This window comes from Oryzomonas rubra (genome assembly GCF_008369015.1).
GTDB lineage: Bacteria > Desulfobacterota > Desulfuromonadia > Geobacterales > Pseudopelobacteraceae > Oryzomonas > Oryzomonas japonica.
Genome location: NZ_SRSD01000001.1, coordinates 114,293 through 171,963 on the forward strand (window position 1 = coordinate 114,293; position 57,671 = coordinate 171,963).

Genomic DNA, 57,671 nt, shown 5'->3' on the forward strand with positions numbered 1-57,671 from the left:
GCTTTCTACGGCCGCAAATACCGCAAACGGCCGGTGGCAAACATCCTGCAGGAACTTGAGCAGCTCCGCAAGGCCAACTCGTTTCTCTTTTTTGTGGACGACAACATCGTTGCTGACCGGAAGTATGCCCTGGAACTGTTTGCCGGCATGAAGGGGATGGATTTCAAGTGGCTCTCCCATTCACCCATCGATTTTGCCGCCGACCGGGAGTTGATGAAGGCGGCGGGAGAATCGGGCTGCGTGGGGATGTTCGTGGGCTTCGAATCCCTGAACCAGGAGTCCCTGTCGGCCATGGGCAAGGTCACCAATCGGGCCCGCTCCTACCTGGAGGATGCTCAGGCCTTCCGCGACAATGGCATCGGCATCCTGGGCTCCTTTGTCATGGGGTACGATGGCGATACCCCGGCCATCTTCGAGCAGACGTTGCGCTTTTGCGAGGACGCCCGTCTCGAGGCGGCCATCTTTCCCATCCTGACCCCGTATCCCGGCACCAGCGTCCGTCGCCGCCTTGAGGCCGAAGGGCGCATCTTTTCCAACAACTGGCGCGACTACGATATGGAGCACGTTACCTTCCGGCCGCTTGGCATGAGCGCCGAACAGCTCCAGCAGGGGTACGAACAACTCTGCCGCTCATTCTACTCCTTTTCGTCCATGTACCGTCGTATCTTCAAACTACACCGTTCGGTACAGGTCTTCGGACCGATGAATTTCGGTTTTCGCGCGGCTCTGAAGCGCAGGAAGGTGACGGCATGACGCATCAGGCCGTTTGTGCTGCGGCAGGGAAGGGCGCCATGGTGCCGCCGTGCCATCCGGGGGCGGTATCGTTGTGATGGCTGCCGCTCCGAGACTGCTGTTGATCTATCCCGCCACCGAAAAATTGGGGTGGGTGCGCCGTTTTCAACTCCCGTCCCTCTCCCTGAAGCAGGTCGCCGCGGCAACGCCGCCCGAGTGGGAGGTGCTGCTGGCCGACGAGATCCATGAAGACATCCCTTTTGACGGCCAATTCGATCTGGTGGGAATTACCGCCATGACCCATCAGGCGGTCCGGGCCTATGAGATCGCCGACCGTTTCAGACTGCGGGGGATTCCGGTGGTTTTGGGTGGCATCCATCCCACGGTGCTTCCCGAAGAGGCGTTACAACATGCCGATGCGGTGGTGATCGGCGAGGCGGAACCGGTCTGGGCGCAACTCTTGAGCGATCTGCAGGCCGGGCGCATGGCGCCGCGCTACCGTTCCATCCCCCATGGCGATCTCCTGGAGATTCCCTGGTCGCGGCGCGATTTTCTGGCGGGTCGCACCTACCTTACCACCCAGACCATTCAGGCGAGCCGTGGCTGCCCCTACGACTGCCCGTTCTGCACGGTCACCCCCTATTTCGGCCGCACCTTCCGCTATCGCGACCCCGACGACATCCTGGCGGAATTGCGTACCTTCGACCGCAAGCTGACGATATTTCTCGACGACAATATCCTGGGCGACCCGGAGCGGGCCAAGCCGATCCTGCGCGGCATGGCCGGTCTCGGACTGCGCTGGGGCGGGCAGGCCAATCTCCGTTTTGCCGAGGACCCCGAATTGGTGAGCCTTTTGGCTCAATCCGGCTGCATCGGCATCTTTGTCGGCATCGAATCGGTCGCGGGGCCCCAGGCCAACCACCCCAAGACCGGCAGCAGGTTCAGCCAGGCCGACCTGATCAAACGGGTGCGGGACACCGGCATCGTGCTGGAGGCCTCCATGATCTTCGGCTTCGATGACCATGACGAGAGCGTTTTCGAGACCACGGTCCGGTATCTGGAGGAGTGTGCGCCCAGTATCCCGACCTTTCACATCCTGACCCCCTATCCCGGCACGGCGCTGTTCGAGCAGTTCGACCGTGAGGGGCGCATGCTCCATAAGGAGTGGCAGCACTATGACCATAATCAGGTGGTCTTCCGTCCCAAGCTGATGACGCCGGAGCAGTTGTACCGGGGATGGCGGGCGGCGCGCCGTGAGGTCTACCGCTGGCCCTCGGTCCTCTCGCGCGTCATGCAGGGAAACGGCAAGCTCGTTAATCTGGCCTATAATGTCCTGCGCCGGGGGGGCGTCTACGGGGACGAAGAAGTCGTGTACCCCCCAAAGGGTTCTGGCGGCCCCCTTGGTAACGGCCAAGGAATGAAGCCATGAACATCCTTTTGCTCCGCCCCCATCCCGGCAATGACCGCTTCGGGCTTGGCCCCTTTTTCCGGGTCGAGCCTCTGGGGCTCGAATACATCGCCGCCGCCCTGCTGGGTACAGGGCACCATGTCACTATCGCCGACCTGCGTTTCCGGCCAGGTGCCGCAACCTGGGTACGCCGCACACGCCCCCGCCTGGTGGGCATCAGTTGCCTCCACTCCCTGGAATTCGACCGGGTGCTTGAAACCGCCCGAGAGGTCCGGCTGGCCTCGCCGGAGGCCTTCATCGTGGTGGGCGGGCATGCCGCCGCGGCCTTCCCGGCGCCTTTGGAGCATGACCCGATCGACGCCATTATGGTTGATGACGGCGAAGAGGCGGTTGTGCGCCTGGCAGCCTCCCTGGAACAGGGTGGCGAACTTGCCCGGGTGCCGGCCCTGCGGCTCAAGACTGTCGATGGCTGGATCACGACCCCTCCCCTGGAGGAACGGACCTCGCTCGACCTGGTCCCCCTGCCTGCCCGTAACTTGGTGCAGCGGCATCGCAACGGGTATCACTGTCTGCTGTTCAAGCCGGTCTGGCTGATCGAAACCGCCCGGGGCTGCCCGCATCGCTGCTCGTTCTGCTCGGTGTGGCAGCTTTACGGCCGCACCTGTCGGGAGCGCTCCATCGCGGCGGTGGTGGAGGATTTTGCCACCTGCGGCGATGCTATCTTTGTGGCCGACGACCTGTTCTGGTATAATCCCGAGCGCAGCCTCGAACTGGCCGCCGCCCTCAAGCGCCGCGGGGTGTACAAACGCTGGATTCTGGTTCAGACCCGCACCGATTTGATCCGCCGCAGTGGCGAACTCATGGCCGCCTGGCGTCCTTTGGCCAAGGACTTCGACATCTTCCTCGGGTTGGAGGCGGCCAGCGACGACGGTCTGACCGGCCTGTCCAAGGATGCCGGCATCGGCGACAGCATCGAGGCGGTGCGAATCGCCCGGGAATTGCGCTACGGCATCAACGGCAACTTTCTGGTGGACCCGGATTGGGATGAGGCGCAGTTCCGGGAATTGTGGGCGTTTGTGGAACGCCACGGCCTGCAGCGGGCCGGTTTCACCATCTTGACCCCCCTGCCGGGGACCGACTACTATCAAAGCGAGTTGGCCCGCACCGCCGGGCAGCCGTGGGCCAACTTCGACATGCACCACCTGCTGTGGGAGCCGCGCCTGGGGGCAGAGCGCTTCTTCGAACTGTACGCCGAGACCTGGCGCCGTTCGATCCTCAATACCGCCGGCAACAAGAGTCTCATGGACTGGGTCCGCCAGGTGCGCCCCTCCCAGATACCCTATATCATCTGGGTCCTGCTGCGCACCCAGCGCATGATGAAGCCGGCCGAATACCTGCGGGAACACCGCGCGAGCCGCTGCCGGGCCCCGCAAATCCCCTGTGAAGGTAAAAAATGATCTGTTTCATGTTTCCCGGTCAACCCCTGACCCACGATGCCATACTTCCCTGCAACGCCGATTTCAGCGCGGTCGCCGCGCTGGTCCGCGCCCATACCGGGCTGGACTTGGCTACCTTTACCTGGGCGGAGGGGACGCATACGGAGCAGGTGGCCCTCCAGGTCTACGGGGTGGCCGTGAGTCTCTATCGCCAGCGCTGCCTGCGGCTGGAAGGGGTGAAACCGGCGCTGGCGGCCGAACACAGCATGGGGATCTATGCCGCCCTGGCGGCCTGCGGCTCGGTCAGCGAAGGGGAGGCCCTGGAGATTGCCTTTCGGGTGGGTGCCTGCATGGAACAGCGCTTCCTGGGACGGGATTATGCCCTGGGGTGCCTGGTGGGGCTTACGGCGGAGAAGCTGGCGGTACTGGCCGCAGAAGGCGCGGTTTTTCTTGCCAATCACAACACGTCGCACCATTTTCTGCTGGCCGGCAGGCGTCACGACATGGAGGCTACCCTGAGCGAAGCGCTCGCAGCGGGGGCCTTTTCGGCCAAGCTCTTCCCCTGCGACGCCCCGCTGCATACCCCGCTCCTGGCCGAGGCGGAAGAGGAGGTGACGGCCATTTTCCGGGACTATCGCTACCGGGAACCGGCTATCCCACTCATGAACCACATTGATCAGGAGTTCCTCACCGCCGCCGAGATCCCCTCTTTCCTGATGCGGGAATTGACGGAAACGGTCCACTGGGAACAGACCTATCGCGCCCTGAAGCGGTCCGGCGCCACCCGTTTCGTGGAGGTGGGGGCGGGTGATTCGCTCAAGAAATACAATCGTTGGATCGAGAGCAGGCTATGAACTATCACGAAACAGCCCTAACCGTGCGCTTCAACGAGGTGGACGCCTACCAGGTGGCCTGGCACGGGCATTACGTTGCCTGGATGGAGATCGGCCGCAGTGAACTGGCCGGCAGATTCGGACTGGATGCCTTCCAGTTGGGGGCTCTCGGCTATCTGGGGCCGGTGGTCGCGCTGGAGATAAAGTACCTGCGTTCCGCCCGCTACAACGACCTGTTGACCGTCCGCACCACCTTGACACCGAGCGAGACGGCCACCCTGGTCTTTGAAAGCGTCATACTGGACCCTGACGGCAATAAACTGGCCACCGGCCTGACCCGCCACGCCCTGACCGACCTGAACGGCGTTCTGCAATTCCAGATGCCGCCTGCGGTTGCCGAGCGGGTCGAGCGGATGAAGGCCTGGCTGGAGGCGATATGAAGATCCTACTGGTTTCGGCCAACCGCGAACACTCCCCCTATCCGGTGTTCCCCATCGGTCTCTCCTATCTGGCTGCCCCCCTGGCAACTGCCGGCCATGAACTTGCCGTGCTCGACCTCTGTTTCGAACAGAAGCCTGAAACGGCCTTGGAGGAACGGCTCGCCTCATTCTCGCCGGCCCTGGTGGTGGTCTCCCTGCGTAACATCGACAATGTGACCTGGCCCGGTTGCCGTTCCTATCTGGCCGGGGTGCGGGAGGTGGTCTCCGTCTGCCGCCGGACTGCCCGGGTTGTGGTGGGCGGTTCCGGTTTTTCCCTGATGCCCCGGGAGATTCTGGCCTATGTGGACGCCGATTATGGCGTGGTGGGCGAGGGGGAGGAGGTGCTGCCCCGGCTCGTGGAGCTGATCGGACAGGGCGCCTGCCCGTCCGGCCTGCCGGGGGTGCTGGCGCGGGGTGCTGATGCGTTCCAGCCGGCGTTGCCGGTGGAGCGGATCGCTACCCCTGACCGGAACCTGTTCGACGTGGCCCGCTACCAGCGCCAGGGGGGCATGGCCAATGTGCAGACCAAGCGTGGCTGCCCCTTCGCCTGCATCTACTGCACCTATCCCTTGCTGGAGGGGCGTCGGATGCGCCTGCGGCCGATCCTGGACATCATCGCCGAGGTACGCGCCCTGGTGGAGGATCACGGGGTCAGCTATATCTATTTTGTGGACGACATCTTCAACTACCCGACCGAGTTCGCCGAACAGCTCTGCCGGGCCATGGCCGCGGAACGGCTGGCGATCAACTGGTCGGCCTTCATCAATCCGGCCTTCATGCCGCCCGGTCTGTTGGATGTCATGCTGGCCGCGGGGTGCGACGCCGTGGAGTACGGCACCGAATCCGGCTCGCCGGTCATGCTGAAGAATCTGGGCAAGGCCTTTACGGTGGCCGATGTCCGCGAAGGTTCGCGCCTGTGCCGCGAGCGGCAGGTGGATTTCGCCCATTACATCCTTTTCGGCGGCCCGGGGGAGACGCGGGAAACCATCCTGGAAAGCTTCAGCCTGATGGACGAACTGGAACCGACCGCGATCATCGCCATGACCGGCATCCGCATCTTCCCCGGTACCCCGTTGCACCGGACCGCTCTGGCGGAAGGGGTCATCGACACCACCACCAACCTGCTGGAACCGGTCTTCTACATCTCGTCGGCCGTCAGGGACGAGTTGACCGAACTGGTCACGTCAGAGGCGATCAAACGCAAAAACTGGGTCGTGCCCGGCCTGGAGGTTAATATCAGCGACGCCATGCTGGAGGCCCTGCGCATGTTTCCGGTCAAGGGACCGCTCTGGAAACTGATGAAACGCCTGGGCAGAAGCCGCATCAGACCGCTGTGATACCCCGTTGACTCCCGTGATTGCTTCTTCCAACTCATCCGCACCCCGCATCGACCTGCGTCTGGCGGCACTCCTCATCGGCATCACCCTTTCCACGGTGGATTCCAGCGCCCTCAACCTGGCGTTGCCGTCCCTGGCGGCCCATTTCCATAGCCACGCCGGTGACGTCCAGTGGGCCTCCACCCTCTATCTGGTCGGTTCGGCCCTCGCCTTTCTGCCCCTGTCCGGTCTGGCCGGCAGGGCCGGTACGGTGCGGGTCTACCGCGCCTCGCTGATCTGCTTCAGCATGATCTCGTTCTTCTTGGCACTTTCGCCCAACCTGGCGGTACTGTACCTTCTGCGTTTTCTGCAAGGTGTTGCCGGAGCAGGCATCGTGGGCCTGGTGCCGGGCATGACCGCAGCCACCTTTCCCGAACGTCGCGGCTGGGCTCTGGGGATGGTGGCGGGTGCGGTCGCTGCCGGCACCATGATGGGGCCACCCCTGGGTGGTTTCATGGTGGATTGGTTCGGCTGGCGCAGCATCTTCTTCATCAATCTCCCCTTCGGACTGGCGGCCTTTCTGCTCTCCGGCCGTCTGACCGAACTACACGGCGTGGGGCTGCGAGAAGGGCTGCGCCGCGCCATCCGCGCCCCCCGTTTCCTGCTGGCACTCCTGGCCACGGTCTGTTTCTTTGCCCAGTCCTTCGGCAGCAACCTGTTATGGCCCTTTTACCTGGAAGCGGGCGGCATGACCCCCAGTCGGGTAGGGCTCGCCATGCTGCTGCCCCCGGTGCTGCTGATGATCCTCGGCCCGCTGGCGGGACGGCTCTCGGACCGTGTCGGCTACGAGCGGGTCAGTTGGCTCGGCAGCGCCGTGCTGTCCCTGGCCTCCTGGACTCAGGGCATCACCGGCCGGGTCGTACCCGGTCTGGCCGGTATCGGTATCGGCCGGGCGTTGTTCCAGGCCGCCAACAATGCCGCCGTGCTCTCCCAGGCTCCGCCGGAGACCGAAGCGGTTGCCTCGGGCCTGCTCTCCATGGCCCGGGTGGCCGGTCAGGGCTTAGGCAGCTTGTTGGCGGGGAGCATGTGGGGCGCCTTTGAGCACCATGGAGCGCGGCATGCCTTTCTGGTCTCCAATCTGGTTCTGGGTGCTATTGCGGTGCTGGCCGGCGTGCTGATCCTGTCGCGCAGGCGGGTAGGGACCATAGGGAGACGCCCGGAATAGCCGTTGTATTTTTGCACGGGATAACTTTCTGAACTCGCAGCTCTTGTGGCAGCTTGCCTGCGGCCCATTTCATCCTGCGTGAAGTTGCATTCCTTCGTAAAATTTCTTCTTACTAAATTTATTTGGCCCGTTCACTGACACCACAAGGAGATAGAGCATGAAACAGAGAACATTGGGAACGCAGGGATTGGTTGTCTCAGCCCAAGGGCTGGGGTGCATGGGGATGTCCGATTTCTATGGCCAGCGGGACGAGGCTGAAGCCATCGCCACCATCCACCGCGCCCTGGAATTGGGCGTCACCCTGCTGGATACCTCAGACATGTATGGCCCGTTTACCAACGAGGAGTTGGTCGGCAGGGCGATCAAGGGGAAACGCAAGGATGTGGTCGTGGCGACGAAATTCGGCATCGTCCGCACCGAAGACCCGAACTATCGCGGCATATGCGGCCGCCCCGACTATGTGCGCTCGGCCTGCGACGCCTCCCTGAAGCGACTGGATGTAGATCATATCGACCTCTACTATCAACACCGGGTGGACCCGGAGGTGCCGATAGAGGAGACCGTGGGTGCCATGGGCGATCTGGTGACCGCCGGCAAGGTCCGCTTCCTTGGCCTGTCCGAAGCCGGTCCGCTCACCATCCGCCGCGCCCACACCGAGCATCCCGTCAGTGTGCTGCAAGGCGAATACTCACTCTGGAGCCGCGACCCGGAGGACGAGGTACTGCCGACCCTGCGGGATTTGGGGATCGGCCTTGTGGCCTACAGTCCACTTGGGCGCGGGTTCCTGACCGGGCAGATCACCCGGTTCGAGGACTTCGATGCCGATGATTACCGTCGCCTGTCCCCCCGCTTCCAGGGTGAGAACTTCGACAAGAACCTGCACCTGGTGGAGCAGATCAAGGACATCGCTGCGCGCAAGGGGTGCACACCGGGGCAACTGGCCCTGGCCTGGGTGATGGCTCAGGGAAACGACATCGTGCCCATACCGGGGACCAAACGCAGAAAATACCTGGAAGAGAATGTGGCCGCCGCAGCGGTGACGATCAGCGCAGCCGAAATGGCGGAGATCGACAGGGCGCTCCCCAAGGGCGCGGCTGCCGGTGAGCGCTATCCGGCGGCCATGATGGCGATCATCAACCGGTAGGCCCTGCCAATTCATACCACCAAGGAGTTGCTGACATGCACCATGAACTGCGCCGTAAAGAACGGGCCCTTACGGAGCCGGAGGCTAAGGCGATCCTGGAGCAGGGCGAATACGGAATCCTTTCCACCTGTGACCCGGATGGCCAGCCGTACGGCATCCCGCTCAGCTACTGCTGCCTCGAAAACGACGCCATCTACTTCCACTGTGCCGTGGAAGGACACAAACTGGACAATATTGCCGCCGACAGCCGGGTGTCCTTCTGTGTGGTCGGTACAACCGAGGTTCTGCCCGACCAGTTTGCCACCAGGTACGAAAGCGTCGTTATCTCCGGCAGGGCGACGGAGGCCTTTGACGAGGAGAAGCAACGGGCTTTGGAAGGGCTCCTGGACAAGTATTCTGCCGAGTTCCGCTTGCCGGGGCTGGACTATATCGAGGCCATGCGGGAACTGACCAGGGTGTTCAGGGTCAGCATCGAAGATATCTGCGGCAAGGCGCGAAGATGATGGTACGACGTCCAGACAACCGGGAAGTGACTCGATGTATCCCGTCGGTCGTTGATTCTGCATCTGTGCAGACGTAGTCTCCTGCACAGATGCAGAATCTTCCAAACTATCCCCGATTTATTACCCCTGTGCCTTTCAGGCGTGTCCGCCCTGCTGCCGATAGGCTATCAGGTCGGCAACGGTAACCACCGGAAGGCTGTGCTGCCGGGCAAAGGAGATGATTTCCGGCATCCGGGCCATGGTGCCGTCCTCGTTGGTCAACTCGCACAGCACGCCGCACGGTTTGAGCCCGGCCAGCCGCATCAGGTCAACCGTTGCCTCGGTGTGCCCCCCCCGTTCAAGCACGCCGCCGGGACGCGCCCGCAAGGGAAACACATGGCCGGGGCTGTTCAAATCCGACGGGCGCGCCTGATCGGTAATGGCGGCCTGGATGGTGGTCACCCGGTCTTGAGCGGAAACCCCGGTGGTCACACCTTCCGCAGCCTCGATGGTGACCGTGAAGGCGGTCTGATAGCGGCTGGAATTCTCCGCCACCATCATCGGCAGGTTGAGTGACGCAACCTTTTCGGGCGTCAGACAAAGGCACACAATCCCGCTGCACTCCCGGATCATGAGTGCCATCTGGGCCGGGGTCAGGGACTCGGCGGCAAAGATGAGGTCACCCTCGTTTTCCCGTTCCGCATCATCGGTGACCAACACGCCGGCACCGGTCCGCAATGCGGCCAGGGCACTTTCAACACGTTCAAAAGGGGTACCAAAAGAGACCAGCAGTTCCTGAGACATGATTCGACTCCTTCAACAAGGGGAATTGGTCTCAGGGCGGCAGGACGGCAGACGGGACATACCGGCGCGCACGAGGGGGCGTGTCGGTTGGATGTCGGTTACCAATTGGGTGGGTCGCTGCCTTATCCTCTTTCATCCGGACTGTTACCGTCGGCTCTGGCATCTCACCAGATCTGCTGACCCTCCTCCCCACAGGAAAGAAGCGCTCGCGGGCTCCCCGGAAAAGCCGGGATACCGCCGGTGGGGAATTTCACCCCGCCCCGAGAATAAGTGCCATCACAATACAGACGTACCGGCCATGCTGTCAAGGGACTTCACACCGAAGCAATCCCCCCGGCGGCTGAAAAGCCGCAAAACGAAAGGACTTGGATCTATGCAGATGGGCACAATTGATGTCAGCTCTGGACATGCTCCGGCGAAAACGTTAGAATGAAAACCTTGTAATCAGATGCTCACCGGAGTTTCGATGGAATTTAAAGACCATATCGTGGTGGTAACCGGCGGCACGCGCGGGATTGGCCGAGCCGTTTCGCTTCTGTTCGCCCGTCAGGGAGCACGCGTCTTTGCCGCCTACCTGAGCAACGACCAGGCGGCGGCAGCTCTGGTCGCGGAAGCGCAGGGGCTGGCCGGCACGATCAGCGTGATCAAGGCCGACGTGGGCTCGGCCGCAGGGGCCCAAGGGCTGATCGACGCGGCTTCGCAAGAGAGCGGCCATATCGACGTACTGGTCAACAACGCCGGTATCATCCGCGACGGCTGGCTGGCCATGATGGCGGAGGAGGATTGGGATGCGGTTATGCACACCAACCTTTCCCCCCTGTTCCACTGTTGCAAGTGGGGGGTGCGCAAGATGATGGCCTGCCGCTGCGGCAGCATCGTGACGGTGTCCTCCATTTCCGCCCTGACCGGAACCGCCGGCCAAACCAATTACGCAGCCTCCAAGGGGGCCGCCATCAGTTTTACCAAATCCCTGGCCCGGGAGGTGGGGGGGATGGGGATCCGCGTCAACGCCGTCGTGGCCGGCCTGATTACGACCGATATGACCGCCGGGCTGAAGCAGGATGTGGTGGAACGGATCGTCAAGGGCTCGGCCCTCGGCAGGATCGGCACCCCCGAGGAGGTCGCCGAAGCGGTTCTTTTCCTGGCCTCCCCGCGAGCCTCTTACATTACCGGCCAGACCTTGGTCGTGGATGGCGGCACGGTCTAGGGACAGACGTGCCTTTGGGCGAGGATTCAGGGTTTCTGTTTTTCAAGTTTTACTTTATATTGTTAATATAACGTATCGATATTTGGTGCTAAATGGTGAAAAAACGCGTTGTCATAACCGGGCTGGGGGTTTTTTGCGGGGCCGGCAAGAATGTGGCCCAGTTCAGCGATGCCCTGCTGAACGGCATCAGCGGCATCGGACCCTTGGACCTGTTCGACGTGTCGGCCTTTCCTTCCCATATCGGTTGCCAAGTCAAGGGGTATGACCCGCTGGACCATTTTGACCGTGCAACGGCTCGGAAACTCTCCCGTGCCGACCAGTTCGGCCTGATCGCCGCCGCTGAGGCCCTGGCGGACAGCGGTCTGTCCGGGCATTATTCTCCCTTTGACATGGGGATTTCCATGGGTGGGGGGGCTGCCGGCATGTTCCAGGCGGAGCAGTGGCTGAAAGCGCAGCTGGTTGGAGAGAAGGCGCCGCCGGTGCTGCTGCGCGGCGTGCTGCCCGACAAGACCGCCACCGAGATAGCCCGGGCCTGCAACCTTGCCGGCTACCAGGGAACGGTCACCACGGCCTGCTCCTCGTCGGCCACCGCCATCGGTTGGGGCGCCGAACTGGTTGCCACCGGCCAACAGCGGGCCGTGCTGGCTGGTGGTTCCGATACCCTGTCGCTTTTGACCTTCGGCGGCTTCAATTCGCTGAAGGTGGTCGATCCCGAGCCCTGTTCCCCCTTCAGTCTGGGGCGTCAGGGAATTTCCCTGGGAGAGGGAGCGGCCTTCCTGGTTCTGGAGAGCGAAGAGGATGCCGTGGCGCGGGGAGCCCGGGTGTATGGGGCCGTACTCGGCTATGCCCTGGCCGGCGAGGCGTATCACATGACCGCTCCGGAGCCGACCGGTTCCACGGCGGCGAGGGTCATGCGCAACGCCATTGCCGTTGCCGGTATCGACAGCGGTCGGGTAGGGTGGGTCAACGCCCATGGCACCGGCACGCCGCTCAATGATGTGGTGGAGTCCAATGCCATGAAGCTGGTCTTCGGCGAACGGATTACCTCGGTTCCGCTGATTTCCACCAAGGCCATGACCGGCCACTGTCTGGGGGCGGCCGGCGCTATCGAGGCCCTGGCCACGGTCATCGCCCTCAACCGCCGTATCATTCCCCAAACCTTGAACTTCCGTGGCCGCGACCCGGAATGCGACCTGGACTACTGCCACGAGGGGAAACGCTCCTGCGAGGCCGACGTCGCCATGTCCAATTCCTTTGCCTTCGGGGGCAACATCACATCACTGGTGCTGGGCATATGATCTACTCCTTCAACGATATCGTCGTCAGCGGCTTCTCGGCCGTGACCGCCGCCGGCAACGGCATGGAAGCGGTGCTGGAACTCCTCGGGTCGGGTCGGGACGCCCTGTCAGCCGTACCGGACGACGTGCCGGGGGGGGCGGGCCAGCGCTGGGGCAAGGCGCTCGGCTTCAAGGCCTCGGATTTCATGCCGCCGCTCAAGGCCCGCAAGATGGACCGGTGCAGCCACTTTACCGTTGGTGCCACGGGGCTGGCTCTCAAGGATGCCGGGATTGATCTGAAGAGCATCGATCCCGAGCGGATCGGGATCGCCCTGGGGTGCGGTTTCGGCGGCGTGGCCAATTCCGCCGAATTCCTCAGCGGTTATTTCAAAAACGGCGCCGAGGGGTTGGCGCCGGTGCTCTTCCCCAATACGGTCTCCAATGCTCCCGCCAGCAACGCGTCCATCGAGCATGGCCTGAAGGGCCCCAACGTTACCCTGGTGCAGCGCTTTTGCTCAGCCGAGTCGGCCTTTGTCATGGCCTGCCGTTTCATCGCCGAAGGTAGGGCAGACGTCATGCTGACCGGCGGGGCCGATGACCTGACGCCGCTGATGATCGCAGGTTTTGCCGCCACCGGCCAACTGCGGCGTTATGCCGCCTGTTTCGGCGAGGGGAGCGGCATCCTGGTATTGGAGAGCGCGGCCCACGCCGCCCGCCGCAATGCCCCGGTCAAGGCGACGGTGGAGACGGTCGCCACCATCGGGCTGCTCCCGGCCGGTCGTGAACAGGAAGGGGTTGAGCGCCTGTTCAGCGGCGTTGATCGGTGCAACCTGCTCACCCTATCCGGCACCGCCGGCGACACCCCGCTTCTGATGCAACGGGTCGAGGCCCAGGGCATCATCGACACCGCCTCCATCCTGGGACGTTCCCTGGCCATGGGGGGCACGGCCATGGCTACCCTGCTGGCCAAGCTTCAGCCCGGCCAACAGGGGGTGCACCTGGCGGCCTCTCCCGAGGGTCCCTACTACGCCATCCGCTTCACGGGAGGCGCAGCAACGGCGTGCACCCCCGGCGAAGTGAAGGGAGCTTCGCATCAAGTCTGATCCTGCGGCATATCTCCCCCACCGTTACCCCTTTCTGCTCCTTGACCGGGTCGTCGAACTGGAGACCGGCGCCCATGCGGCTGCCCGGGTTGCCGTCACGTCGGGCCGCAGCCTTCCCCAGGTGCTGCTGGTGGAGTGCATCGCCCAGTTGGCCGGCATCCTCACCATTCAGGACGAGGGGGAGGGTGGTTTTCTGGCGGCCATCGACCGGGCCGAATTTTCCGGCGCGCCCCGGGCCGGAGATGAGCTTTCGGTCTCGGTCCGGGTGGTCAAGGCATTTGGCAGGCTTTTCATGGTGGAGGGAGAGGTGGTATGCGACGGCCGGACGCTGGTGACGGCCCAACTTACCCTGGGAGTAGGTAAACTATGATGTCGATTGCACGAGGTTCTCGCTTTTTTCTGATCCCCGCCGCCTGCTGGCAGACCGTTGCTGCATGCGCCACGCTGTTTCTGCTGCTCGTGGGCGCTTTCCCCTGTCAGGCCCGCCAGATCCCTGCCGTGGACGGGCTTGAAGCTCTCCGCAAGGCCTTTACCGGGGTCACGGATTTTACGGCCGATATCAGCCAGGAAAAGCGTCTCTCGGTGATGAAGCGGGCCATGACCATGAACGGAACGGTGCGCTTCCGCAAGCCTGACCAGTTCTATCTTGAACTCAAAGCACCCTATGCCAGCCGCATGGTCCTGCGGGACAGTACCATCGAACAGGTCATGGGTACGGGCGGGGAACGGAACCGGATCGTCCTGCCCCCCGAGCAGGGATTGAAACGCTGGTTCTCCCGACTGGCCACACCGATCACCACCCTGCCGGAAGGTCTGGGCGTCCACGCCGATGCGACCGGTCCGGTCTATACCGTGACCATTGCGCCCCACGGCAAGGGGCAGGTCAAGGAACTGGTCATAACCTTCCTGGAAGACGGCACGATAAGAAAATTGGTCATCATGGAGCGGAACGGCGACCGTGCCGTGATGACCTTTAAAAAGGTGCGCCGCAACGTGGGGCTGACGGACCGCGATTTTCGGCTGGAGTGATAAACCTAACCAACGCGGCTTCTTTTGCCCTCACGTAAATGCCATATGACATCATGCCGCGTTGTCTCCGTGACGCTGTGACAAATGTTTTTTCGGGATAAACCTTGCGACCAATGATCGGACCTTCGATGAAACGTCATTTTCCCCTATTGTTCCTGCTCTCCACCTTATTCCTGGCTTCCGGCTGTGCCATCTTCACCCCCAAGCCTCCCCTTGAGTATCGGCCCGGCGTCCAGGTGGATACCCTTTCGGCGGGCGTGTCCCTCTCCATCACCAAGGGTGAACAGGGCATGGGCGCAAACGGCTTTCTGCTCTATCAACGCCCCGACCGGATGAGGATGGTGATCCTTTCCCCCTTTGGCACCACCATAATGGAAACCGTTGTGGTGGGCGAAGAGGTCACGGTTGTGGACAATTCCAAGGGGGTGGCGTTCCGCGGCTTGCTGGCCGAGCTTCCCCAACAGGGGCAGGGGGATACCTGGCGCCAGGCGCGCTGGGTCATGGAGGTGCCGGCCCCCGGCAGTTCGTTGCGCGACGGTACCGTGGAGCGGACCAGCAGTATGGGGCTGAAGGAGCGGGTAACCTTCGAGAACGGGCTGGTGGTTGTCAAAAGTCTGGCCAACGGCGACGAGGCCCATTACAACGATTACGAGGTAGTGAACGGCGTGCCCCTGGCCACGGAGATCATCATGTACAGCCACGACGGCGGTCGCTTCCGCATCAAGATCACCGAACCGGAGGTCAACACCGACCTGGCGCCGGAGGCCTTCACCCCCCATGTGGACAACCTGACCATCTACCCGTTGTCCGCACTGCAAGGAAAGCAATAATCCATGTTCCGCGCGTGGTCCTCACGTATCATCGCCGCCAGCAACTCCCTTACGCGCCGTCACCTGGAATGGGTCTTCCGTGTCGCCTCGACGCGCCCCCTGGCCGTCATCTGCCTGTTCGCGGCTGCCGTGGTTCTGGCGGTCGCCATGATTACATCCATCCATTTCGAAACGGATATCTTCCGGCTTTTCCCGTCCCGCCAGCCAGCCCTCAGGCTGTTGCTCGATTCACTTGAGTGGACCGGCAGCGCCAATGAAGCCTACTTTCTGCTGGAGGGCGATCCACCGTCCCTGCCTGCAGAGGCCGGACGTTTTGCCGAGCGTCTCGGACAGGCCCGCGTCGATGGTCAGCCCGCCTTCAAACGAATCACCTGGAGGATCTACGACGAAAGTCAGGCGGCATCCTTCAAAGAACTGATTGCCTATGCCGTCATCCACCCCCAACTCTTCATTCAGCCGGATGATCTGCCTCGTTTTGTTGCCCGTTTTGCCCCCGACCAGGCAAACGCAGCCCTGCAACAACTCCAGGCCAATCTGGCCGGGCAGTTCGGCGGTTTTGCCAGCGGCTTGGCCACCGTTGATCCGTTTTCCCTGCGCGACCTGATCCTGCCGCGTCTCAAAACCGGCGGTCAGGCCCTCGATCTCGATCCGGCATCCCCCTATTTTCTCTCCCGCAACGGTGCGGTGCTGATCATGATCGCCGAACCTGCCAGACCGGTCCAGGACATGGTGTTCGCCCGCAAACTGGTGGCGGCCATCAACGATGCCCGCCGTGGTTCTCCGATCTCGATCTCCTGCGCCGGTGCACATATCAGCGCCGTGCTGGATGAAGCGGCGATGAAGTCCAATGTCCTCGTCAGCATCGTTATCTCGCTCTTGGTGGTGTTGGGCATTTTCTACATCGCCTACCGGCGCTTGCTGCCTACCCTCCTTATTCCGCTGATCCTGGCGTGCGGCGTGCTGTTCGCCCTGGGGACCGCCGGGCTGTTTCTCCGGTCGATCCATATCATTTCCTTTGCCTTTACCGCCCTCATCACCGGCATCGGCACCGACTATTCGATCCACATCTACGACCGTTTCCACAGCGAGCGGGCTGCCGGAAAAACATCCCAGGAAGCGTTGGAACTGGCGATCCTCGACACCGGTCGCGGCGTCTTCACCGCTGCCATTACCACGGCGGTCCCGTTTTTGGCGCTGATGGTGTCCGATGTCCGCGCACTCTACGAACTCGGCCTGCTGGTGGGGCTGGGGGTGATCTATTCCCTCTATGCCACGTTGTTTTTCCTGCCGCCTCTGCTGTTGTTCATGGAACGCCGATTTCCCATCACCTACCGTCCCATACCCAGTCTCGGCCTGCCACGCCTCTGGCGCGCCGTGCTGCGGCATCCGGCGGTGGTTGCCACAGGTTCCCTGCTGATGACGGCAGGGCTCTGCTGGGCGGCTTTTTCCATCACGTTCGATGGCGAACTCAAAAACCTGCAGCCGCGCCATTCCGAGGCTTTTCTCGCGCAGGAAAAGATCGAGCGGAACTTGAGTATCGCGCCGAAACAGATACTGGTGGCGTTGGAGGGGCGTGATCTGCCCGATGTTCTGGAGCGGGTTTCGCGGCTGGACGCACTGGCGGCATCCCTTCAGGCGCGCGGACAGATCGTGGCGTGGTCATCCCTCTGCCGTGTGATCAACAGCCAGAAGACACAAATGGAGTTGTCTCTCCGGCTACGGGAACAGTTCGGCGGCGCACGCCTCGAAAAGTCCATGCGGGGGGCGCTTGACCGGCAGGGGTTTGCCACGGGGCAGTTTCAGCCATTTCTGAATGGGATGAGCCATCTGCAACGAGCCGTACCGGTAAGCCCCGAAGAGGCGGTGGCCCGCCTTTCGGCCTCGCCGCTCAAAGGGGTTGTCGATCGTCACCTGGTTAAAACCGCTACCGGTTACCATGCCTTGGCGTATCTGCACTATTCCGGCTCCACGCTCGATCTGCCCGCTTTTCAAGCCGCGCTGGCGGCTCTGGACCCTGCGGCGCGCGTGACCGGTATCGACCTGATCAGCAACCAGTTGAAGGATGCCGTACGGAACAGCTTTACCGGCGCCTTCCTGTTGGGTGGGGTGCTGGTGCTGTTCTTTCTTTTGGCTCATTTTGCAAGCATGCCGTCGGGGGTGCTCTATTCCCTGTTTCCGGTGGCGGCGGCATCAGGTTGCATGTTGGGGACCATGGCGTTGAGCGGCATGGGGCTCAATTTCATGAATGCCATGGTGTTGGTGACGATTGTGGGGATGGGGAGCGATTTCGGCCTGTACATCCGTTTTCGGGTCACGGCGGAGACGTCCGGCGAACGGGAACGGCAGTACGTGCAGATCGGCCGGTCGGTCTTCCTTTCGGCCATGACCACCATCGTCGGGTTCGGGTCCCTAGCCCTTACCGACTACGGCGCCATGTCTTCCATCGGCTGGGCCACTAACCTGGGGGTGGGGTTCATCACCTTCTTTTCCCTTGTGACCCTGCCGGCGGCCATGGCCCTGAAGGGTTTCTCCCGGACGGGCTGACAGGGCTGCTGGAGGCCGCATGATGATAGGCTGATTGAAAGTATACCTCGTCAGAGAGGTGAGGATAGCGGTTCTGCTTGTCGGTGGCGGAATATGGTGGGGCTATGCCCGTCTCACCAAAGCTAAGAAATTTTATTTCGGCCAGTCCTGTCTCTACCGTCAGTGGAAGAAGGATATCCCCACCAGGAACTTGCTGGAATTGAGCGGCTCGTTGGGCGCGGCGGTTCCGGCGTTTGAGATGTGATGGTAGCGGTACTCGGCCATGAGTGCCGTGTCCTTGCGTACGAAGTACTGCACCCCCGTCCCCCCCTGGTAGGAAAAATCCAGCTTGGTCCCCATGGTGGGCAGCCCCAGATCCACATAGAGTATCCCCCCGCCGGCAAAGACGTAGGGGGAGATGCCGTCCAACCCGGTAAATTTCCAGCTTCCCAATAGATACCCCCCCACCATGGACCTGGCGTCATGGTCCACGGCCATGTGATAGGGCACCTCCACCAGCAGTTCGTGTCTCCCCTGATACCAGCTTCCCCTGCCGACCTCCTGGGAGAGAAAACGGCCATAGCGGGCGATTGCGTCCCATGTCTGCACCTGGGTGCGGGTGGCGCCGAAATAACGGTGGGTAATGCCGTAGCCGGTCAGCAGGGCACACTCCGATTGGGCCGTGGTGACGGCGGTTTCTGCCCGGACCGGGAGCGGGGCGAGGAAGGCAATGAGGGCAAGGGGGATCAGGATTGTATTTTTTGTCATACGAGAAGTTCACCGACCTGTTGTGTGGAGTGGTATTGATGGTTGTGCGATATCATGTCTCGAACCCGTCCGGCTTATCCGCGGCCGTTAAACGGGTGGTTTCAAGTTCGGCAATGACCTGGGCGCCCAGGAGCAGGATAAGGGCCGACACCTCGATACTGAGCAGGGTCACCACCACCGTGGCAATGGAACCGTAGATGATGTTGACCATGGAGAGGGAGGCGTAATACCAGACCAGTATGCGGCGGGTGATCTCCCATAACAGTGTGGCAGCCACTCCGCCGATCAGGGCATGGCGAAAGGTAACCCGTACCACCGGCATCACCAGGTAGATGGACGTGAGCATCAGCAGTTCGCCGGCGATCCCCAGGGTATACAATGCAATCCGCTCCGTGCCGGCCAGGCTCACGCTCCGGTTGAACAGGACCAAATGCCGGCTTTCAAGGGTCTCCACCGCACCCACCACCACCGATACCAGCACGATGCCCAGGGCAAGGGCGCAGATATAGATGAAGGGAATCAGGGCGGAGACGAGGAAACCGCGGCGTTCGTGTCTCACATGATGGAAAAAGATCACCGAGATGGCGTTTTCCAGGACCGTAAAGGCGATGGAACTGAAAAACAGCATGACGATAAAACCGATGAAGCCGATCACCTGGCGGTTTTCCACAAATACCCGCACCTGTTCCAGCAGGGTGGCGGTATAGCCGGGCACCACCATCTCCAGGTAGGTGGACATGGTGGCTACCAGCCGTTCCTCGCCGATGACGTGGGATAGCACGGTCAGGACGAGGATCGACATGGGTACCACCGACAGCAGGGTGTAGTAGGCCACGGCGCCGGACAGCAGAAAACCCTGGTTGCGCTGGAAATCCCGCACAACGGCGGCCATGAAGCTGAAAAAACGGCTCGCCTTCCCTGGGTCGCTATACGGTTTGTTCGTCATGACTAGGGCTCCCCTTCCGGTGGTCCGGCTTCCTTCTTGTGGCCGTCCCACCACCCGGGTCGATTGTGTCTGATCCAGACCGGGATGGCCAGCAGCAGGGCGACCAGGGCGAGCCCCATGATGATCTGCTGCACCAGGGAAACGTCGGTGAAAAAGGTCTTGCCGTAGTAGTTGAGCAGGACCGTGCCGGGGGTCATGCCCACCAGTGTGGTCAGGGCAAAGGCGCGGAGCGACATGCCGGTCAGGCCGGCACCGTAGCTGACCAGGGCAAAGGAGAAGACCGGCTCGAGACGGGCGAATAGGACGATATACGCCATCTGGCGTTGGGGATAATGGCCGTTGAAGGCGATCTCCCGGTGCAGGAGCCGGGTGATCGCCTCCCTGCCCAGGGCATGTGCCAGGAGAAAGCAGGCAATGGCCCCGGCCTCGGAGCCGATGAGCGAATAGACGGTGCCCCAGAACGGGCCAAAGAGCACGCCGCCGGCCACATCCAGGGGGGCGTTGGGGACAACGGTCAGTACGATGGCGACGGTCCTGAGGAGGATATAGGCCAGGGGCGCCAGAATCCCCATGCCCTTGATCCTGGATTCGAGCCACCGGGAGTCCAGCCATTCGGGCGGCAGCTCACTCCAGACGAGGCCGCAGAGGACGACCAGGAGGACGGCGAGCAGCGCCCCCTTGACCAGACATACCCCCTCTTTGGCTGTTTTACTCACAGTTTCTCTCTTGCCGGCTTCGTCGGAAAACCATTTCGACCTATGACCGTATGATCGCCTGAACTTTTCACCACTTCTGCTTCCGCTCGAAGGCCAGTATCTCCGGCAGATGGCGCAGGAATACCAGGATGCTGTGGGGCGATTTCCAGAGCATCTTCGTGTAGCCCCAGTGGATGCGGGTGCGATGGTAGAAACGACGGATGAATTCGTTGTAGAGCCTTTCCAGCTGTTCCTTGGTCATCCCCGTGGGCACGAAGACGAAGTTCATGCAGTTCATCAGCTCCCAGTTCTCGTCGAACTCCCCCTGCTCGCGGATGGTCTTGTAGATCGGCGCGCCGGGGAAGGGGGTGAATTTTGTGACGTTGATCTCTTCCAGCGGCAGGGACAGGGCGTAGTCGATGGTGCGGCGGATGGCGGCCTCGTCCTCCCCTGGCAGGCCGATCATGAAGAGTCCTTTGACCCGCATCCCCGCTTTCTTGACCATCTGCAGCTTTTTGCCCACCTCGTCCAGGCCGTAGAACTTGCGATGTTTCTTGAGTACCTCCGGGTCGCCCGATTCGATGCCGAAGTTGACCTGCCAGCAGCCGGAACGCTTGAGCAACGCCAGGAGTTCCTCATCCACGTGCTCGAGCCGGGCGATGCAGTTGTAGGTCACCTTGAGCCCCCTTTTCGCCTTCAGGTCGCAGAATTCCGCCACCCGCTTGCGGTCGAAGGTGAACAGGTCGTCGTAGAAAAAAACGTGGCGGATGCCGTAGTCACGGTTGAGCATGGCCACGTGCTCGACGATGTATTCGGGCGAGTTGAAGCGGAAGCCGCGGGAGAAGACCGAACGGTCGCAGTAGGAGCAGGCATAGGGACAGCCGCGGCTGGAGATGATGCTCGTGTTGGGGGCCGTGGGAAAGCTGAACAGCGGCAGGGTGTAGCGTTCGGGAAAGCCGGGCAGCAGATGGTAGGCGGGGAAGGGGAGGTCGTCAAGGTTGGCAATCAGTTCACGCTGGCTGGTGAATACACCTTTGCCGTCGCGGCGGAAGGCGATGCCGGGCAGGGACTCCACACCCTTGAAACCGGCCTGGGCCAGCTCCAGCATGGTCTGTTCCCCTTCGCCGATCACCAGGTAATCGATGGCCGGGAAGTCGTCCAGGAGCGGCGCGCCCATGGTGCAGGGGTGGGCGCCGCCGAAAACCGTGACGATCCGGGCGTCCCGCTCCTTGATGGCGCTGGCGATGCGGTACCCCTCCCGGAAGGCGGAGGTGGTGGTGGAGAATCCCACCGCGTCGGGGCGGCGGCGGATGACCTCATCGGCCAGGTCGTCAACCCCCAGGGGCGTTGCATAACAGTCGATGATCTCGACTTCGATGTTGTGGCGCTCGAGCCAGGCGGCGATACTCATGATCCCCAGGGGGGGCATGATGTTGAAGATGGTGGTGATGTCCTGCACGCCCGGCATGAAGTTGCTGCCGTGGGGGTGGATGAAGATTACTTTCACTCAACGACCTCCAGGATGCCTTCCATTCCCTTCTCCCGGTGGCTGGCAAGGAACGGCGGCTTTTTGTCGCAGTAGAACGGATAGCTGCCCACCTTGGTGGGGGTGAAGGCGATGACCTTCGGGTCGCGGGAAAGCGATACATTTACTTTGATGCTGGCCTCCGGGGCATCGATGACGATGGTGTGGGGGATGACCCAGCCATCCTTGCGCACCAGCATCTCCACCGGCTGATTGATCTTGACCACGATGTGGCGGGGTTTGAAGAAATAGTCACCCCCCAGCACCTCCACCCTTTGGACGCCATCCTTGTCCATGGGCACGATGAACGGGGTATCATCGGCATAAATGGCTGCCCCGGCAAGCAAGAACAGCAGGCTGGCAATAATTGTTTTCATGGCGTACACCTCCTTGCGCACGTCCTCTCTATTGCCCCGGAACAGGCAAAGCATTAACCGTGCGCTATTATTTTATAGACTAGCATAGCCGGCCACAAATTCCATGCATTTATTGGCCGAAACGCGTCGTGAAAAGCGGTACTCCTCCTTTGACAATTGCGGCAAAATAGGCCATAGTCTAGCGGTTCATACCGGCAGGATAACAGCGGAGTAGCAATGCAGCAGCGCGCCATAACACCCGAAAAAAGCGACGACGATCTCCAGTTCGATGCCACCCTGCGGCCCCGGGCCCTGGCGGACTACATCGGCCAGGAAAAGATCAAGGGCAACCTGCGCCTGTTCATCGATGCCGCAAAGGGCAGGGGCGAGGCGTTGGACCATGTCCTGCTCTACGGCCCTCCCGGCCTCGGTAAGACCACCCTGGCCAATATCGTGGCCTGCGAGATGGGGGTCAACATCAAGTCCACCTCCGGACCGGTCATCGAGCGCCCCGGTGATCTGGCGGCCATCCTGACCAACCTGGAACCCCACGATGTGCTCTTCATCGACGAGATCCACCGGCTGTCCCATGTGGTGGAGGAGATCCTCTACCCGGCCATGGAGGATTTCCAGTTGGACATCATCATTGGCCAGGGGCCGAGCGCCCGCAGTATCAAGCTCGATCTGCCCCGTTTCACCCTGGTGGGGGCCACCACCAGGGCCGGTTTGCTCTCCTCGCCGCTGCGCGACCGTTTTGGCGTGATCTCGCGCCTGGAGTTCTACACCGAACCGGAACTGGCCACCATCATCAGCCGTTCCTCCCATATCCTGGGTATGGAGATCGAATCCCAGGGCGCCGTCGAGCTTGCCCGGCGCAGCCGCGGCACCCCCCGCATCGCCAACCGCCTCCTGCGGCGGGTACGGGATTTTGCCCAGGTGCGGGCCAACGGCGTCATCACCCGCACGGTCGTTCAGGATACGCTCAAATTGCTGGAAATCGACGAGATGGGCTTTGACCAGATGGACCGCATGATCCTTCTGACGATCATCGACAAGTTCACCGGCGGCCCGGTGGGGCTGGATACCATCGCTGCGGCCATCGGCGAGGAGAGCGACACTATCGAGGATGTGTACGAACCGTTTTTGATCCAGAACGGCTTCCTGAACCGCACCCCGCGCGGCCGGGTCGCCACCCGCGCCGCCTACCTGCACTTCGACCGCATAGCGCCCGAATCACCCCAGGGGAACCTATTCTGACCATGCAGCAGTTTTTCGATTTCCCCATAACACCCGCATACAGCTTCGACAGCTTCGTCGTCTGTGACGGCAATGCCGCGGCGCTCCAGTTCGCCCGGCGCATAGCCGACAGCTCCGATGCCGAGAACCTACTCTACCTGCACGGTCCGGCCGGTTCCGGCAAGACGCATCTGCTCCAATCCATAGCCCATTCCCTGTGTCCCGCTGAAACCGCCTGCTACCTGTCGTGCCGCGACCGCTTTTCCGCCCAGGAACTGGTTGCGCACTTCAACGGAGCCTCGGCCCTCGTGGTGGACGACCTGCACCTGCTCCCTGACGAAGCCTCCCTGCGGGCCGCCCTGTGGCAGGTGTTCAACGACTTCTACGCCAGCGGCCGGAAAGTTGCCCTGGCCGGTCTTCTGCCGCCGCGGGAACTGCCCCATCTGGACGACCACCTGATCTCGCGCCTTTTGTGGGGTCTGGTTGCCCGCGTGGATGCCTCCGACGACCACTCCCGGCGCATGATCCTGAAAAAAATCGCCGATGACCGCCAAGTGCGGGTGCCGGACGATGTGGTCGATTATATCCTGATGACCGCCAGCCGCGAGGTCGGCGCCCTGATCGAGACCTTTGAGGCGCTTTTCCGGCTTTCCATGGCCGAACAGCGCCGCATCACCTTGCCGCTGGCCCGCCAATCCCGTGAACAGATGGTGAGCCGGGGGGCAACCCCATGACGCCTCCCTTCCATAATCGTTTGAAGACCCCGGAAGAGGTCGAACTTGAACGCAAACAGCGTGAAGCAAAACGCTATCAGCTGGAACTGAACGACTGGGAACGGATGTTTTCCGGCCTTAAGGCCGAGATCCGCACCTTTGAGCAGCTCTACGAGGATACCGTGGGCGGTCGGATCACTGTTCTGGAAGAGCTGGAATGGCAGCTGAATGGCATCCTCGGCACGGAAAAGGCGCCTCCCCGTCAGGAAGAGTCGCCGGACGAGCAGACGTTCAGCCATTTTCAACGCACGACCGACCTGCTGGACGATGAGGATGAAGGGCCACCCGACACCTCCTCCATGAGCATCAAATCGCTCTATCGCGGGGTTGCCAAGGCGGTGCATCCCGACCTGGCATCGGACGAGGCGGACCGCCTGCGGCGCCAGGAGTTGATGGCGGTTGCCAACCAGGCTTACGAATCGGGCGACCGCAAGTCCCTTGAAGAACTGTTTTGGGACTGGGAGGTGGGGACCGGAACCGTTTCAGGCAAGGACGTCGCCTCGGAACTGGTGCGGGTCATCCGCCAGATCGCCCGGCTCCAGCAGAATATCCACGCCGTCATCCTCCAGATCGACGAATTGAAGCAGACGGACATCTATCGCTTCAAACTGCGGGTGGCCGAGGCCCAGGCCGATGGCATCGATCTCCTGGCCGAAATGGTCGCCAAAGCGGACGAGGACATCGCCCGGCTGCGCAAACGGCTTTCGGTGCTGCGGGGGGAGGACGTGACCGAACCCCAAAACTCTCCCCATGTGAAAACGCGGGTCATCCGCTTTCCTGCGGACAAGAGCTACGGCACGCTCTATGTGCGCAACATAGGCTCGACGGACTACCGCGACTGGCAATGGCTGGGGAGCGCGCGGGGCATTAAGGAAGTGTTTCTGGGTAAAGGGGTGCGACTGGACGTCAAGGGGATAGACGGCAACGGGCTGGATTTTCTGGACAGTATGCAGCCGGAGGATCTGCAAGCCCTCTTTCTGAACGATATCGACGACAGCGCCCTGCCGCATGTGACGCACCTTACGGGACTCCAGGAGTTGTGTCTTTCGAACACCGCCATCAGCGAGGACGGTCTTGCGCAACTCACTTCGCTTGGCGAGTTGCAGCGCGTCTACATCTATCACACCGCGGTCGGCGACCAGGGGCTCCACAAACTGACCGGCCTCCCGGGGCTGAAATGGCTGACCTGCAGCGGTACCAAGATCAGCGAAGAAGGCTTGAACAATTTCCGTAGGGCAATGCCCGGTTGCAAGGTTGTTAACTTCAAGTGGCGTTACGACAAATAGGGCTGTGATGACGTCATGATTTTACGGGTCATCCGTTTTGGTAACCTAGTTGCCTTTGCTCCCCCTTCCCATTTCCCTCACGCTGTTGTAGTATGCACGCCCCCAAAAACACAAAAGAACAGGAAATAATATGCCCGTCAGCAAGGATCAGCTTACTACGATCATTCGCGCAATCATTGAAGAAACCTCCCTCACGCCACAGCAGGTCGCAAACACCGTTGAACTCCTGCAAGAGGGGGCCACGGTCCCCTTCATCGCCCGTTACCGCAAGGAACACACCGGTGAACTGGATGAGGTTCAAATCCGTGCTATTGAAGAGCGTTTCGCCTATTTCTGCGAACTTGGGGAACGCAAGCAGACGATCCTCAAATCCATAGAAGAACAGGGTAAACTGACCCCGGAGCTGCGGGAACGGATCGAGGCTACCCGCCAGAAGACCGAACTGGAGGATCTCTACCTCCCCTACAAGCCCAAACGGCGCACCAAGGCCACCATTGCCCGCGAACGGGGACTGGAACCCCTAGCTGACCTGATGGCAGCCCAAGGGGCGACCGTCGGAACGCCGGAGGATGCGGCCCTGGCCTATGTGGACCCCGACAAGGGTGTGCCGGACGCGGCCGCCGCCCTGGAAGGCGCCGGGCATATCCTGGCCGAACGCCTGTCCGACGACGCCGATGCCCGGGCCATGGTACGGCGTTTGACCTGGGAACAGGGGGTGTTTAACTCGCGGGTGGCTGCCGACAAAAAAGAACAGGTCACCAAGTTCGAGATGTACTACGACTATCAGGAACCGCTGAAGGCGATTCCCTCCCACCGCATGCTGGCCATGCGCCGCGGCGAAAAGGAAGAGGTGCTCTTCCTGACCGTCACGGCGCCGCTGGAACAGATCCTGGCCGGTCTGAAGTCCCGCCTGATCACTAACGACAGTATCTTTACCCCGCTTCTGGAGGGGGTGGCCGAAGACGCCTACAAGCGTCTGATCGCCCCCTCCATCGAGGTGGAACTGCGCCTGGAGGCCAAGAATCTGGCTGACGAGGTGGCCATCCGGGTCTTCGGCGGCAATCTTCGCAACCTGTTGTTGGCGCCCCCCGCAGGCGGCAAGCGGGTGTTGGGCATCGACCCGGGGTTGCGCACCGGGTCAAAGTTGGCTGCGGTGGACGGCACCGGCCGTTTTCTGGAACATGTCACCATCTACCCCCACACCGGAGCGGCGCGGGTGCCCCAGGCCCGGCAGGATCTGCTGCGTCTGGTGGAGGCGCACGCCATCGAGATGATCGCCATCGGTAACGGTACGGCCGGTCGCGAGATGGAACTGTTTACCAAGGAAACGCTGGCGGAGGCGGGCAGGTATGTGCCGGTGGTGATGGTCAGCGAGGCAGGGGCCAGTGTGTATTCGGCATCGGATATCGCACGGGAGGAGTTCCCCGACCTGGACCTGACGGTGCGGGGCGCCATCTCCATCGCCAGGCGGCTCCAGGACCCGCTGGCTGAATTAGTCAAGATCGACCCCAAGAGTATCGGCGTGGGGCAGTACCAGCACGACGTGAACCAGGCCATGCTGAAGAAGGCCCTGGACGATGTGGTTGAGTCATGCGTCAACTACGTCGGAGTCGACCTGAACACCGCCTCCTGGGCGCTGCTCTCCTACGTTTCCGGCGTGGGGCCGGCCCTGGCCAAGGCGATTGTCGGTCACCGCGACCGCCAGGGGGCCTTCCCGTCCCGCAAGGCGCTCCTGGATGTGCCACGTTTTGGGGCCAAGGCCTTTGAACAGGCTGCCGGCTTTCTCCGCATCCGCAACGGCGTCCACCCACTGGACAACACCGCCGTGCATCCCGAGCGCTATTCGCTGGTGAAGGTCATGGCCGCGGATCAGGGGGTAACCCTGGCCCAATTGGCGGCCGATCCGGCCCTGGTGGCCGGTATCGACCTGCGCCGCTACGTGAGCGACAGCGTCGGCATGCCGACACTGCGGGATATCATGGAAGAATTGAAAAAACCGGGACGCGACCCGCGCAGCCTGTTCCAGACCGCCAGTTTTCGGGACGACATCCGGGAGATAACCGATCTTCAGGAAGGGATGATTCTACAGGGGGTGGTGACCAATGTGACCGCCTTCGGCGCCTTTGTGGACATCGGAGTCCACCAAGACGGCCTGGTGCACGTCAGCCACCTGGCAAGCCGCTATGTCAAGGACCCCAACGATGCAGTCGCGGTGGGGCAGGTGGTCAAGGTGAAGGTGTTGTCGGCGGATGCGCAGCGCAAGCGGATCGCGCTTTCCATCAAGGAGGCCGAGGCGGGCGGGGGAAAGCCAAAGTCCCAGCGCAGCCCAAAGCCGGAAGCGGTAACGCAGGAAGTGAAAACGAAAACCGGCCTCGATCTCAGTGCTATGGAGAAGGCCGGTTTCCGTGTCAAGCGGAAGTAAGGAATAATTCCAAGTTGCAACCAAAATCGCACTGATCTCAACCACCCCCAACTCCTCCTTATCAAGGAGGGGAGCCTCTCGTCCCCCTCCTGATTCAGGAAGGGTTAGAGGTGGTTAGGTATCAGCTTGAATGCTTTTGGGAATAAGTTTTTTGCTTTTCCTGCTGTGTTTTATCCCTCGATCCTCGGGAAAAGGGCTTCGGTCTTGGTAATCACCGTACCCTCCTTCAGCCCGCCCCAGGTCAGACCGACCAGTTCCTGCTCCTCTCCGCATCCCAGGCTATCAAGCGCCTTCTTCGCCGTGGCCGGCAGGAAGGCCGACAGGATGATGTGTACGATGCGCTGGGACTCCAGGAGACAGTACATGACCGTGGCCAGCCGTTCCTTGAGTGCCGGGTCCTTGGCCAGGGTCCAGGGAGCCGATTCGTCGATGTACTTGTTGCCCGCCGAGATCACTTCCCAGATGGCCTGGAGCGCCTTGCTGAAGGCCAGGTCGTTCATGCAGGTTTCCATGGTGACGATCATCTCTTCGGTGCGCCGTTTCAGCGCCAGGTCGCTTACATTCAACTCCCCCGGGGCAGGCAGGATGCCGTTGAAATACTTGACCGCCATGGCTGTTGACCTGCTGAGCAGGTTGCCCAGGTCGTTGGCCAGGTCGGAGTTGATCCGCTGGACCAGGGCGGGGTGGGAGAAGTCGCCGTCCAGGCCGAAAGGCACCTCGCGCAGCAGAAAATACCTGACCGCGTCCACGCCGTACTTATCGATCAGCATGTTGGGCTCGACCACGTTTTGCAGACTCTTGCTCATCTTCTGGCCCTCGATGGTCCACCAGCCGTGGGCAAAGACCTTTTCCGGCAGGGGCAGACCGGCCGCCATCAGGAATGTGGGCCAGTAAACGGCGTGGAAACGCAGGATGTCCTTGCCGATCAGGTGCACGTTGACCGGCCAGAAACGCTTGTAGTCTTCGGTCGCTTCTGGATAGCCTAGGGCCGTAATATAGTTGGTCAGGGCGTCAAACCAGACGTAGACGATATGCTTGTCGTTGCCCGGCACCGGGATGCCCCAGGTAAAGGTGGTACGCGACACGGACAGATCGCGCAGCCCCTCCTTGACGAAGGAGATGATCTCGTTGCGTTTGCTCTTGGGCTGGATGAAGTCGGGGTGGGAGTCGATATAGGCCAGAAGTTGGTCCTGGTACTTGCTCATGCGGAAGAAGTAGGACTCTTCCTTCAGTTTTTCCACCGGCCGGTTGCAGTCGGGACAGCGGCCGTCGATCAACTGGGTTTCGGTCCAGAAGGTTTCGCAGGGGGTGCAGTACCAGTCTTCGTACTCGCCCAGGTAGATGTCGCCTTTTTCGAGAAGATCCTTGAAGATATGGCTCACACCCTTTTTGTGGCGCTCCTGGGTGGTCCTGATGAAGTCGTTGTTGGAGATGCCTAGCCGTTCCCAGAGCGCCTGGAAGCGCTTCACCACACGGTCGGCCAGTTCCAGGGGAGTTTCGCCGGCGGTTGTGGCGGCCTTTTCCACCTTCTGGCCGTGCTCATCGCTGCCGGTCAGAAAATAGACGTCGTATCCCATGAGGCGCTTGTAGCGGGCCAGGACGTCGGCCGCCACCGTGGTATAGGCGTGGCCGATGTGGGGTACGTCGTTGACGTAATATATGGGCGTGGTGAGGTAGAACGTAGGTTTCATGTCATGCTCCCGGAGTGTTTGGCGTTGGAGTTGTGCTGGTATCGGGCTTGTCACCTTGTTTGCGGCGGTGGCCGTGTTTGCGGTGCCGATTTCTGCGGCGCCCTTCCTGTTTCTTCTGGCCATCCTGCGCCTCGTCGCCGCCGGCCTCGACGGCCGGGGGAGGCGGCGTAACAGCGGCGCGCTTGCTTTCCTCCCGCGTCTCGTCCTTCTGCTGGGGTGCCGGAGCCGGGGACGACGGCTGTCGCTGGTGGTGCTTACGCTCACGCTGCTCGCGGCGGGCTTCGGGCTGCGATGCCGGAGCAGCCGCGGGCAGGGTGGGGAGCGCATCGGCGGCGTTGTCGCTCAGGATCTCGTCGCGCCTGATGGTGATCTGTTTGTTATCGTCGAGCCTGAGCGTAATGTTGCCGGTCAGGATGTTGATCTTGTCGATGACGCCGACGGCAGTTGGGGTGCGGACCCGTTTCCCGCATTTGGGGAAGTTTTTCCGCAGGCAGCAATAGGTTTCGTACTCGTAATCCAGGCAGCAGAGCAGACGACCGCATTGCCCCGATATTTTGCTGGGGTTCAAGGCCAGGTTCTGCTCCTTGGCCATCTTGACCGACACCGGCTGGAACTCGCGCAGGAATGAACAGCAGCACAACTCCCGGCCGCAGATGCCGATCCCGCCGATCATCTTGGATTCGTCGCGCACGCCGATCTGGCGCATCTCGATGCGAGTGTGGAAGGTATGGGCCAGGTCCTTGACCAGATCGCGGAAATCAACCCGACCGTCGGCGGTGAAATAGAACACGGCCTTGCTGCTGTCGAACTGGTATTCGACCCGCACCAGTTTCATCGGCATGGCGCGTTCCATGATCCGTTTGAGGCAGAAGTCAAAGGCGCTTTTTTCCAGCTGCCGATTGCGTTCCTGGGTCGCCATATCGTCCGGTGTGGCCTTGCGCCGGATGGTGACCAGGTTTTCGGGCACCCCCTCGCTGCGTTCGACCGGCCCCCGCAAAACGGCGCCGATTCCCAGGCCCCGTTCGGTCTCCACCACCACCTTGTCGCCGGGGGCGAGATCGAGGTTGCCGGCGTCAAAATCATACAGCTTGCCGGCTGTTGAAAATTGTATGGCTACGATTCGTGGCAAAATATCTCCTTTATTCCAAGCGTCCGATGCGAGCGCCGTATAAACCGGCGGCCCGGACCGATTCGTTGTGATTTAGCACGCCGTGGCGGCAATCCGCATGAACAGCCGGTCCAGGGCGAGCTTGCTGTTGGCGTTGCGCTGGACCGCCCGCCGGGTTTCCATGCTATCTTCCAGTATCTGCAACGTCCGCTGCAGGGGCCATTTGGCGGCAAAGCCTTCCAGCGCCGGGCGGACCGCCGCGTTGACGATGGCACTGCTGCCGGCTGCCAGGTGGGCGGTGTCCTGCATGAACGAGATGAGCATATCCAGGGTTTCCAGGGTCTCGTCCCGGCTGGTGCCCAATTCCTCGGAAGCGTCGAAAATAGTGGCGATCCTGTTCTGGTCAAGAGCCGAAAGGCGCGCCAACAGGGTATCCTTGCGGTTACCCAGGGTGTCGTTGTCCAACTCCTGAGCACGCTGGATACTCCCACCGGACATGGGGGCCAGCAGTTCGGCCGTCTCGGGAGCCATGCCGTGTTGTTCCAGCAGCAGCCGGACGTTCTCGGTGGACAGGGCCGAGAAACGGATCAACTGGCAGCGGGAACGGATGGTCGGCAGCAACATGCCGGCGTTCTCGGTCAGCAGGATGATGATGGCATTGCCGGGCGGCTCTTCCAGGGTCTTGAGCAGCGAATTGCCGGCTGACGGGTTGAAGCGCTCGGCCGACTCGATGATGCAGGCCTTGCGCGGCGCCTCGTAGGGGCGCATGGACAAGTCGCGCTGCAACTCCCTGACCTGCTCGATCTTGATGAACTGGCCGTCCGGTTCGATGTAGTGGATGTCGGCATGGGAGCCGGCGGCCACCTTGCGGCACGAGGCGCAAACGCCGCAGGCGTCATCCTCCCGCTCAGCACAGAAAATTGCCTGCACCAGGGCGCGGGCGGTTGTCTTGCGGCCACAGCCGGCCGGCCCCTCGAACAGGTAGGAGTGGGAGGTCTTCCCGGATCGGAGCGCGCGGCGGAAGACCTCCACGACCCGATCATGCCCTATGATGTCAGCGAACGGCATGGTGCTGTTCCTCCATGCGCGAGACCACCTGCCGGGCGATGGCGGTGGCGATCCGCTCAATCGTATCGCTGCCGTCCACGATCAGGAAACGGTGCGGCTCTCCGGCGGCCAGGGCCAGGTAACCGTCCCTGACCCGCTGGTGAAAGGCCAGGGCCTCCAACTCAAAACGCTCCTCCCGGGGGCCGCTGGAGGTATCTATCCTGCGGCGCGCCCGCTCAAGACCCTGGACCGGTTCGCAATCGATCAGCACGGTCAGGTCGGGGCGCACCCCTCTGCACGCCAGGGTGTTCAGGGTGTCGACGATCTCGCGGTCGATACCTCTGCCGTTGCTCTGGTAGGCGATGGTCGCGTCGGTGAAACGGTCGCACACCACCACGCCCCCCTCATCCAGGGCCGGCTTGACGACCTCGCCCACATGCTGGGCCCGGGCAGCGGCGTAGAGTAAAAGCTCGGTGTGGGGCAGCATGGCGCGGTTGTCGGCGTCCAGCAGGATACTGCGAATCTGGTCGGCAATGGCGCAGCCGCCCGGCTCCCGTGTCTGCGTGACACGCCGGCCGGCTGCCCTCAGGTGTTCGGCCAACAGCTTGATCTGGGTGGTTTTGCCGCACCCCTCGATGCCTTCGAATGTGATGAAATAGCCCACGCCCATCCCTTAGTGCCGTTTATCTGCAAATGCTGAATTATAGGCGAGTTGTCGCGAATTCGCAACTGAATTTCTGTTCATATGTGCATAACTGCGCATGTCTGATAACATGCTTTCTATTGCCAAACTCAGGTCGCATGACTATAGTTCCACTGTTAGGAGAGCAGCGAAGTGACGATAGATTACACCCGTTTGGAAGAACGGCTTGCATACCTTTTCAAGGACCGCAGCCTGGCGTGCCGCGCCTTGACCCATCCTTCCTGGCAGCATGAGTGCAATGAGGCTGAGGGTGACGATTATCAGCGCCTGGAATTCCTCGGCGATGCCGTGTTGGGCATGTTGCTGGCCGAGATGCTCTATTCCCGTTTTCCCGGCTGGCATGAAGGTGACCTTTCCCGTTCTCGGGCTCATTTGGCAGGGCAGGGGACTCTGGCGGACCTGGCCCGTTCCCTTGAACTTGGTGGTTTTATTCGTCTCGGGCGTGGCGAGGAGCAAACCTCCGGCCGTAGCAAGGACTCGATCCTGTCGGATGTCCTTGAGGCCCTGATCGCCGCAGTCTACCGGGATGGGGGATTGGAAGCTGCCCGTACCCTGGTGTCGCGTCTGTTCGACAACCTGCTTGCCGCCCCCGACAGCCGGGAGGTCGGACGGGATGCCAAGAGCGAGTTGCAGGAACTGCTCTCGGCCAGAAGCCTGCCGCCGCCGGAATACCGGCTGAGCGCAGAGTCCGGCCCTCCCCACGACCGGTTGTTTCATTTTCAGTTGCTGGTGGGGGGGAACGTGATGGGGGAGGGCGAGGGCAGGTCGAAAAAAACAGCCCAGCAGGCCGCGGCTGCACAGGCGTTGGAACGGCTTTTATCCAATCGGGAACGCTGACGTGAAAGCGGTCACGGTTCCCTTCTTCATCAGTCATCAGGGGTGCCCCCACGCGTGTGTATTCTGTGACCAGCGCGTCATTTCCGGCTCCAGCGGCAGTCTGCCGAGCCGGCAGCAGATTAGCGACACCATCGATTCCTGGCGGAGTTCCGCCGCCGGCCGCCCCCTGGATGTGGCTTTTTTCGGCGGCAGTTTTTCCGCCCTGCCGGAACAGGTGCAGGATGAGCTGCTGGCCCCTGTTCAGTCCTTTCTGGAGAGCGGCGTTGTGCGGTCGGTCAGGGTCTCCACCCGGCCGGACTGTCTGGATGACGCTACGGTGCGTCGCCTGGCCGGCCAGGGGGTTTCTGTCATCGAGATCGGCGTGCAGTCCATGGATGACGACGTCCTGGCGCTGAGTGGCCGGGGGCACGATGCGGCCGCATCCGAGGCTGCTCTGCGCTGCATCAAGGAACAGGGCCTGGCTGCCGGGGCCCAGTTGATGCCTGGCCTTCCAGGCGACACCCCCGCCGCTGCGTTCAGGTCGCTGGAACGGGTAATCGCAGCCGGGGCGGATTTTGTGCGGTTCTACCCGGTGGTGGTGCTGGCGGGGACACCGTTGGCCCGGAGTTATCAAGCGGGTGAATACCGCCCCCTGGATTTGGAACAGGGCATTGCGCTCTGCAAGCAGCTTCTGCATCGTGCCATGCGGGGCGGGATTGATGTCATCCGCATCGGCCTCCAGGCCGGCGATGGGTTGAACAGTGCCACGGTGCTGGCCGGTTGCTGGCACCCGGCGCTCGGTCAGTTGGTGCGTTCGGAGCTGTATTTTGATCTGGTGCGGCAGATCGCAGCGGCTGTGCCCGACGATGCGCCTTTCAGTGTGACCTGCCATCCTTCACGAGTCTCGGACGTGATCGGCCAAAAACGGCGCAACCTGGCGCGCCTGCGGCCATCCGGCATCTCTGTCCGGGTCGTTCCTGATGACGCTCTTTTGCTGGAAGAGGTTGTGGTTGAATACTTGGGGCATTGCTTTAAAGGTAATATTATAACGGATTTGAATTACAACATCAGCGAGGTATAAATCATGCGTAAAGAATCACTGGCATTTCTGGAAAAGCTTCTCGACGCCCCGAGCCCTTCCGGCTACGAACAGCCGGCCCAGCGGGTCTTTCGCGACTATGTCGCCCCCTACTGCGATGAGTTGACCACCGACGTGATGGGCAATGTCTTTGCCCGCATCTCCGGCAAGGGTAAGGACCTGCCGCGGGTCATGATCGTGGGGCATACCGACGAGATCGGCCTGCAGGTCAAGTACATCGACGACAAAGGGTTTCTCTATTTTGCCGCCGTGGGCGGGGTGGATGCCCACTTGACGGCCGGCAAGCGGGTCAATGTCCATACCGCGGGCGGCCCTCTGGCAGGCGTGATCGGCAAGAAACCGATCCACCTCATGGACGCCAAGGACCGGGAAACCGTGGTCAAGCTGGAATCCCAGTACATCGATATCGGCGCCAAGGATAAGAAAGAGGCCCAGAAGCTGGTGAGGGTCGGCGATGCGGTTACTTTCGAGAGCGCCTTCACCCGTCTGGTGGGTGATCGGGTGTCGTCGCGCGGCTTCGACGACAAGGCGGGTTGTTTTGTGGTGGCCGAGGTGCTGCGCCTGGTGGCGGCCGGCAAGAAAAAACTGGCCGTGGATCTCTACGGTGTTTCATCCGTCCAGGAGGAGATCGGCCTGCGGGGCGGCACCACCAGTTGCTATGCCGTCAACCCGGACGTAGGTATCTGTGTCGAGGTGGACTTTGCCACCGATCAGCCGGATGTGGAAAAGAAGCACAACGGCGAGGTAGCCTTGGGTAAAGGGCCGATTCTGACCCGAGGGGCCAACATCAACCCTCATCTCTTCGACCTGCTCTCCGTAGCAGCCGATAAGGAAAAGATCGACGTACAGCACACCGCCAATCCCCGGGCCACCGGCACTGACGCCAACGTCATGCAGATCTCCCGCAACGGTGTGGCCACGGCCCTGGTCAAAATTCCGCTCCGTTACATGCACACGCCGGTGGAAACCGTTTCCCTGGGCGATCTTGAGGCTGCCGCCAAGCTGATCGTGGCCACCTTGGAGCGGATTGCGTCCCGGGAGGAGTTCATTCCCCGCTGAACCGGGCATTCGTGATTGCTTTGGGTACGGAATGATTTGGGATAATTGTTGGGACAAGCCGTAGTCTCCGTCTGCAAAGGGCCATTCTACGGCCTGTTCCTTTCACGTTCAGTCACGGTTTCAAGTATACTCCTACCTTCTCCTTTTATCTTGACTTGCCTGATTCCCTGTACTAACTTCTTTAAAATTAATCAGCGAGGAGTTTTGTATATGCCCTATGACAAGTTAACGGAAGGCCTAACCTTTGACGACGTCCTCCTTGTGCCTGCTCACTCTCTTGTTTTGCCCCGCGATGTCAACCTCTCCACCCGCCTGTCCCGCAACATCCCCCTGAACATACCGCTGGTCAGCGCCGCCATGGATACGGTTACCGAAGCCCGCACCGCCATCTGTATGGCCCGTGAAGGCGGTCTCGGCATCGTTCACAAGAATCTCAGCATCGAGGCCCAGGCCCAGGAAGTCGACAAGGTCAAGAAGAGCGAATCGGGTATGATCGTTGACCCGATTACCATGCGGCCCAACCAGAAGATCAGCGAGGCTCTGGACATCATGTCGCGCTACCGCATCTCCGGCGTGCCGATCACCAAGCCGAACGGCAAGCTGGTGGGGATTCTCACCAACCGGGACCTGCGTTTCGAAACCGATTACGACCTCTTGATCTCGGCCCGCATGACCAAGCGCAATCTGGTGACCGTGCCGGTGGGCACCACCCTGGAACAAGCCAAGGAACACCTCAAGCATACCAGGGTCGAAAAGCTGCTGGTGGTTGACGATGATCACAACCTCAAGGGGTTGATCACCATCAAGGATATCGAGAAGGTCAAGAAATACCCCAACGCCTGCAAGGACAGCCTGGGCCGCCTGCGGGTCGGCGCGGCGGTTGGCATCACGGCCGAGATGGAGGCCCGGATGGAGGCCCTGATCAGGGCCGGGGTCGACGTTATTGTCATCGATACCGCCCATGGCCACTCCCAGGGGGTAATCGACGCCGTGATCCGGGCCAAATCGACCTTCCCCGGTGTCGAGATCATTGCCGGCAACATCGCTACGGCCGAGGCGGCCGAGGCGTTGATCAAGGCGGGCGCCGACGGCCTCAAGGTCGGGATTGGCCCCGGCTCCATCTGTACCACGCGCATGGTGGCCGGCGTGGGCGTGCCGCAGATCACCGCCATTCACGAGTGTTCGCGGGTTGCCCACAAACATGGCGTGCCGGTCATTGCCGATGGCGGCATCAAGTATTCCGGCGATCTGCCCAAGGCGATTTCGGCGGGCGCCGACAGCATCATGATTGGTTCGCTCTTTGCCGGGACCGAGGAGTCGCCGGGCGATACGATCCTCTACCAGGGCAGGACCTACAAGAGCTACCGCGGCATGGGCTCCATCGGGGCCATGAAGGACGGCAGCAAGGACCGCTATTTCCAATCGGACGTGGGCGAGGATGTAAAACTGGTGCCGGAGGGAATCGAGGGGATGGTGCCGCTGCGCGGACCGCTTTCGGCCAATATCCACCAATTGATGGGCGGCCTGCGGTCGGGCATGGGCTATACCGGTTGCGGCTCGATCCCGGATATGCAGGAGCAGAGCCGCTTCATCCGCATCACCGGAGCGGGTCTCAAGGAATCCCATGTGCATGACGTGACGATTACGAAAGAGGCTCCGAACTACCGGGTCGGTAATTAGGGATAAACCGCAGACATTACTAAACGCAATCCGCCACAGAGCCCAGAGAGCCAGACGCAGTACTCCCAGGTGAAAACTCCGTGATTCCTCTGAGCCTCTGTGTCTCTGTGGCAAGGTTTGCAGAATTCAAGGTAGGATGCAACACATGACCACCGATATCCATAGCCAGAAGATCCTGATTCTTGACTTCGGTTCCCAGGTGACCCAACTCATCGCCCGCCGCATCCGCGAACAGAGTGTCTACTGCGAGATCCATCCCTTCAACATGCCCCTGGAAAAGATCAAGTCGTTCGATCCCCAGGGGATTGTGCTCTCCGGTGGGCCGTGCAGCGTCTATGACGCCGATGCGCCGCTCTCCGATCAGCGGATCTTTGAACTGGGGGTCCCGGTTCTGGGCATCTGTTACGGCATGCAACTCATGACCCAGCAGTTGGGCGGCCGGGTGGAACGCTCCGACAAGCGGGAATACGGACGCTCCCAATTGCAGATTGACGACAATAGTGATCTCTTCAGCGGCTTCAGCGGCCATGAAGAGGTGTGGATGTCCCACGGTGACCGCATCGAGGAGATGCCCAAGGGCTTCGGCACCATCGCCCATACCGATCATTCGCCGGTTGCGGCCATGAAGGATGGGCAGCGCCGTTTCTTCGGGGTGCAGTTCCATCCCGAGGTGGTGCACACGCCCCGCGGCGACGAGATGCTGGGCAACTTCATCTTCACGGTGTGTGGCTGCAAACCGACCTGGACCATGGCCGGCTTCATCGAAACCGAGATCGCGTCGATCAAGGAAAAGGTCGGAACAGGCAAGGTGATCTGCGCCCTGTCCGGCGGGGTCGATTCCTCGGTCGTGGCGGTACTGATCCACAAGGCCATCGGCGACCAGCTCCACTGCATCTTTGTCAATAATGGCCTGCTGCGCAAGGGGGAAGCCGAGAAGGTCGTCAATCTCTTTACCAAGCATTTCAAGATCAATTTGGACTATGTGGATGCGTCGGCGCGTTTTCTGGAAAAGCTGGCGGGTGTCAGCGATCCGGAAAAAAAGCGCAAGATCATCGGCAACGAGTTCATCTACCTGTTTGAGGAAGAGGCCGTCAAGTTGGGGCAGGTGGATTACCTGGCCCAGGGGACACTCTACCCAGACGTGATCGAGTCGGTCTCCACCAAGGGGCCATCGGCGGTCATCAAGAGCCACCACAACGTGGGCGGCCTGCCGGAACGCATGAATCTGAAGTTGCTGGAGCCGGTGCGGGAACTCTTCAAGGACGAGGTCAGGCTGCTGGGCAAGGAGTTGGGGATGCCGGACGAGGTGGTCCACCGTCAACCGTTCCCCGGGCCGGGGCTCGCCATCCGCTGCATCGGCGAGTTGACCGCAGAAAAGCTGGAAATCCTGCGCGAGGCGGACGCCATCGTGCTGGAAGAGATCCGCAAGGCCGGTCTGTACCGGGAGATCTGGCAATCCTTTGCCGTGCTCCTGCCGGTACGGACGGTGGGTGTCATGGGCGACGCCCGCACCTATGATTTTACCGTGGCGCTCCGGGCGGTCAATTCCCTGGATGGCATGACCGCCGATTGGGTCAAACTGCCCTACGAACTTCTGGGCACCATTTCTTCACGCATCATCAACGAGGTCAAAGGGGTCAACCGGGTGGTGTACGACATCAGCCAGAAGCCGCCTGCAACCATCGAGTGGGAGTAGATGCTGCGTAGCACCTGTCAATAACGCATTACGACAAGCTGGAGGTAACTGATTTGTCCGGAATATCCTTTGAAGAAATTATGTTCACCATCATGTCCGCCACCCAGGATACCTTCAAGAGTTACATGAATATCGACCTGCTGGCCGGTAAGGTCGAAAAGAAAGTGGGGGCGGTGGATTCGGATGTGACCGGCATCGTGGGCGTGGCCGGGGACCGGGTCGGCTACATCATCTTTGCCACCGACAAGAAAACGGCCCAGTGCGTCGCCAAAGAGTTATTGATGGTGGACGAGGCCGACGACGAGTGCATCCGCGATGCGGTCGGCGAACTGGCAAACAACATTGCCGGCGTGTTCAAGACGAAATACCACGAGCAGTACGGCAGCGTGGCCCTGGGACTGCCGCTGGTAGTTTCCGGCCAGTTGCGCGCCATTTCCGAACCGCCCGACCTCAATGAGGGCACCAGCATCAACGTGCAGTGCAAGGGCGTGACGATTCCCTTCACCACGGCCAACGGCGCCATCAACATCAAAGTCATGGTGTATATGTAGCTTGTGACAGCGCCACTGTCCATGCGGCTCGCTTTTGGGTACGGCCTGGCGGCGCTCCTTCTGCTGCTCTCCGGCTGTGCCGTCACGGTCCCCCACTGGCGTAGCGACGCCTATGCCAGCTTCAACGCGGCCCTTGCTGCGGCCGCCGATTCTCCGGCTCCCGAAGAAACCGACACGGTGCGCCGCACCCTTGAACTTGCCGATCGGTATTACAAGAGCGGTATGGTCGAGGAAGCCGACAGCCTGTACCGTCTTGCCGGCTTGAGGAGTCGCCTGTTGTCCCGCACCCTCCTTGCCGCTCAACTGCGCCAGGGGGCCGGCGTGGATGTGGACCCGGATGGCAGCGGTCAGCACGGAGCGGACGTGGACGTGGCTGACGAGATCGTTTCTTTGAACGATGCCGTAGCGGCCGAACAGCACCGTGACGACCCTGTCGGGGCTTCCCCGGCAGCAATAGCAGGACAACCGGGTCAGGCCGTTCAAGGGGCGGATTCAAGGATCACTCCACTCCCGCAATCCCATGACGAATCGTTCCCCGGCGCCAAGTCCTTTGCCGCTGCACTACCCCTCAACGTCCCGCCCAAGGCCAGGATACCATCTCTGGCACGCCCACGAACCGATCTGGGGCGCAGCATCATCTACCTTACCTTCGACGACGGCCCGTCACGCCTGACATTGCCGATTGCTACCTACCTGAAATCCCAAGGCATACGGGCTACGTTCTTTCTGCTCGGTTGCAACGTCAAAGGGCATGAAAAGGCCGTCACCTCGCTGGTCGCCATGGGGCACCGGGTCGCCAGCCATACGTTTTCCCATGATCTCCATAAGCTCAAGGCTTCCTTTGCCCGGAATACCAACGAAATTGGCCGGACAGCCTCCCTGATCGACCGCCTGGGCGGCGATGGCCACATGGTGAGAATCCCCTACGGCGCTTCGAGCAGAAAGCTTGTGTCCCAGGTGGCCGCCGAAGGTGCCCAGATCTTTACCTGGGATATCGACAGTCACGATTCCACAAAACGAGGAGCCCACAATCGCCGCCTTATAGAGAAGGCGGTGCTGGGGCAACTGGCCAAAAATCAACGCAGGCATGCCATTGTGCTCTTTCATGACGGTTCCGGCCATGATGCGACCCTGGCTGCACTGAAGGACTTGATACCCATCCTCAAGGAGCGGGGATATGGTTTCGGGCTTCTTTCCCACAACGACAAGCTGGCGAGTTTATCCGCTCCGGGAGGTACAGCACTATGAAAGAACTGTTGGGACGCTATGGAGCACTGCTACGGGAGGTGGATCGCTGGTTCGACGGCTGCATCCAGCGCCATGGGGACCAGATTGCGTGCCACCGTGGCTGTTCGGCCTGTTGCCGGGGGCTGTTCGACATCACGGTTCTCGACGCCCTCTACCTGCGTAGCGGCATCGACGCACTGCCGGAAGCCGTGCAGCACTCCCTGCGTCTGAAGGCGACGGAACGCCTGGCCTCGCTGTCCGCCTGCAATCCTTCCTTTGTCGAACCGTGGATTCTCAACCGCATTCCGGAAGAGGAGTGGGAGGAACTGATGCCGGAAGAGGATGAAACCCCGTGCCTGCTCCTGGCGGAGGACGGGAGTTGCCTGGTCTACGAGCAACGTCCCATGACCTGCCGTTTGAACGGCATCCCGTTATTGGATACCTCGGGCGAGGCGCTGATGGACGAATGGTGCACGCTGAATTTTACGGACATAGATGTTGCGCAGCTTGAAAACCTGCGCCACCCCTTTCTGGAGCTGTTTGCCCAGGAACTGCTCCTGTTCCGTGAACTCACCCGCAGGCTGCTGGGGGAGGCGGTCAATGAGTTGGATACCTTCATCCCTGCGGCGGTGGTGCTTGATGCCGGGATGGTCAGTGCGCTGCGACGGCGATGATCCTTAGCCCATCACTTTTGATCGGTTAAACGTGGGGCGACCCGTTCCAGAATCGGTTCCAACTCGCTTACCTTGTGGACCGCCGGGTAGCAGGTCCCCTGGGTGCAGATGGCGAGGGCGGGGGAGTCGTCGCTCGCTTCGAAGGTCAGCGCGAGGTTGGGGCAGTAGCGTGCTTTCAGGGCGTGCAACAGTCCCTGTATGGCTGGATGGTCCCGGTGTCCGCTGAAACGGGCCTCGAACGGTTCCCCCTCCAGCAGGGCCATGGCGTGCAGGCTTCCTAGGTGGATCGTGGGCTGGCGCTGCACGTCAGCGGCATAGCTTTCCAACAAGCGACGGGCGTGATCCAGCAGGTCGGGCCTTGCGGCGGCGCGGGCCAGGCGGATGAATACCTGGGCGGTCAGGGAGAAGGCCGACGGCACGACACCGTCATGTTCCAAGGAGGCCGCCAGGGGCATGGGCTCGGCATCACGGCCGGTTTTCAAAAAACGGCCGCTGGCGGGATCGAGGAAGATTTCCAGCATTTGGTCGGCAAGCTTCACCGCCCACTCCAGCCAGACCGTGTCCAGGGTGGCTTCGAACAGTTCCAGCAGGCCGAACGCCAGGAAGGCGTAATCCTCCAGAAAACCCGGAACATCGGCCGCTTCCCCCAGAAAGCTGCGCAGGATGCGCCCATCCCTGCGGCGTAGTTTCTCAAGCAGGAACGATGCGGCACGGCTGGCCGCATCTAGGAACGCGGGATCGCCGGCCACCGCCCCACCACGGGCCAAGGCGGCAATCATCAGGCCGTTCCAGGCGGTGATGACCTTTTCGTCCCTGAATGGGCTGATGCGCCGCTTCCGTTTTTCCAGCAACAGCAATCGGCAGCGTTCCAGTCGCAGGCCGGTTTCGGTCGAATCCAATTCTTCTACGGTACAGAATTCATCTAGACCTAACGGCATGTTCAGGATGGTGTGCCCTTCAAAATTGCCCTCGGCGGTCACATCATAAAACCGGCAGAACAAGGGAGCCTCATCGCCGAGGCACTCCTCTATCTCCCCTTTGCCCCAGACGTAGCATTTGCCTTCAACTCCTTCCGAATCGGCATCCAGAGCAGCATAGAAACCTCCTTCGGGCGAAGTCAGTTCGCGGGCGACAAAGCCAAAGATGTCTTCGGCCAGGTGGAGATAGAAGCCACCACCCGTTGCCTGGTTCGCCTCCAGTGCCGCCAACCCGACCATAGCCTGATCGTAGAGCATCTTCTCGAAGTGGGGTACGAGCCACTCCCGGTCCACCGCGTAACGGTGCAGCCCCCCGCCAATCTGGTCCCATATCCCGCCCCTGCGCATCCTTTCCAGCGTGTGGAGCGCCATTCCCAGTGCATCGTGGTTTCCCGTCGCTCCCTGCCCGGTGAGCCAACTCAGGTTCATGGGCATAGGGAATTTGGGAGCGGTCCCGAAGCCACCGTACTGCGGGTCGTATATGTTGCGTAACTGGTTGAAAGATGTATCTACAAGCTGCTGTAAATCAACACTTACAGTGTGATCAATTTTGCTGGAAAGATTACCCATGGCATCCATGATGCTGCGGCAGTTCTTTTCGATCAGGTCGGGGCGCTGGCGCCAGAGCGCTGCAATGTTGGGGAGTAGTTCCATCAGGCCGTTCTGCCCTCCGCGTCCTTGCCGGGGCAGGTAGGTGACGGCCATGAAGGGGCGTTTGTCCGGCGTCATAAAGATGTTCAGCGGCCAGCCGCCGCTGCCGGTCAACACCTGGGACACGGCCATGTAAAAATCGTCGATATCCGGGCGCTCCTCCCGATCCACTTTGATGCAGACGAAGTGACTGTTCAACAGCGCGGCAACCTGCTCGTCCTCAAAGGACTCATGGGCCATGACATGGCACCAGTGGCAGGTGGCGTAGCCGATGGAAAGCAGGATGGGCCGGTTCTCGCCGCGGGCCTTCTCAAAGGCTGCATCACCCCATTCATACCATGCCACCGGGTTTTCGGCGTGCTGCAGCAGGTAGGGGCTGCGGGCAAAAATCAGACGATTGAAGTCCTGGCCGCCGTCCGGCGGGAGCGCGCCCTTGTCCAGAGCCCTGAGCCGGGCGATGTATGCGGATGTATCAAGCCTTGTATTTGCCATGGGGCACCTTTTGTGCGTCTGGACGGAAGTTGGGGATTGTGAATTCGTAACTATTCGAAATAATGCAACTTTGTGGTTGACAATGACAACCGTGTTGCTATAGTCAATTGTAACAATTAAATGGGGGGGGATTATGAAAAAAGTTTCTTTGCTTGTCGTTTTTTTGCTGTGCGGCGCATTCACGGTGTTTGCCAGGGATACGCTGCCCAGTCCCGATGTTTTGGGCAAGGAATCTATTTTTACCAGCGAGCGTCTGTCCGCCTACGATACGATAGTCGTCAAGGCCTTTTCCACCGAGGGGGCTGAATTGGCTAATCTTGACGACGAGGAAAAGAAGATCGTCGAGGAAATCAAGCCGACCCTTGTAAAAAACCTGAAGGAAAGCCTGGTCAAGTACCTTATAAAGGAAGGGAAGTTCAAAAACGTGCTTGCCAACGGCACGCCAAAGGGCAAGGCCATAATCGTGGAGGGCAAATTTACCAAGTTCAACGGCGGCATTGGTGCGGCAAAGTTTTTCCTAGGATGGATGGCCCCTGAGAGCGGCAAGACCAATATTTCGGTTTCCGGTCGTCTGATTGATGCCAAAACCGGCAAGGAACTGGCCACCTTCAGTGATACCCGCTCCGGCGGTGAAGGGGGGGGATTAGGCCGCATCAGGGGGGTCATGCCGATCCAGGCAACGGACGAGGGTGAGGAAATCGCCAACTTCATCCACAAACTCTACTGACCGTTACTAAAGCCCGCGCTGTCACCAGTCGCGGGTTTTTTTCGAGGTAAATTCCGATGCGTGAGATCCATGGCAATATCTGGGATTATCAAAAAACTGCCATTGTTGCCATTACTACCAACGGGGAGGTGGCGAAAAACGGCAAGGCTGTCATGGGACGAGGGGTGGCTGCCCAGGCTGCGCGGCTCTTCCCCTGGTTTCCCGGAAGGCTTGGCGCCTGCATCGCAGAGGACGGCAACCATGTGCATCACCTGGGCAGCAATCTGGTGAGTTTCCCGGTGGAACAGTCGCCCTATGCCGTTCCCGACCTAGTGTTGATCGAACAGTCTGCCCGTGAATTGGCCACGCTTGCCGATACGGCTGGTTGGAAGATGATCGTGGTACCGCGGCCCGGTTGCGGTGGAGGGGGGCTATCGTGGCATGATGTGCGTCCGCTGCTGGAGCGTTATTTCGATGATCGTTTTCTGGTGATCACGGCGGAATAACGGCCATCTCTCACAGAGCCCACGGAGGGACAGAGGAACCACAAAATTTGGTATCAACCACCCCCGTCCCCTCCTGATTCAGGAAAGGGTGGGGGTGGTTAGTTTTTTGGGTGTTCTCCGTGCATCTGTGAGCGGGTGAGAGTACCAGGTCACTCCCCCAGCATCTGGGCAAAAAATGCCGCCGCCATATCCACCGTTTCCCCATCCTTGGCCTCACCGTTGGTTGACGCGTCGATCAGCAGGTGTTCCGGTATCTCGGCCAGGAAGCGGCTCGGTTTGCGCTCTTCGATGGTGCCGTACTTCCTGCGGGTTCTGCAGCGGGAGATGGTCAGGTGTTGGCGGGCGCGGGTGATGCCCACGTAGCACAGCCGCCGCTCCTCGGCACAGGACGGGTCCTCCTCAATGGAACGCTTGTGGGGGAGCAATTCCTCCTCCAATCCCACCAGGTAAACATGGTTGAATTCCAGCCCTTTGCTGGAGTGCAGCGACATGAGCGTGACGGCGTTATGGCCGTGCTCCTTGTCGTCCTCCGATTTTTCCTCGTCCATCAGCGAGATCCTCTCGAGAAACGCCGACAGGGTGGCCCTGGGGGTTTGGGCCTCGAATATGGCCAGGGAGTTGACCACCTGTTCGATATTCTCGATCCGCTTGCGGGCCTGGGAAGCGTCGTTCAGGGTACGGTACAATTCGTCCTCGATGCGCAGACGGTTGAAAAGGGCATTGACCTGGGCGCCCAGGTCGGTGCGGCCGAAACCGGCAATAACCTCCGTCATCATCCGGTGGAAGGCCCCTACCGCTTTTTTCGACGACTCCGAGATGTCGGCGATCTCCGCCACCCTGCCCAGGGCCTCGAACAGTGGGACGTTATGCGCCAGTGACCACTGGTTGAGATGCAGCAGGGTGTTGTCGCCGATGCCCCGGCGGGGGAAGTTGATGATGCGCAGCAGGGATGCCTCGTCGCCCGGATTGTCGATGACCCGCAGGTAGGCCACGGCGTCTTTGACCTCCTTGCGCTCGTAGAACTGTTGTCCCCCCACCACGATGTAGGGGATGCGCTCCAGGCGCAATTTTTCCTCAAAGGCCCGGCTCTGGGCGTTGGAGCGGTAGAGTACGGCAAAATCCGACCACGGGAGTTTGCCGCGAAACTGTTCCAGCATCATACTATCAGCTACCCTGGCGGCCTCTTCCTCTTCGTCGGCCGCAACGATCAGGTCGATCCCGCGCCCCTGGCCGCCGGCCGTCCAGAGCGCCTTGTCGGTACGGATCGGGTTGTTCCTGATGACGCTGTTGGCCGCATCCAGGATCGAGCTGGTGGAACGGTAGTTCTGCTCCAGTTTGATCACCCGGCAGCCGGGATAGTCGTCTCCGAAATTGAGGATGTTCTGCACCTCGGCCCCGCGCCAGCCGTAGATGGACTGGTCGTCGTCCCCCACCACGCAGATGTTGCCGTGTTTCTGGGCCAGAAGCGAGATCAGCAGGTACTGGGAGGCGTTGGTGTCCTGATATTCATCCACCATGATGTAGCGGAAACGCTCCTGCCAATGCCCCAGGATAGCTGTGTTGGATTGCAGCAGCCTGACCGAGAGCATGATGATATCGTCGAAATCGATGGCGTTGAATCCCTTGAGTAGTTCCTGGTAGCGAGGGTACACCGCGGCCGTGGCCAACTCGAGCTTGTCGTCGTGGGCCGGTTTGAATTCGGCAGGGCTGATGAGGCGGTTTTTGAGGCCGGAGATCTTCCAGAGCATCAGGTCCGGGTCGCATTGCTTCGGGTCGATGTCCCGCTCCCGCATGGCCTGTCGCAGCACGCCGGCCTGGTCCGACGAGGAGTAGATCGAAAAGTTGGGCTTGAAGCCCAGCGCCCGGATGTCGCGGCGCAGGATGCGTACCCCCAGGGAGTGGAAGGTTGAGATGATGATCCCGTCCGCCATTCTGCCGGCCATGGTGCCGACGCGCTCCTTCATCTCCCGGGCGGCCTTGTTGGTGAAGGTCACCGCCAGGATGTTGTCGGCGGAGATGCGCTTGTCCTTGAGCAGGTGAACGATGCGGGTTGTGATGACCTGGGTCTTTCCGGAACCGGCCCCGGCAAGAAGCAGCAGGGCGCCTTCGGTGTGGTTGACCGCCTGTTGTTGCGGAGTGTTGAGTCGTTTCATAGGTGATAAGGTGTACCACAAACAGCGCTGTGGACGCAAATCTGTTCCATGCTTGTTGCTACAATGCCATAATAATGTAACATCTATCAGGTAGAACAAATTCGCACCTGGAGACCACGGTGACAGCATCCCCCCCTACCAAGAAGCAATCCCAGAATAAGACCAAGCGAGGCAAGGTGGACAAAACACCGGCAAAGGCCCCCATGGCCAAGGGAACGAAACAGAAGCCTCCTGTGGCCGTTGAGGAAACTCCGGCTGCGCCCGAGTTCGACCTGAACGACAGCGAATGGTATCTCAACCGGGAGCTGACGTGGCTGGAGTTCAACCAGCGGGTACTGCACGAAGCCGAGGACAGCCGGACGCCCCTGCTCGAGCGTCTGAAGTTCATCGCCATTGTCAGTTCAAATCTGGACGAATTTTTCATGAAGCGCATCGGTGGCCTCAAGCAGCAGATCGGCGCCGGCATGCGGGAGCTGACCCTGGATGGCCGCACGCCCCGCCAGCAGGTTCAGGAATGCCACCTTGTCATTCGCAGTCTTGAGGCCCGCAAGGATCAGCTTTTCCGCCAGCTCTGCTCCCTGCTGGAGGAAAAAGGCATCGCCGTAGAATCCTACAACGAGCTTACCGCCAAGGAAAAGAAGACATTGCGGGAGCACTACTATACCAACATCTTTCCCCTGCTGACCCCCCAGTCCATCGACCCGGCCCACCCATTCCCGTTCATTTCCAACCTGTCCCTCAACCTGCTGGTGACCCTGCGCTACCCGAGGGCGCGGGAGGTGTCCCTGGCGCGGGTCAAGGTACCGGTCGGCTTGGGAACGCCCCGTTTTATACGGGTGGGGAAGGGGGACCATTTCGTCTGTCTGGAAGACGTGATGATGAACAACCTGGATATGCTCTTTCCCGGCATGAGTATCGTAAGCTGTGAAATCTTCCGCGTGACCCGCAATGCCAATACCGAACGGGATGAGGAAGAGGCCGACGATCTGATGGCCATGATCGAGTCCGAGTTGAAGGAGCGGAAGTTCGCCCCGATTGTGCGTCTGGAGATCGGCACCGGCATGGACCCTGTTCATCGCGGTCGCCTGGCGGCCGAGTTGGAGTTGGACGAAGAAAACGACGTCTTCGAAGTGCCCGGTCTTCTGGCCCTGCGCGACCTGTTCGAACTTGCCGGCCTCGATTATGCCCGGCTGCACGACCAGCCCCATTACCCCATCGAACACCCCCAGTTGCAGGCGACGCGCAATATCTTCCATATCATTCGCGACTGCGGCTCCATTCTGCTGCAACACCCCTACGAGTCGTTCTCCACATCGGTGGAGCGCTTCCTGCGGGAAGCGGCCATTGACCCCAAGGTACGCGGCATCAAGATGACCCTCTACCGCACCTCCATCCAGGGGCGTATCATCGATTCCCTGGTGCTGGCCGCCCAGAACGGCAAGCAGGTGGCAGTGGTGGTGGAACTCAAGGCCCGCTTCGACGAGGCGGCCAATATCCGCCTGGCGGAACGGATGGAAGAGGCTGGTATCCATGTGACCTACGGCGTCGTTGGCCTTAAGACCCATTGCAAGGTGATTATGGTGGTGCGTCAGGACTATAACGGGTTGCGGCGGTATGTACACATCGGCACCGGAAACTACCATGCCGAGACAGCGCGCATCTACAGCGACCTGGGACTGTTGACCTGCGATCAGACGATCGGCCAGGACGTGACGGAGTTGTTCAACTACCTGACCACCGGTTTCATGGCGAAACGTAACTACCAGAAGATCGTACCGGCGCCCCGTATGCTCAAAAAAGCGCTCCTGGTAGGGATTGAACGGGAGATCGAGTCGCACCGCCAAAAAGGGAGCGGGCTGATCCAGTTCAAGATGAACGCCCTCGAAGATGGCGACATCGTCAAGGCGCTCTACCGGGCGTCCCAGGCCGGGGTGAAGATCGACCTGGTGGTGCGCGATACCTGCCGGCTGCGCCCCGGCATTCCCGGGCTTTCGGAGAATATTAGGGTTATGAGCGTCGTCGGGCGCTTCCTGGAACACTCGCGTCTCTACTATTTCAGAAACGGCGGCGCGGATGACTTTTTCATCGCTTCGGCAGACGCCATGAAACGCAATCTGGAAGCGCGTGTAGAGGTTCTCTGCCCGGTCGAGTCACCGGAGCTGACCAAGGAGTTGCGGGCCATCTTCGATATTCATCTCTCCGACCAACGCTCGGTCTGGGACATGCACCCGGATGGTAGTTACACCCAGCGCATGCCTACTGCGGAATCGCCCCACCTGGGCAGTCACCACCTGATGATCGAGCGGGCCTCCAAGCGTCTCAGGGAATCGCTCAAACAAAAGAAAAAGACCAAACCCAAAACCTGATTTTTCAAATTACCCCTGTGTAACGGCTGCTTCGGCAGCCTTTTTTTTGCGGTATCCCAGGAGGGCCGACAAAAAATATTGCAATAGAACAATTTTATATTATACTGAATGGCAATAAATATGTTTAATATATGCCCATAATGATTGAGGTTAGGTCACTCCAGCCAAAAAGGGGGTTGTGAATGAATAATCAATATGACGGCACTGAAAACGGTTTGTTAAAACGTAATTGCGCCATGCGTGAGTACTCTGTAGGCGAAATACTCAGGGAACGGGGGGTTTCCCGACGGGATTTTCTGAAATTTTGTTCCGCCATGACGGCGGCCATGGCCCTGCCGGTCACCTTCGCCCCCAAGGTCGCCCAAGCCCTGGACGAGGTCAAGCGCCCGCCACTGGTCTGGCTGGAGTTTCAGGATTGCGCCGGGGATACGGAGGCGTTGCTGCGTTCCGCCAACCCGACCGTGGGTGAGATCGTCCTCGATATCCTTTCCGTCGACTATCATGAGACCATCATGGCCGCCGCCGGGCACCAGGCGGAAGCCGCCCTGGAAAAAACCATTACCGACTACAGGGGCAAGTACCTCTGCGTCGTCGAGGGATCGATCCCCATGAGGGACGGCGGTGTCTACGGCTGCGTGGGCGGCAAGTCGCACCTTGACCGGGCACGCCAGGTCTGCGGCGGTGCCCTGGCAACCATCGCGGTGGGTACCTGCGCATCCTTTGGCGGTATCCCGGCTGCCGTGCCCAACCCCACCGGGGCCGTCGGCGTCAAGGAGGCGGTCCCCGGTGCAACGGTCATCAACCTGCCCGGCTGTCCGGTCAATGCCGACAACCTGACCGCCACCGTGGTCCACTATCTGGTATTCGGCAAGATCCCGGCCTTGGACGGCCACGGCCGGCCGCTGTTCGCCTATGGGAAACGCATCCACGACAACTGCGAGCGCCGCCCCCATTTCGATGCCGGCCAGTACGTGGAGCAGTGGGGAGACGACGGCCACCGCAAGGGGTTCTGCCTCTACCGGATGGGGTGCAAGGGGCCGGCCACGTTCCACAATTGTCCCACCCAGCGCTACAACGACAAAACCAGTTGGCCGGTGGGCAGCGGTCACGGCTGCGCCGGGTGCTCGGAACCGGCCTTCTGGGACACCATGGGCCCCCTGTACAAACGTCTGCCCAACGTGCCCGGTTTCGGCATCGAACATACCGCCGACAAGATCGGCATCGGGTTGGCGGCTGGCGCTGCAACGGCCTTTGCCGTCCACGGCGCGCTGAACGCCATAAGGAGAGATAAAGAACCCAGCGACGAAAACAGGGAGGGATAGGCAATGGCCAAGATAGTGGTTGACCCGATTACCAGGATTGAAGGACATCTGCGCATCGAGGCCGAGATCACTGACGGCAGGATCACCGATGCCTGGAGTTCCAGCACCATGTTCCGCGGCATCGAGAAGATCCTCAAGGGGCGCGACCCGCGGGATGCCTGGTTCTGGACCCAACGTTTCTGCGGCGTCTGCACTACCGTGCATTCCATCGCCTCCATCCGGGCCGTGGAGGATGCGCTCAAGATCAAAATCCCGCCCAACGCCCAGTTGATCAGGAACATCATCATCGGCATCCAGAACGTGCAGGACCACGTCATTCATTTTTATCATCTCCACGCCCTGGACTGGGTGGACGTGACTTCGGCCCTCAAGGCCGACCCGGCCGGGACTTCTGCCCTGGCCGCCTCCCTTTCCGACTGGCCCAACAACTCCCCGACCTACTTCAAGTCGGTACAGGACAAGCTCAAATCCTTCGTGGCCTCGGGCCGACTCGGTCCTTTTGCCAACGCCTATTGGGGGCATCCGGCCTACAAACTTCCCCCCGAGGCGAACCTGATGGCGACGGCCCACTATCTTGAAGCACTGGAGTGGCAGAAGGACGTTATCAGGATTCACGCCATCCTGGGGAGCAAGAACCCCCACCCCCAGACCTTTCTGGTGGGCGGGATGTCGATTCCCATCGATCCCGACTCCCAGAACGCCCTCAACGCCGATAAACTGATGGAGATCAAACGCCTGCTGAAGAAGGCGCAGGATTTTGTGGAAAAGGTCTATATCCCGGATCTTTTGGCGGTTGCCTCTTTCTACAAGGATTGGGCCGCTATCGGCGGCGGGGTGGGCAATTTTCTCAGCTACGGCGAATTCCCCGATGCGGCCGGCAACCAGTGGCTGCCCCAGGGCGCCATCCTGGGCAAGGACATCTCCAAGGTGCTGCCGGTGGACCAGAAGAAGGTGGCCGAGTATGTGGACCACTCCTGGTTCGAGTACAAGAACGGCCCGGAAAAGGGGCTCCATCCCTGGGACGGAGAATCCGAGGCGCGCTACAGCGGCCCCAAGCCCCCCTACGAATACCTGGATACGGACAAAAAGTACTCCTGGGTCAAGGCCCCACGTTATGACGAAAAGGTCATGGAGGTAGGCCCCCTGGCCCGGGTGCTGGTAGCGTATGCCTCCGGCCACAAGGAGGCCAAGGCAGCGGTGGACATGGTGCTGAACAAGTTGGGGGTTGGCCCCGAGGCGCTCTTTTCCACTCTGGGGAGGACCGGCGCCCGTGGCATCGATTGCCTGCTGGTCGCCCGCCAGACTCCGAAATGGCTGGACGAGCTGATCGCCAATATTGCCAAGGGTGATTACCGCATCCACGCCAACGAGAAGTGGGACCCCAGCGAATGGCCCGCCGAGGCCAGCGGCTACGGTTGGCACGAGGCGCCGCGCGGCGCCCTGGGGCATTGGATCAAGATCAAGGACCAGAAAATCCTCAACTACCAGGCGGTTGTCCCCTCCACCTGGAACGCATCCCCCCGGGATGCCAAGGGGCAGCGCGGCCCCTACGAGGCGGCCCTGATCGGAACACCGGTGGCCGATCCCGCCAAACCGCTGGAGATCCTGCGCACCGTCCACTCCTTTGACCCGTGCCTGGCCTGCGCCGTTCATGTGGTGGATGCCGCCGGAAACGAAGTGATCAGAGTGACCGTTTCCTAGAAAGGGGGGGGTATGAGTGAACAGTGCAAATTCAAGAATTACATCTGGGAATTGCCGGTGCGCTGGTGTCACTGGATCAACGTTATCTGCATTGTCGTGCTGTCGGTGACCGGCTTCTTCATCGGCACCCCCTTCTCGTTCGGCCGTTCGGCATCCGATTTTACGATGGGCTGGATTCGTTTCATCCATTTTACCGCTGCCTACCTGTTTGCCGTCAGCGTGATCTCCCGGGTGATCTGGTCGTTCATCGGCAACAAGTACTCGGGCTGGAAAGAATTTTTTCCACTCGCCACCGCCAGGGGGCGTCATAAATTGCTCAGGATGCTGCGGTACTACCTGCTGATCGACAAGGATGTGCCCGAGACCGTTGGACACAATCCTCTGGCGACCACCGCCTATATCGCCCTGTTCTGCATCTACTCCACCATGATCCTGACCGGCTTTGCGTTGTATGCCGAACACGCCCCCACCTCTCCGATGCACCGGGCGCTCGGTTTCATGTATGCCCTGTTCAGCGACCAGGGGATGCGGCTCACCCATCATTTCGGCATGTGGCTGATCGTCGGTTTCGTCATCAACCATATCTATAGCGCCTGGTTGATGGACATCAAGGAGCATGGCAGCGAGATTTCCAGCATGTTCTGCGGTTACAAGTTCACGGTGAAAAAAGAGGATTAGTGTATCCCCAGAATCCGTGACGCTTCCATGCCTCCGCTTGTCCGGAATGCCTCTGCCTCTGCTGGGATGCAGATGGCCGACCGTCCGGCGGCGGCCCGGCGTGGTGAGTGGCTTGGTGCGGCACGGGCGGCGTGCGGGCTCCGGCTCTTCCGGCCGCTACGGTATTCCGGCGTCACGGATTCTGGGGATATTTTAGGTTCAGCCGGGCCACAGGGGGCGCGTCCATTTTCCGCAGCGGAGGGGTGCATGATTTTGCATGACGGTCAAGCCCAAGCCCCAGACATCCTGGTGCTCGGCATCGGCAATCTGGTGATGAGCGACGACGGGGTTGGCGTGCGGGTGGTCCAGGAACTTCAGAAGCGCTGCCGCTTCCCGCCCCATGTGGAGATCATGGACGGCGGCACCCTGGGGCTGGATCTCCTGCCCAAACTGGAAGGGATCGGGCGGCTCTTGGTGGTGGATGCTGTTGAAACGGGGGGCACGCCGGGAACACTGGTGCGGCTGTCGGGCAAGGAGCTGCCGATTGCTCTGCAAACCAAGGTTTCTCCCCACCAGATGGGGCTCAAGGACCTTCTTGCCGTGGCGGAGTTGTTGGGGCATGCTCCCCGTGAGATGGTGCTGGTCGGGATTCAGCCGGCCAGTATCGAGATGGGGGCAGAACTCTCCATAAACATTACTGCACAACTTGAAAAAATGATTGGTAACGTGCTGACGGAATTGAATAAATGGGGTGTTGAGGTGCGTCCTTCTTAGCCAAGGGACTTTTTCATCTCCAGGACATTACCTCCGTCCGCCTTTTTGTACTCCACGGAATCCATCAAAGAGCGGATGATGAAGATGCCGCGCCCCTTTTCGCCGAGCTGGTCCGCTTCAAAGCTGGGATCGGGTACGCTCGTGAGGTCGAAACCCTGCCCGCTGTCATAGACCTTAATGCAGATTTCCCGGTCGGAAACGCTGATGCGTATCAGGATCTCCTTGCTGGGGTCGGCGGCATTGGCGTGTTTGATGGCGTTTACCATGGCCTCGGTCAGCACCACGTTGAGGTGGTGCGCCAAGGCCTCCCGGTCCCCTTTGAAACGGTCCAACTCCCGCACCACATTCTCGCCGATTTTGCCGATCATGCTCAGGTAACGGGTCTGGTTGGGAACAACGATCTCTATGTCGACGGTGTTCTTCATGACAACCTCGCGTGTGAGAAAGCTGCAGGTACGTGAATGACGGCTCGGTCAGTAGCTCTCCAGCGCATCGTCCACCGTCGGGAATATGTCGAATACCCGGTGCAGGCGGGTCAGTTCGAACATCGACTTGACCTGGCTCTGGAGCGCGGAAAGCTTGAGGCTCCCCTGGCGCGCTGATGCATTCTTGAATCCGGATACCAAAACCCCCAACCCGGAACTATCGATGAAACGCACCTCCTTGAGGTCGATCAACAGGTCTTTGGTCCCGCTATCGAACAGCCGGTTCAGTTCGGCCTTGAGCTCGTCGGAGTTGTGGGCGTCAAGGCGCTCCTCCTTTACGTAGATGACCCTGACGGCTCCGTTCTCTTCGATTTTCAACTGCATGGGTAACTCCTTTCATTCTGTGTCCCCCTCAGGCCGCCGAGGCCGGGGAACGGTGGGGTGAATTTACAGAATCTTGAGCACGACCAGGGAAATATCATCCTGAAATGTTTCCGAAGCGGTGAAGTCCCTGACCGCCGCGTAGAACGCATCGATAATCTCCCTGGCCGGCAGGTGCCGCAGCGTGCCCAGGAGAGAGCATACCCGCCCGGTCCCGAACAGTTCGTCACGTTCGTTGCGCGCCTCGGTCAGGCCGTCCGTATAGAAAAGCAGTACATCCCCCGCCTTAAGCTCGAAACTGCGCTCCTCGAATATCACCGAGGTCTTGACGCCGAGGATCAAGCCTTCCGCGTCCAACTCGACACATGAATACTCGCCGTCACGGCTGATCATGGGGCGGTTGTGGCCGGCATTGGCGAAGGAAAGGCGGCCGGTGGCGGAGTTGTACTTGGCGTAGAACATGGTGATGAATAATTCGGAGCGGGTCAGATCGTCGTAAAGCTGGCTGTTGAGGATTTGCAGGATGGCGCTGGCACTGTGGGCAGAATTGACCTGGGCACGCAACAGGGTGCGTACCTCGGCCATGATCAGGGCCGCGCCGACGCTGTGCCCGGAAACGTCGGCGATCAAGAGGTCGATGGTGTGATCGTCGCGCTTGAAAAAATCGTAATAATCGCCCCCCACATGGGCGGCCGAGATGCAGCGACCCGCCATGTCGATCCCGAACGTCTCTGGGGCGGCGTCGGGCAGGAGGGATATCTGGATCTGTTGGGCGATCTCCATGTCCCGCGTGACCCGCGCGTTTTTCAGGAGCGCCAGTTCCTTCTCATTCCGCTCCCGCTCCTTGGCCTCCATCTCGCGGACAATGGTGACCGCCTGGGCCAGTTGGCCCGCCAGGCTGCACAACAGGCCGATAAACTCTTCGGTGAAAATGCCGGTGATCGATTTGGAAAAAACCGATAAGACCCCCAGGGATGGTTCGCCCTCGCGGAAGATGGGGAGATAGGCGCAGGAAACGATTCCCTCCCCAATAGTCTGCTCCAGGTTGACGGTTCCCCCGATCTGGCTGGTGTCGTTGACGAAGTGCGGCTTGCGGTCCAGAAGCGCCATATCCCAGTAGGGAGCGCTCTCCATGAACCAGTGCTGCGGGGCCATGGGGCGCCGGTTGCTCCCCTGATAGCTCTTGACCGTCAGGGTGCCGTTGCCGTTGCGCAGTTGGATGAGGGCCACATCCAGCTTGAATTCCTTCAGCAGCAGGTTGAGCAGGTCGTCCATGATGATCTGGAGGTCAAGGGTACGATTGATGATCTCGGACGCCTTCAGGCGGACGTAGAGAGCTTCGCGGCTCTGGTCGAGGGAGGTGCGCACGGAGCTGAAGATGTCGTAGACCGATTCCATGCGTGACCCCATGTCGGAAAGGAAGCTGTCCACAATGGCCCCGGCTGCGGCCGCGCCGACCGACCCGGCCAGGGTTTTCTCGGTGAACCGTTTCAGGTTGGGAAGTTCGAACTCGGGAACATTGCCGTCCGCATCCATCTCCCGGTCGCCCAAGTGGCTGCTGATGGCATGGTGCGCATCCGCCTCTCCGATGAACTTGGCCATCAGATTGACGAACTGGCCGATGGTAACCGGCTTGGAAAGACGCTTGGTCTCTGCCGGATGGTAGGCGCGCTCCTGCTCGTAGCTGCCGATGAAGCGCCGGACCTGCTCGCGCTCCGGCTCGTCCTGGCGCAACAGGATCGAACAGAAGATATACGCGCCCACATTGAATAACATGCTCCAGAACAGGGAGTGGCTCCACAGGTCCATGTTGCTGAGGCCGAACAGTTCGGTCGGCTTGAGGAGTCCGATGCCGAAAGGACCTTTTGTGAGTAGTTCCATCCCGAGCCAGCCGGATTTGCTGAACGAAGGGAGCAGCAGAGTATAGCCCCAGGTCAAAAAACCGAACAGGATGCCGGTTATGGCGCCGGTTTTGTTGCCGCGCCTCCAATAGAGGCCCCCCAGCATGGCCGGCAGGAACTGGCAGGCGGCCGAGAAGGAGATCAGCCCCATATTGACCAGCATGTAGGAGTCGCCCACGATCCGGTAGTAGAAATATCCCAGGAAGATCACCAGGAAGATGCCGAGCCGTTTCAGGTTAATCAGCAGATAAGGGAACCAGGGTTGGGGGGTGAAGCGGACGATGACCGGCATGAAGATGTTGTTGAGCAGCATGGTGGATATGGCGACCGATTCAACCATCACCATCCCGGCGGCGGCCGACACCCCTCCCAGAAAGGCCAGCAGGGCGATGGTGCCGTGTCCGCTCAAGAGTGGGACGTTGATGACGAAAAAATCGGCCCCGGTGCTGTTGCCGGTGGTCAGGATGCCGCCCAGGGCAATCGGCATGACGAACAGGTTGATCAGGAAAAGGTAGGTGGGAAAGAGCCACATGGCCTTGGTGATATGACTTTCGTCCGAGTTTTCGATCACCATGACATGGAATTGGCGCGGCAGGAGCATGATGGCTGCCATGGACATGAAGAGCATGGTGAAGGAGGGGATGTATCCCGGGTCGTTGCTGGCGCCGCCAAAGGTGAAAAGTCGCTCGAACAGTTCGGGCCGGGCGGCATGGAAACGGGTGAATATATCGCCGAAACCGTCAAAGAGGTAATAGGTGACAAAGATGCCCACCCCGAGCAGGCTGACCAGTTTGACCAGCGATTCAAAGGCCACGGCGGCGATCAGCCCCTCGTGGCGCTCGCTCGATGCCAGCCTGCGAGCTCCGAAGATGATGCTGAAGATCGACAGGATCAGGGCCAGCAAAAGGCCGGTCGGCACCGACAATTCGCCTCCGCCGTGGGGAATGTGGATGCTGTTGGCCCGGAATCCGCCGATCAGGTAGAAACTGGTGGAAACCGCCTTTATTTGCAGGGCGATATAGGGCATGATGCCCAAGGTGGAGATCAGGGTCACCAGGGCGCCCAGCCAGAGCGACTTGCCGTAGCGCAGGCTGATGAAGTCGGCGATGGAGGTGATGTTGTTCTCCTTGCTGATCTGGACGATGCGGCGCAGCAGGAAAAACCAGGAAAAGGCGGTAAGCGACGGCCCGACATAGATCATCAGGAAGTCCAGGCCGGTGGTGGCCGCCTTGCCGACGCTGCCGTAGAAGGTCCACGACGTGCAGTAGACCGCAATGGACAGGGAGTAGACGTAGGGATTGCCGACGATGCTCCGGCCGATCTCCTTGCGGCGGTGGGCATACCAGGCGATCAGGAAGATCAGTACGGTGTAGAGGGCCGATATGATTGCCGCATGGGCAAAGCCGGAGCTCACGGTTGTTTGTTCTCCGGTGATTTAGCGGCGGTCGGATTGCTGACTGCCAGGGTGAAGAG

General features: G+C 60.8%; 51 protein-coding genes and 1 riboswitch (2 of these 52 running past the window's edge). Of the genes, 35 read left to right on the forward strand and 16 right to left on the reverse strand.

Annotated features, from left to right (window positions below; genetic code table 11):
* From ET418_RS00535 to ET418_RS00575, 9 genes are all read left to right on the forward strand, one after another.
* Window positions 1-753 carry the 3' portion of a B12-binding domain-containing radical SAM protein gene (locus ET418_RS00535; protein ID WP_149305626.1) on the forward strand. Its footprint begins 534 nt before the window's first position, so 753 of the gene's 1,287 nt are visible here — the last part of the coding sequence; its start codon lies beyond the left edge, outside the window; its stop codon occupies window positions 751-753.
* A gap of 49 nt (window positions 754-802) precedes the next feature.
* Window positions 803-2,161, forward strand: a complete 1,359-nt coding sequence (locus ET418_RS00540) for a B12-binding domain-containing radical SAM protein (protein ID WP_246152882.1) — start codon at window positions 803-805, stop codon at window positions 2,159-2,161.
* Entirely contained in the window at window positions 2,158-3,597 is a 1,440-nt protein-coding gene (locus tag ET418_RS00545) for a B12-binding domain-containing radical SAM protein (protein WP_149305627.1), read from the forward strand. Before ET418_RS00540 ends, ET418_RS00545 begins: the two co-directional genes overlap by 4 nt.
* On the forward strand, window positions 3,594-4,430 hold the full coding sequence (locus ET418_RS00550; protein WP_149305628.1) for an ACP S-malonyltransferase: 837 nt from the start codon (window positions 3,594-3,596) through the stop codon (window positions 4,428-4,430). The genes ET418_RS00545 and ET418_RS00550 overlap by 4 nt, the downstream gene beginning before the upstream one ends.
* The gene (locus tag ET418_RS00555; RefSeq protein ID WP_149305629.1) at window positions 4,427-4,849 is read left to right on the forward strand and encodes an acyl-CoA thioesterase; all 423 of its coding nucleotides are present in this window, start codon (window positions 4,427-4,429) and stop codon (window positions 4,847-4,849) included. The genes ET418_RS00550 and ET418_RS00555 overlap by 4 nt, the downstream gene beginning before the upstream one ends.
* Window positions 4,846-6,225, forward strand: coding sequence for a lipid biosynthesis B12-binding/radical SAM protein (locus tag ET418_RS00560; RefSeq protein WP_149305630.1), 1,380 nt, complete (start codon window positions 4,846-4,848; stop codon window positions 6,223-6,225). The genes ET418_RS00555 and ET418_RS00560 overlap by 4 nt, the downstream gene beginning before the upstream one ends.
* A gap of 16 nt (window positions 6,226-6,241) precedes the next feature.
* Window positions 6,242-7,429, forward strand: coding sequence for an MFS transporter (locus ET418_RS00565; RefSeq protein ID WP_246152913.1), 1,188 nt, complete (start codon window positions 6,242-6,244; stop codon window positions 7,427-7,429).
* 157 nt (window positions 7,430-7,586) lie between these two features.
* A complete protein-coding gene (locus tag ET418_RS00570) occupies window positions 7,587-8,573 on the forward strand; it encodes an aldo/keto reductase (protein ID WP_149305631.1) in 987 nt (328 codons plus the stop codon).
* A 35-nt stretch (window positions 8,574-8,608) separates the two neighbouring features.
* Window positions 8,609-9,076 carry a pyridoxamine 5'-phosphate oxidase family protein gene (locus tag ET418_RS00575; protein ID WP_149305632.1) on the forward strand — a complete coding sequence of 156 codons (468 nt, stop codon included), beginning with the start codon at window positions 8,609-8,611 and terminating at the stop codon, window positions 9,074-9,076.
* 135 nt (window positions 9,077-9,211) lie between these two features.
* Here ET418_RS00575 and ribB read toward each other — a convergent pair whose 3' ends face one another.
* Window positions 9,212-9,859, reverse strand: coding sequence for a 3,4-dihydroxy-2-butanone-4-phosphate synthase (gene ribB, locus ET418_RS00580; RefSeq protein ID WP_149305633.1), 648 nt, complete (start codon window positions 9,857-9,859; stop codon window positions 9,212-9,214).
* A 120-nt stretch (window positions 9,860-9,979) separates the two neighbouring features.
* Window positions 9,980-10,131, reverse strand: a riboswitch (FMN riboswitch).
* Between the two features lie 194 nt (window positions 10,132-10,325).
* On the opposite strand from ribB, the gene fabG reads away from it, so the two are divergent.
* The 7 genes from fabG to ET418_RS00615 all read left to right on the forward strand — a co-directional run bounded on the left by fabG (window position 10,326) and on the right by ET418_RS00615 (window position 17,849).
* Window positions 10,326-11,066 carry a 3-oxoacyl-ACP reductase FabG gene (fabG, locus tag ET418_RS00585; RefSeq protein WP_149305634.1) on the forward strand — a complete coding sequence of 247 codons (741 nt, stop codon included), beginning with the start codon at window positions 10,326-10,328 and terminating at the stop codon, window positions 11,064-11,066.
* Between the two features lie 92 nt (window positions 11,067-11,158).
* Window positions 11,159-12,364, forward strand: a complete 1,206-nt coding sequence (locus ET418_RS00590; protein WP_149305635.1) for a beta-ketoacyl-[acyl-carrier-protein] synthase family protein — start codon at window positions 11,159-11,161, stop codon at window positions 12,362-12,364.
* Window positions 12,361-13,446: a beta-ketoacyl synthase N-terminal-like domain-containing protein gene (locus ET418_RS00595; RefSeq protein ID WP_149305636.1), complete on the forward strand. Its 1,086-nt coding sequence runs from the start codon at window positions 12,361-12,363 to the stop codon at window positions 13,444-13,446. The genes ET418_RS00590 and ET418_RS00595 overlap by 4 nt, the downstream gene beginning before the upstream one ends.
* The gene (locus ET418_RS00600; RefSeq protein WP_149305637.1) at window positions 13,436-13,816 is read left to right on the forward strand and encodes an ApeP family dehydratase; all 381 of its coding nucleotides are present in this window, start codon (window positions 13,436-13,438) and stop codon (window positions 13,814-13,816) included. The genes ET418_RS00595 and ET418_RS00600 overlap by 11 nt, the downstream gene beginning before the upstream one ends.
* Window positions 13,813-14,475, forward strand: coding sequence for a LolA family protein (locus ET418_RS00605; protein WP_246152883.1), 663 nt, complete (start codon window positions 13,813-13,815; stop codon window positions 14,473-14,475). The genes ET418_RS00600 and ET418_RS00605 overlap by 4 nt, the downstream gene beginning before the upstream one ends.
* Before the next feature lie 128 nt (window positions 14,476-14,603).
* Complete coding sequence (locus ET418_RS00610; protein ID WP_188055187.1) at window positions 14,604-15,305, forward strand: lipoprotein insertase outer membrane protein LolB; 702 nt, start codon at window positions 14,604-14,606, stop codon at window positions 15,303-15,305.
* Window positions 15,306-15,308: 3 nt separating this feature from the next.
* Window positions 15,309-17,849 (forward strand): MMPL family transporter, encoded by a 2,541-nt coding sequence (locus ET418_RS00615; RefSeq protein ID WP_149305639.1) that lies wholly within the window; start codon window positions 15,309-15,311, stop codon window positions 17,847-17,849.
* 159 nt (window positions 17,850-18,008) lie between these two features.
* Here ET418_RS00615 and ET418_RS00620 read toward each other — a convergent pair whose 3' ends face one another.
* The 5 genes from ET418_RS00620 to ET418_RS00640 form a co-directional block, all read right to left on the reverse strand.
* Window positions 18,009-18,596 carry an acyloxyacyl hydrolase gene (locus ET418_RS00620; protein WP_149305640.1) on the reverse strand — a complete coding sequence of 196 codons (588 nt, stop codon included), beginning with the start codon at window positions 18,594-18,596 and terminating at the stop codon, window positions 18,009-18,011.
* Between the two features lie 52 nt (window positions 18,597-18,648).
* Complete coding sequence (locus tag ET418_RS00625; RefSeq protein WP_149305641.1) at window positions 18,649-19,542, reverse strand: YihY/virulence factor BrkB family protein; 894 nt, start codon at window positions 19,540-19,542, stop codon at window positions 18,649-18,651.
* Between the two features lie 2 nt (window positions 19,543-19,544).
* On the reverse strand, window positions 19,545-20,258 hold the full coding sequence (locus tag ET418_RS00630; protein WP_149305642.1) for a TVP38/TMEM64 family protein: 714 nt from the start codon (window positions 20,256-20,258) through the stop codon (window positions 19,545-19,547).
* 67 nt (window positions 20,259-20,325) lie between these two features.
* A complete protein-coding gene (locus ET418_RS00635) occupies window positions 20,326-21,744 on the reverse strand; it encodes a B12-binding domain-containing radical SAM protein (protein WP_149305643.1) in 1,419 nt (472 codons plus the stop codon).
* The gene (locus ET418_RS00640) at window positions 21,741-22,139 is read right to left on the reverse strand and encodes a cupredoxin domain-containing protein (RefSeq protein WP_149305644.1); all 399 of its coding nucleotides are present in this window, start codon (window positions 22,137-22,139) and stop codon (window positions 21,741-21,743) included. The genes ET418_RS00635 and ET418_RS00640 overlap by 4 nt, the downstream gene beginning before the upstream one ends.
* A 216-nt stretch (window positions 22,140-22,355) precedes the next feature.
* Here ET418_RS00640 and ruvB point away from each other — a divergent pair, with 216 nt between their 5' ends.
* From ruvB to ET418_RS00660, 4 genes are all read left to right on the forward strand, one after another.
* Entirely contained in the window at window positions 22,356-23,375 is a 1,020-nt protein-coding gene (ruvB, locus tag ET418_RS00645) for a Holliday junction branch migration DNA helicase RuvB (RefSeq protein WP_149305645.1), read from the forward strand.
* A gap of 2 nt (window positions 23,376-23,377) precedes the next feature.
* Window positions 23,378-24,088, forward strand: coding sequence for a DnaA/Hda family protein (locus tag ET418_RS00650; protein WP_149305646.1), 711 nt, complete (start codon window positions 23,378-23,380; stop codon window positions 24,086-24,088).
* A complete protein-coding gene (locus ET418_RS00655) occupies window positions 24,085-25,413 on the forward strand; it encodes a J domain-containing protein (RefSeq protein WP_149305647.1) in 1,329 nt (442 codons plus the stop codon). Before ET418_RS00650 ends, ET418_RS00655 begins: the two co-directional genes overlap by 4 nt.
* 130 nt (window positions 25,414-25,543) lie before the next feature.
* Entirely contained in the window at window positions 25,544-27,835 is a 2,292-nt protein-coding gene (locus ET418_RS00660) for a Tex family protein (RefSeq protein ID WP_149305648.1), read from the forward strand.
* Between the two features lie 170 nt (window positions 27,836-28,005).
* Here the strand turns inward: ET418_RS00660 and metG are convergent, their stop codons facing one another.
* The 4 genes from metG to tmk form a co-directional block, all read right to left on the reverse strand.
* Window positions 28,006-29,526, reverse strand: a complete 1,521-nt coding sequence (gene metG / locus ET418_RS00665; RefSeq protein ID WP_188055240.1) for a methionine--tRNA ligase — start codon at window positions 29,524-29,526, stop codon at window positions 28,006-28,008.
* Window position 29,527: 1 nt separating this feature from the next.
* Window positions 29,528-30,655 carry a PSP1 domain-containing protein gene (gene ricT, locus ET418_RS00670; RefSeq protein WP_149305650.1) on the reverse strand — a complete coding sequence of 376 codons (1,128 nt, stop codon included), beginning with the start codon at window positions 30,653-30,655 and terminating at the stop codon, window positions 29,528-29,530.
* Window positions 30,656-30,727: 72 nt separating this feature from the next.
* Window positions 30,728-31,702 (reverse strand): DNA polymerase III subunit delta', encoded by a 975-nt coding sequence (gene holB / locus ET418_RS00675; protein ID WP_149305651.1) that lies wholly within the window; start codon window positions 31,700-31,702, stop codon window positions 30,728-30,730.
* Window positions 31,689-32,345, reverse strand: coding sequence for a dTMP kinase (tmk, locus tag ET418_RS00680; protein ID WP_149305652.1), 657 nt, complete (start codon window positions 32,343-32,345; stop codon window positions 31,689-31,691). Before tmk ends, holB begins: the two co-directional genes overlap by 14 nt.
* A gap of 171 nt (window positions 32,346-32,516) precedes the next feature.
* Here tmk and rnc point away from each other — a divergent pair, with 171 nt between their 5' ends.
* The 8 genes from rnc (at window position 32,517) to ET418_RS00720 (ending at window position 41,186) form a co-directional block, all read left to right on the forward strand.
* Window positions 32,517-33,221, forward strand: coding sequence for a ribonuclease III (rnc, locus tag ET418_RS00685; protein ID WP_149305653.1), 705 nt, complete (start codon window positions 32,517-32,519; stop codon window positions 33,219-33,221).
* A 1-nt stretch (window position 33,222) separates the two neighbouring features.
* A complete protein-coding gene (locus ET418_RS00690; RefSeq protein WP_149305654.1) occupies window positions 33,223-34,281 on the forward strand; it encodes a radical SAM protein in 1,059 nt (352 codons plus the stop codon).
* Window positions 34,282-34,284: 3 nt separating this feature from the next.
* Window positions 34,285-35,358 carry a M42 family metallopeptidase gene (locus tag ET418_RS00695; RefSeq protein ID WP_149305655.1) on the forward strand — a complete coding sequence of 358 codons (1,074 nt, stop codon included), beginning with the start codon at window positions 34,285-34,287 and terminating at the stop codon, window positions 35,356-35,358.
* A 210-nt stretch (window positions 35,359-35,568) separates the two neighbouring features.
* On the forward strand, window positions 35,569-37,038 hold the full coding sequence (gene guaB / locus ET418_RS00700; protein WP_149305656.1) for an IMP dehydrogenase: 1,470 nt from the start codon (window positions 35,569-35,571) through the stop codon (window positions 37,036-37,038).
* 145 nt (window positions 37,039-37,183) lie between these two features.
* Window positions 37,184-38,734 carry a glutamine-hydrolyzing GMP synthase gene (guaA, locus tag ET418_RS00705; RefSeq protein ID WP_149305657.1) on the forward strand — a complete coding sequence of 517 codons (1,551 nt, stop codon included), beginning with the start codon at window positions 37,184-37,186 and terminating at the stop codon, window positions 38,732-38,734.
* A gap of 80 nt (window positions 38,735-38,814) precedes the next feature.
* Window positions 38,815-39,285: a chemotaxis protein CheX gene (locus ET418_RS00710; protein ID WP_246152885.1), complete on the forward strand. Its 471-nt coding sequence runs from the start codon at window positions 38,815-38,817 to the stop codon at window positions 39,283-39,285.
* A gap of 3 nt (window positions 39,286-39,288) precedes the next feature.
* Window positions 39,289-40,533: a polysaccharide deacetylase family protein gene (locus tag ET418_RS00715; protein ID WP_149305659.1), complete on the forward strand. Its 1,245-nt coding sequence runs from the start codon at window positions 39,289-39,291 to the stop codon at window positions 40,531-40,533.
* Window positions 40,530-41,186: a YkgJ family cysteine cluster protein gene (locus ET418_RS00720; RefSeq protein WP_149305660.1), complete on the forward strand. Its 657-nt coding sequence runs from the start codon at window positions 40,530-40,532 to the stop codon at window positions 41,184-41,186. Before ET418_RS00715 ends, ET418_RS00720 begins: the two co-directional genes overlap by 4 nt.
* Window positions 41,187-41,197: 11 nt before the next feature.
* Here ET418_RS00720 and ET418_RS00725 read toward each other — a convergent pair whose 3' ends face one another.
* Window positions 41,198-43,306 carry a thioredoxin domain-containing protein gene (locus ET418_RS00725; RefSeq protein ID WP_149305661.1) on the reverse strand — a complete coding sequence of 703 codons (2,109 nt, stop codon included), beginning with the start codon at window positions 43,304-43,306 and terminating at the stop codon, window positions 41,198-41,200.
* A gap of 133 nt (window positions 43,307-43,439) precedes the next feature.
* Here ET418_RS00725 and ET418_RS00730 point away from each other — a divergent pair, with 133 nt between their 5' ends.
* Both ET418_RS00730 and ET418_RS00735 read left to right on the forward strand, forming a co-directional pair.
* Window positions 43,440-44,033 (forward strand): DUF4410 domain-containing protein, encoded by a 594-nt coding sequence (locus tag ET418_RS00730; RefSeq protein ID WP_149305662.1) that lies wholly within the window; start codon window positions 43,440-43,442, stop codon window positions 44,031-44,033.
* Between the two features lie 56 nt (window positions 44,034-44,089).
* Window positions 44,090-44,518: a macro domain-containing protein gene (locus ET418_RS00735; protein WP_149305663.1), complete on the forward strand. Its 429-nt coding sequence runs from the start codon at window positions 44,090-44,092 to the stop codon at window positions 44,516-44,518.
* Between the two features lie 149 nt (window positions 44,519-44,667).
* Here the strand turns inward: ET418_RS00735 and ET418_RS00740 are convergent, their stop codons facing one another.
* Complete coding sequence (locus ET418_RS00740; protein WP_149305664.1) at window positions 44,668-46,671, reverse strand: ATP-dependent helicase; 2,004 nt, start codon at window positions 46,669-46,671, stop codon at window positions 44,668-44,670.
* A 203-nt stretch (window positions 46,672-46,874) separates the two neighbouring features.
* On the opposite strand from ET418_RS00740, the gene ppk1 reads away from it, so the two are divergent.
* From ppk1 to ET418_RS00765, 5 genes are all read left to right on the forward strand, one after another.
* Window positions 46,875-49,037: a polyphosphate kinase 1 gene (ppk1, locus tag ET418_RS00745; protein WP_149306056.1), complete on the forward strand. Its 2,163-nt coding sequence runs from the start codon at window positions 46,875-46,877 to the stop codon at window positions 49,035-49,037.
* Between the two features lie 182 nt (window positions 49,038-49,219).
* Window positions 49,220-50,359, forward strand: coding sequence for a hydrogenase small subunit (locus tag ET418_RS00750; RefSeq protein ID WP_218043347.1), 1,140 nt, complete (start codon window positions 49,220-49,222; stop codon window positions 50,357-50,359).
* Window positions 50,360-50,362: 3 nt separating this feature from the next.
* Window positions 50,363-52,060 carry a nickel-dependent hydrogenase large subunit gene (locus ET418_RS00755; RefSeq protein WP_149305665.1) on the forward strand — a complete coding sequence of 566 codons (1,698 nt, stop codon included), beginning with the start codon at window positions 50,363-50,365 and terminating at the stop codon, window positions 52,058-52,060.
* A gap of 12 nt (window positions 52,061-52,072) precedes the next feature.
* Window positions 52,073-52,738 carry a Ni/Fe-hydrogenase, b-type cytochrome subunit gene (cybH, locus tag ET418_RS00760; RefSeq protein ID WP_149305666.1) on the forward strand — a complete coding sequence of 222 codons (666 nt, stop codon included), beginning with the start codon at window positions 52,073-52,075 and terminating at the stop codon, window positions 52,736-52,738.
* A 246-nt stretch (window positions 52,739-52,984) separates the two neighbouring features.
* Window positions 52,985-53,491, forward strand: coding sequence for a HyaD/HybD family hydrogenase maturation endopeptidase (locus ET418_RS00765; protein ID WP_149305667.1), 507 nt, complete (start codon window positions 52,985-52,987; stop codon window positions 53,489-53,491).
* On the opposite strand, the gene ET418_RS00770 is transcribed toward ET418_RS00765, so the two are convergent.
* The 4 genes from ET418_RS00770 to ET418_RS00785 all read right to left on the reverse strand — a co-directional run.
* Window positions 53,488-53,916, reverse strand: coding sequence for an ATP-binding protein (locus ET418_RS00770; RefSeq protein ID WP_149305668.1), 429 nt, complete (start codon window positions 53,914-53,916; stop codon window positions 53,488-53,490). The genes ET418_RS00765 and ET418_RS00770 overlap by 4 nt on opposite strands.
* Before the next feature lie 48 nt (window positions 53,917-53,964).
* The gene (locus ET418_RS00775; protein WP_149305669.1) at window positions 53,965-54,300 is read right to left on the reverse strand and encodes an STAS domain-containing protein; all 336 of its coding nucleotides are present in this window, start codon (window positions 54,298-54,300) and stop codon (window positions 53,965-53,967) included.
* Window positions 54,301-54,363: 63 nt separating this feature from the next.
* Entirely contained in the window at window positions 54,364-57,612 is a 3,249-nt protein-coding gene (locus ET418_RS00780) for a SpoIIE family protein phosphatase (RefSeq protein WP_149305670.1), read from the reverse strand.
* Window positions 57,609-57,671, reverse strand: the end of a protein-coding gene (locus ET418_RS00785; protein ID WP_149305671.1) for a hypothetical protein. It continues 198 nt past the right edge of the window; 63 of the gene's 261 nt are visible here — the last part of the coding sequence; its start codon lies off the right edge, out of view — the gene reads right to left on this strand; it ends in the stop codon at window positions 57,609-57,611. The genes ET418_RS00780 and ET418_RS00785 overlap by 4 nt, the downstream gene beginning before the upstream one ends.

Coding starts and splice junctions, on each gene's coding strand:
- ET418_RS00545 (WP_149305627.1), top strand. CDS start 2,158: ATGAACATCCTTTTGCTCCGCCCCCATCCCGGCAATGACCGCTTCGGG.
- ET418_RS00550 (WP_149305628.1), top strand. CDS start 3,594: ATGATCTGTTTCATGTTTCCCGGTCAACCCCTGACCCACGATGCCATA.
- ET418_RS00555 (WP_149305629.1), top strand. CDS start 4,427: ATGAACTATCACGAAACAGCCCTAACCGTGCGCTTCAACGAGGTGGAC.
- ET418_RS00560 (WP_149305630.1), top strand. CDS start 4,846: ATGAAGATCCTACTGGTTTCGGCCAACCGCGAACACTCCCCCTATCCG.
- ET418_RS00570 (WP_149305631.1), top strand. CDS start 7,587: ATGAAACAGAGAACATTGGGAACGCAGGGATTGGTTGTCTCAGCCCAA.
- ET418_RS00575 (WP_149305632.1), top strand. CDS start 8,609: ATGCACCATGAACTGCGCCGTAAAGAACGGGCCCTTACGGAGCCGGAG.
- ribB (WP_149305633.1), bottom strand. CDS start 9,859: ATGTCTCAGGAACTGCTGGTCTCTTTTGGTACCCCTTTTGAACGTGTT.
- fabG (WP_149305634.1), top strand. CDS start 10,326: ATGGAATTTAAAGACCATATCGTGGTGGTAACCGGCGGCACGCGCGGG.
- ET418_RS00590 (WP_149305635.1), top strand. CDS start 11,159: ATGGTGAAAAAACGCGTTGTCATAACCGGGCTGGGGGTTTTTTGCGGG.
- ET418_RS00595 (WP_149305636.1), top strand. CDS start 12,361: ATGATCTACTCCTTCAACGATATCGTCGTCAGCGGCTTCTCGGCCGTG.
- ET418_RS00605 (WP_246152883.1), top strand. CDS start 13,813: ATGATGTCGATTGCACGAGGTTCTCGCTTTTTTCTGATCCCCGCCGCC.
- ET418_RS00610 (WP_188055187.1), top strand. CDS start 14,604: ATGAAACGTCATTTTCCCCTATTGTTCCTGCTCTCCACCTTATTCCTG.
- ET418_RS00615 (WP_149305639.1), top strand. CDS start 15,309: ATGTTCCGCGCGTGGTCCTCACGTATCATCGCCGCCAGCAACTCCCTT.
- ET418_RS00620 (WP_149305640.1), bottom strand. CDS start 18,596: ATGACAAAAAATACAATCCTGATCCCCCTTGCCCTCATTGCCTTCCTC.
- ET418_RS00625 (WP_149305641.1), bottom strand. CDS start 19,542: ATGACGAACAAACCGTATAGCGACCCAGGGAAGGCGAGCCGTTTTTTC.
- ET418_RS00640 (WP_149305644.1), bottom strand. CDS start 22,139: ATGAAAACAATTATTGCCAGCCTGCTGTTCTTGCTTGCCGGGGCAGCC.
- ruvB (WP_149305645.1), top strand. CDS start 22,356: ATGCAGCAGCGCGCCATAACACCCGAAAAAAGCGACGACGATCTCCAG.
- ET418_RS00650 (WP_149305646.1), top strand. CDS start 23,378: ATGCAGCAGTTTTTCGATTTCCCCATAACACCCGCATACAGCTTCGAC.
- ET418_RS00655 (WP_149305647.1), top strand. CDS start 24,085: ATGACGCCTCCCTTCCATAATCGTTTGAAGACCCCGGAAGAGGTCGAA.
- ET418_RS00660 (WP_149305648.1), top strand. CDS start 25,544: ATGCCCGTCAGCAAGGATCAGCTTACTACGATCATTCGCGCAATCATT.
- metG (WP_188055240.1), bottom strand. CDS start 29,526: ATGAAACCTACGTTCTACCTCACCACGCCCATATATTACGTCAACGAC.
- holB (WP_149305651.1), bottom strand. CDS start 31,702: ATGCCGTTCGCTGACATCATAGGGCATGATCGGGTCGTGGAGGTCTTC.
- ET418_RS00695 (WP_149305655.1), top strand. CDS start 34,285: ATGCGTAAAGAATCACTGGCATTTCTGGAAAAGCTTCTCGACGCCCCG.
- guaB (WP_149305656.1), top strand. CDS start 35,569: ATGCCCTATGACAAGTTAACGGAAGGCCTAACCTTTGACGACGTCCTC.
- guaA (WP_149305657.1), top strand. CDS start 37,184: ATGACCACCGATATCCATAGCCAGAAGATCCTGATTCTTGACTTCGGT.
- ET418_RS00710 (WP_246152885.1), top strand. CDS start 38,815: ATGTTCACCATCATGTCCGCCACCCAGGATACCTTCAAGAGTTACATG.
- ET418_RS00720 (WP_149305660.1), top strand. CDS start 40,530: ATGAAAGAACTGTTGGGACGCTATGGAGCACTGCTACGGGAGGTGGAT.
- ET418_RS00725 (WP_149305661.1), bottom strand. CDS start 43,306: ATGGCAAATACAAGGCTTGATACATCCGCATACATCGCCCGGCTCAGG.
- ET418_RS00730 (WP_149305662.1), top strand. CDS start 43,440: ATGAAAAAAGTTTCTTTGCTTGTCGTTTTTTTGCTGTGCGGCGCATTC.
- ET418_RS00735 (WP_149305663.1), top strand. CDS start 44,090: ATGCGTGAGATCCATGGCAATATCTGGGATTATCAAAAAACTGCCATT.
- ET418_RS00740 (WP_149305664.1), bottom strand. CDS start 46,671: ATGAAACGACTCAACACTCCGCAACAACAGGCGGTCAACCACACCGAA.
- ppk1 (WP_149306056.1), top strand. CDS start 46,875: ATGGCCAAGGGAACGAAACAGAAGCCTCCTGTGGCCGTTGAGGAAACT.
- ET418_RS00750 (WP_218043347.1), top strand. CDS start 49,220: ATGAATAATCAATATGACGGCACTGAAAACGGTTTGTTAAAACGTAAT.
- ET418_RS00755 (WP_149305665.1), top strand. CDS start 50,363: ATGGCCAAGATAGTGGTTGACCCGATTACCAGGATTGAAGGACATCTG.
- cybH (WP_149305666.1), top strand. CDS start 52,073: ATGAGTGAACAGTGCAAATTCAAGAATTACATCTGGGAATTGCCGGTG.
- ET418_RS00765 (WP_149305667.1), top strand. CDS start 52,985: ATGATTTTGCATGACGGTCAAGCCCAAGCCCCAGACATCCTGGTGCTC.
- ET418_RS00770 (WP_149305668.1), bottom strand. CDS start 53,916: ATGAAGAACACCGTCGACATAGAGATCGTTGTTCCCAACCAGACCCGT.
- ET418_RS00775 (WP_149305669.1), bottom strand. CDS start 54,300: ATGCAGTTGAAAATCGAAGAGAACGGAGCCGTCAGGGTCATCTACGTA.